The following is a 57200-nucleotide window of genomic DNA, read 5'->3' on the forward strand; positions in this document are numbered from 1 at the left end:
AGTAGGAGAAGCCGTTGGCCTGGCTGCCGTCGCTGCCGGTGCTGGCGCGCATGATGGCGCCGCTTGCCAGGTCCTTGACGAAAATGTCAGCGGCGGAGTTGCTGTCGCCTGCGACAAGATTGTAGGCGTAGCCCTGGAAAGCGAGCTTGGCGCCATCCCCCGACAGCGACGGAACATAGCAGTCGGCGTTGGCTTGCGTCCCATCAGCGGCCGTGCTGGCGCGGACGATTTTCGGTTCAAAAAAGGTCATGGCCTCCCATCCTCGCCACGTCGCTGGCCACTGTTCTTAAGATCAGCCTTCACTCCCGTCCGCAGAGGATCTGGACGCGGTCGAGATAGATGCCGGCGCCGACCTTGAGTGCGGTTGCAGGCAGGTTGTTGGGGCAGGCGTGTGGACCGAAGGGATCGCCACCGGTGCCACCGACCGACTCCAGATCCTGCCATTGCCCGCGGACGGCCTTGGCCGACACCAGAGGCCGGCATCTGGAGATGAGTTGGTTCACCACAGTGCTCGATCGGCCGGAGATGCCGGCGATGGCCTGCCCGCGCGGGCACTGTCGCGTCAACGCGACACCGCCGGCACCGCCGGCATGATCGGTGGAGTGCGGCTCGCCGATCCAATTGCCGTCGTCTGACACGCGCACGCACAGTGCTGCGATGGCATCGAGCCAGTTGCCATTGCGGGTCATGGTGCCGACCAGCACTTCATCGGGGCCACAGGCAAGCTTGATGTCGTTGCCCTGCTTGCCGCCGGCCGCCGGTGATACCCAGACAGACGCAGTCGCGCCCGTTGGCTTAGCGACAGCACAGTCGGGTTCCAGTTCGTCCACGAAGCTGCCGGCGCGGCCCTTCATCCCCACCGCCACCTGCCCGGCCGGGCAGCGCAACGGGCCAAAGGGCTGCCCGCCCTGTCCGCCGACACGGGCGGTGGAGGTCGGGTCGCCGGCCGGCTGACCGTTGCGCATCGCCCGGCACTCGAGCGACAGGGAGTCGATATAGGTGCCGCGCGTGCCGACGATGCCTGTGGCAGCCGACCCGGCGCTGCAGCGGATCTCGAACTCTGTACCGCCACCGCCACCGCGCGCGCCCGTCTCGCCGGCCGGGTCGGTCCGACCTGCGCATAAACCGCGCACCTGGTCGATGAACTCGCCGGCCTTTCCGCGAATCCCGACAAGCATCTGCCCAAAGTCGCACTGCAGTGAGAACCGGCCATCCGCACCGGTCGCCGCCGGCTGGAGCGGTTGCGCCGCTGCCGGCGACAGGCTCGTCAGCAGCAGGCTGAACGCCAGGATGCGGCAGGACAGCCGGCCAGGGTGCGGCTGGTCTTTCGACCGGGTGACGCGCCTTGCCTTCTCCTCTGGACCCATCGATGAAACTCTCATGTCTATGGCTGTTCATCCTTGTGCCGGGGACAGCGCTGTCAGGCGGGCGCGCGCCGGCCGATGCGCTGGCGCCGTGTCGCCTTCTCTGCGGCACGGTTGAACACCGCCGGCCCGAGTTCGGCGCCGTAGAGCATGAGCTGCGATGCCGCCAGCGCCGCATCCTCCTGCTTTGTCCAATTGCGCCGGGTGACCAGGATCGTCCGCTCGGCAAGCCCGCCCAGCAGAAGCGGTTCCGACCATTGCAGGGCAGCTCCGGAATCGAGAATGATCTGGTCGTACTGCTTGCTCAGAGCGGCAAGGATCTGCCGCATCCGTTCGGAGTTCAGCATGTCCAGACTGCCGTTGCGCATGGTGCCGTTCGGCAGCACCGAGAGGATCGGTGACAAGGGCACCACCACGTCCTCCAGTGCAGCAAGTCCCGCCAGCAGTTCGTTCAAGCCCACATCGTTGCGGATGTTGGCGACCCGGTGGATGCGCGGCTGACGGAAATCGCAGTCGATCAGAAGCGTGCGCTGGCCGGAGGAGACGCTGGCGATCGTCATGCAGACCGCCACCGTCGTTTTCCCCTCGCCTGCCGCGGCGGAGGTGACCAGGATCACCTGCGGCATGCGCCGCCCATTGTCGAGCGCCATGATGGCCCGCAGCCGCTGGAAAGCACTGCCAGCCTCGGACAGCGGCGGCACCTCCATCTCCTCCACCTGCACCGCCAGGCTCATCATGCGGCGCAGCCGCGGAACCTCCGGCACCGCCAAGACCGTCGTGCCGAGATGCCGCTCGGCATCCTCCCGGTTGCTGAGCCGGCAGCGGAAGCGCTCGGCCATGAAGACCAGGAACAGGCCAAAACCGACCGACCCGATGGAAGCCAGAGCCAGCGTCCGCGCCTCCTTTGGGAAGGACGGCGACAGCGGGACTTGGGCATCGGAAATGACGCGGGCATCCGGCTGCTGATTGTCGCGCAAGGCCACCGTTTCGGTGTAGCGCTTCAGCAGCGTCTCATAAAGGCTGCGGTTGGCCTGGAGTTGCGTGCTGAGCTGGCTGATGGCGAGGTTTGCGGTGTTGAGGCGGGCCATGGCGTTTGCCGCGTCGCCCAACTGCGCCTTCACCGCCGTCTCCTGCTCCAGCAGCCGGCCCAGATCGTTGCCGATCCCATTGAGGACAAGGCGCACCTCTTGAGACAGGTTGCGCCGCGTTTCGGAGATTTCCGAACGCAGAGCAACGATTTTGCGATGCCCGTCGCCGAATTGGGTGGAGATGTCGGACAGGCGAGCTTCCAACGCCGCCAACTTGCTGCGCTCCGCCTGGACGGCGGGCGAGGCGATCACTTCCGGCAACGAGACAGTGTCCGCACCGCTGTCGAGAAGCTGCCGGACCCGACGGTAGCGCGCCTCGGTCGCCACGCGCTGCGTCTCGATCCGCACCACTTCGGCATTGAGCTGGTTCAAGCGCAGCGTCGCGACGTCGTTGCCGCCATCCTGCAGCAGGCCGACCTCGGCACGCTGTTCCAGCACCTTGGTCTCAAGCTGCCGGACGGTCTCGCCGAGTTCGGCCAGACGGGTCTCCAGCCAGTTGGCGGCGAGGCGCACACCCTCCGTCTTGGCCGCGAGCTGGCTCTGGATATAGGCATCCAGCAGTTCGTTGACGATCTTCGCCGCCTTCACCGGATCGCCAGATTCAAAGCTGATGGTGATGAGGCGAGACTGGCCCTCGGCGTTGGCGACCAGCCGGTTCAGGAAGTTGTTGATGACCATTGACCTCTTGCGCCGGTCGGTCTCGGTGGTGCTGCCGGTGGAGGCGCCGGCTGAATGTTCGGCGGAGAGCGCCGGGTCCTCCGGCGTGGGAACGGTCTTCGCAGAGTCCAGACGGCTGACCAGCTTTTCCAGCTTGTCCGTCACCCGTTGGGGCAAGGGCTTTGCCTCGTTGGTGTCGCCGGCAGCGAATTCCACGTCGTCCTGCAGCCCGAGCTTATCGATCACCTTGGCTGCCAGACTGCGCGACTTCAGCACCGCGATTTGGGTGTTCACCGCGGCCAGCTCCGTCGCCAATTCGCGCCGGCCCTCATCCACCACGACGATGCTGGACGGCCTGCTCTCGATCATGATGACCGCATCGGCGGTGTATCGGCGGGTGGCCGTGTTGATCCACCACAAACATGAGGCGATGCCCAGCGCCACCGTGGTGAGGAACAGCAGCTTGTGCCGGAAAATCGCACGCAGGAAGCTGCGCACGTCGATGTCGCCGGGGTCGGCGGGGCTGCCCCTGCGGGTCTGCCCCATCCTCGGCTGGGCGGGAACGGCGTCGTCGCGCAGGATCAGGTTAGACCGCATCGTCACGCACCGCCGTTTCAAGTTCGGCCTCCCGGTCGGTGACGACCAGGACCGGACAGTCCAGACCCAGGGCCGACAGGCGGACGGCGATCTCCTGGTGATATTCCGGGTTCACGATCACGATGTGATCGGGTTTCAGCGCGTGCAAATCCTCCGGCGCAACGATGGGCTGAGCGGTGCCGGGGACAAAGGCGCCGGCTTTGCGTGGGTTGATGTCGACCACCCAGTCCACCCCTTCACCGGCATGCAGTCCGAGCAGGTTGAGGAATGTGACCCCCTTGGAACCGCCCCCCCACAAAGCCAGCCGGTCGCCGGCCGCCACCAGCGCACCAATGGTGGATCGCCACTGCTCGAGCGTGGCGGCGAAGCGGCGCGGGAAGCCGTCGAAGCAGCGGCTGTCGTCCGCAGCGCTGGCGGGGACCGGCGCCGCATCGGTGGGGATCGCCTCCACCCACAAGAACTGGCCGCCGAAGGCATGGTCCATGTGGTGGACGGTGAGGCCGGCGGTGGTCATGGCCACCGCGAGGGATGTGGGCGTGAAGTAGGAGACATGCTCGTAGATCAGATCCCAAATCCCCCCCTGGTCGAGGGTATAGAGACCGTTCGGCACCTCGATGAAGACCACGCCGCCGGCCATCGCGCTCGCCTGCCGGGCCAGCGCCAGAAGCTCCGTCGGCTCGGACAGATGTTCCAGCACATGCCGGGAAACCACCAAGTCGGCAGGCTGCAGGTCAGCGGACGTGAACGGGCGCGAGACAAAGACCGGACCGCCGTGCTCCGGGTCGGCCAGCAGCGGCACATGGCTGGGATCGAAACCGAAGCCCCGGTTGTCGCCACGCCTGCACAACAGCCGCAAGAAGTCGCCGCGCCCGCTGCCGATCTCCAAAACCGTCCGGTCCCGAAGGCCGTATCGGCTGATCAGACGGTCGGCCGTTTCTTCGGCATAGCGCTGGTAGCGCCCGGAGAAATGCAGTGAATTCTCGTAAGCGCCGCCATAGCGCAGCAAGCCGGCATCGAAAGCCCGGTTGAAGACATGGCTGCAGCCATGGCAGCCGACCAGATCGATCGAGCCACGCGGCGTGGACGTCGCCTCTTCAGCCGTCCGGACCAACATATGGCAGAACAGCGGGACGTCGGGCAGATGCACGAGCGCCTGCAGGCTGGTTCCGCCGCAGACCGGACAGCGAGCAACGGTCATGCCCAAACCTTCCAGGGCGCCTTGCCGGCGTCCCACAAGGATTGAAGCATGTCGCGGTCGCGCACCGTGTCCATGCATTGCCAGAAGGAGTCGTGCTGATACGCCATCACCTGCCCCTCGGCGGCCAGGCGGCGCATCGGCTCCTGCTCCCACATGATGTGGTCACCGTCGATGTAGTCGAAGATGCCGGGCTCCAGGACGAAGAAGGCGCCGTTGATCCAATTTTCGCCCTCAGCCGGCTTTTCCGTGAAGTCCGTCACGCTTTGTCCGTCGATCTGCAGCCTGCCGAACCGTGACGGTGGCCGCACGGCGGTGACGGTCGCCAGCTTGCCGTGGGAGCGGTGGAAGGCGATCAGCTTGTCGAGATCAATGTCGGCGACACCGTCGCACCAGGTCAGAAGGAAGGTCTCGTTGCCGATATAGGGCGCAAGCCGCTTGATCCGCCCACCGGTCATCGTCTCGTCCCCGGTGTCGATCAAATGGACCAGCCAGTCCAGCAGCTCGCCGCCATGGGCCGAGATGGTGCCGGTGGAAAGATCGACCGACAGGTTCCGGCTGGCCATGTGGTAATCGGCAAAATAGCGGGCGATCATCTCCTTCTTGTAGCCCGTGGCGATCAGGAACTCCGTGAACCCGTGATGGCCGAACAGGCTCATGACATGCCACAGGATCGGCCGGCCGCCGACCTCCACCAGCGGCTTCGGGCGGTACAGCGTTTCCTCGGAAAGCCGGGTGCCTTTCCCTCCGGCCAGAATAGCGACCTTCATCCGATTGCCTTTCTTGTCGGGTGTTGGGGTTCGGTTACGTCTCGTGGGGACGCTGATCCCTCACGGCCTTGCCTAATAGGCGCCCTGCCTGAGCACCGTGATCAAGGTGCGGATCAGAATTCGGATGTCGAACCAGATCGACCAATTCTCGATGTAATAGAGATCGAACTCCACACGTCGGTTGGCCTTCTCGATGGAGTCGATCTCGCCCCTCAACCCGTTCACCTGGGCCCAACCGGTGAGCCCCGGCCGCACCCGGTGGCGGGCGGCATATTCGGCCACCGCCTCATGATAGAGCTGGTCGCCAGCCTTCATGGCGATCGGGTGGGCGCGCGGACCAATCACCGACATCTCGCCACGCAGCACATTGATGAGCTGCGGCACCTCGTCGAGGCTGGAGGCGCGCAGGAAATGCCCGACACGCGTCACCCGCGGATCCTGCCGCACCGTGCGCGCCGCCCCGGAGGCATCGCAGCGATCGTGATACATGGTGCGGAACTTCAGGGCTTCGATGACGCTGTTGTTGAAGCCGAACCGCTTCTGCCGGAAAATCACCGGGCCAGGGCTGTCCAGCTTGATCGCCACGACCACCAACGCCATCAGCGGCGCCAAAACAAGCAGCGCCGTCCCGGCGATTGCGATGTCCATACAGCGCTTGGCAAACCCGTCCCAGTCCCGCAGCGGTCGGCGTGCGACCTCCAGCACGGTCACCGTGCCGAAGCGGGTCGCCGTCAGCTTTGGTTTGCAAAAGACCAGCGCATCCGACACCAGCCTGACATCGACGGGCAACATCCGCAGCTGCGAGATCAACGCGTTGATTCGCGCGCCGTCGCTCCATGGCAGGGCGACAAACACATCGTCCACCCGAGTTTCGCGCAGGAAGTCGGTCACACCATCCACGGTGCCGATGACAGAGTAGCCGAGCCCCGGCAGAGCTTGGCCGCTGGTGGCACCGGTCTCAGGCTCCGTCGAGAACAGGCCGAGGATGTGGAAGTCCTGTCCGTCGCGCGGGCGCAAATAGTCGAGCAGCCGCCGCATCTCTTGGGGATCGCCGACGATCACGGCGCGGCGCGCCAGAAGACCCGCCGCGATCCAGTGCCGGACGAGTTGACACACCGCGGCGCGCGTGGCGACCAGACCGGCGAAGCTGCCGAAGACCCAGATCAGCGCCCACAGCCGTGAATACTGGTCGAGAACCTGCAACAGGAATCCGAAGAACAGCACCGTCAGCACCGATGCCGCCCACGCCGCCATCAGCCGGGGCAATTGCCGGTAGACGTCGACGACCCAGTCGATCTTGTAAAGCCCGAGATTCAGCAGGATCACGATCATGAGCCCGGCGCCCATGACACTTGGCGGCAAATAGATCGTCGAGCGATCCTGGCCAAGCTGTCCGCCGACATTGAGCACCACCGGAACCAGCCCCACCAACAACAGCACCGCGGCATCGCAGATGGCAACGAACCCCGAGGCCAGCTCCGGCGAAAGACTCTGCGGCGAAAGGCTCCGCGCCGACCCGCGTTTGGCGAAATTCCGCACATAAAGCTTGATGGTCGAGTTCATGCCCGCACTCCCCAAAGTTCGGTTCTGAGCCAGGCTCATGCCGCACCTGCGGAAGACGTGATCTGCCGTTTCCCAGAATTAAAGTTATCGCCTCTGTAATGATTCAAAGACAGAAGAGCGTCTCCCTATGAGTCCGAAGAAAACATTAGGCTGATTTTGCAAATCCGGCCTTTGAACTCATTATTGGGTGAAGAAGTGTGCGCTTCATGCTCAAGAACGGATATTAGCCATTTTGAGAGGAAATCACGTCCGCAGACATCTGATTCGACCCATCAGGGTGCGCTTTGCCAAAAGCCCCACCACGATTTCGAGTGGGAGCTGGTGCAGATACCTCACAAAAGTGCCAATTCTCTCATACACAAGACTGGTCCAGAGAATAACTCGGCCATCGAAAGCAGCATGACGCTTTCACCCATAGAATAGACTCACTAATGTTTTGATTCTAAACATTCTGGGAATATCCTTCTTGTAAGCTTCTGGTATGCATGGGTTTTTCCTCTGACTTTCTGACCAAGATGGGTTTGTTTGCATACGAACTTCATTCATAAGCATGGTTATTCTTTTGAAAACTTTAACGATCCTGGTTGCCCGACGAACATTACCCGAAATCGAACGACACCGAGAGGGAACGTCCATTGGCGTGCTGATCGGTAATATTTCACCGGCCTTGTGGTCCTCATCTTGATCATGGCTCAAAGACTTGTCTTCGCGCGGGTCCGTCCGGCTGGTCGGACCCGCGGGGGAGTGGGGCTGTGCGACCGATCAAAAAGCGGCCATTCGGGCAACTCGGCATGGGACATGGAGTGGAGGGGCAGGCACATGCGCGTATTCGTCTCTGGTCACCATGGCTATATCGGTGCCGCTCTTGTCCGCCTGCTGCGCCGGGCAGGGCACGAGGTCGCCGGCGCCGACATGTACCTTTATGATGATTGTACCTACGGCGTTCCCGACGCGCCGCTCGCGACCGGCCTTCGCAAGGACATCCGCGAATTGGCGGTCGCCGATCTCGAAGGCTTTGATGCCGTGATGCATCTGGCCGGCTTGTGCAACGATCCACTCGGCGACTTGATGCCGGAGGTCACTCTGGAGATCAACCATGAGGCGACCATCGGCCTGGCTCGGCTGGCGCGCCAGGCCGGCGTCGGCCGCTTCATCTTTTCCTCCACCTGCAGCGTCTATGGTGCGGCGGGCGAGGACTGGGTGAACGAGGGATCGCAGCCCTGCCCGGTGACGCCATATGCCGTGTCGAAACTCCGGGCGGAGGAGGACCTGCGGCGTCTCGCCACCGCCGATTTCTCCCCGGTGTTCCTGCGCTCGGCCACGGCCTACGGGATGTCTCCGCGCATCCGCTTCGATCTGGTGGTCAACAATCTGACGGCCTATGCCGTGGCCAAGGGACAGGTGTTCTTGAAGAGTAACGGCTTGGCATGGCGCCCGCTGGTCCATATCGAGGACATCAGCCGGGCCTTCATCGCCGCGCTGGAGGCACCCCGGGACATCGTGCATTGCGAAGTCTTCAATGTCGGCATCACCACCGAAAATTACCTGGTCCGCGAGATCGCGGAGCTGGTGGAGGAAACGGTTCCCGGCGCCCGGATCACCTATGCGGACAAATCGGATGCCGACCGCCGCAGCTATCGCGTCGACTGCTCCAAGATCGCCTCGACGCTGCCGCGCTTCCGTCCGCAATGGAGTGTTCCCCGCGGCATCCAGGAACTTTACGAGAGCTTCTCCAACGTCGGACTGACCGTGGAGGATTTCGAGGGACCGCGGTTTCAGCGCCTTGCCCATTTGAAGGGCCTGATATCCGAAGGGCTGGTGGACAACCGGCTGCGCTGGACCCCGGCGGCCCCCGTGGCCCATGGCGCCTCCGCAGCGCCTCCGACCCTTCCGCTCGTCTGACGGAGGCGATGCCGATGAAGATCGACCAGTGCCGATCCTGCTCCGCCTCCGACCTGCATCCCGTGCTGAATTTGGGATTGATGCCCGTCGCCGACCGGCTGGTCGGCGAGGCCGAGTTCGGCTCGCCCGAGCAGACCTTTCCCTTGAACGTGGTCTTCTGCCCGCAGTGCGGCCTGATGCAGATCGACTACACTGTCCCCCCAGACGAGCTGTTCTGCCGAGACTATCCGTATTTTTCCTCCTTCTCGCCGGAGCTTCTGCGTCACTCGCGCGAGAATGCGCTGGAGCTGATCGACCGCCGCGGGCTCGGGGCCCACAGCTTTGTGGTCGAACTGGCAAGCAACGACGGCTATCTGCTGGGGAATTTCGTCGACGCCGGCATTCCGGTGCTGGGCATCGACCCGGCGGCGGGGCCGGCGGCGGCGGCGCGCGACCGCGGCGTGCCGACCGAGCTCGCCTTCTTCGACAGCGCCCTCGCCCGCCGCATCCGCGACGACCGCGGCCGGGCCGACATCATCATCGCCAACAATGTGCTGGCCCATGTCGCCGGCCTGAACGACTTCGTCGAGGGGATCGCGCTTCTGCTCGCTGAAGACGGCGTGGCCTCCATTGAGATGCCTTATGTCCGCGACTTGGTCGACCAGTGCGAGTTCGACACCATCTACCACCAGCATCTCTGCTATTTCTCATTGACGGCCTTGACGGCGCTGATGGCGCGGCACGGCTTGTCGGTCAATGATGTGCGGCGGCTGCCGATCCATGGCGGATCACTGCGCATTTATGTCGGCCACCATCAAGCCCCGAGTGAAGCGGTCACCGCCATGCTGGCGCAAGAGCGGGCGATGGGGATCGACCGCATCGGCTATTACACCGACTTCGCCGAGCGGGTGGAACGTCTGCGCGCAACCTTGCTGGACACCATGACCGCCTTGCGAAAGCAAGGAATGCGGATGGTCGCCTATGGAGCGGCAGCGAAAGGCGCCACCCTCCTCAATTATGTCGGGATCGGCCACGACCTCATCAGCTACGTGGTCGACCGCAACCACCACAAGCACGGCAAATACATGACCGGCCAGCGGCTGCCGATCTATCCGGTGGACATGCTGCTGGCCGACCAGCCGGACTGCGTGCTCCTGCTCTCCTGGAACTTCGCGGATGAGATTTTGGCCCAGCAGCAGGCTTACCGCGAGGCCGGCGGTCGCTTCCTTATTCCCATTCCCGACGTGAGGATCGTGTGATGACGCTGAGCCTCGAGGATCGGGCGGCGGCGGACAGCGGCACCGGTCGGCTGTGTCCAAGCTGCGGGGCAGCCAAGCTGGAGCCCTTCTACAGCGTGACCGGCGTCCCGGTGAACAGCTGTCTGCTGATCAAAAGCCGGGAGGAGGCGCTCGCTTTTCCAACCGGAGAGGTGGAGCTGTGCCTGTGCGGCGACTGCGGCTTCATCGTCAACGCCCGCTGGCAGGATGGGCGGACCATCTACGCCGCCGGCTATGAGGAGACCCAGGCCTTCTCCCCCACCTTCAACGCCTTCCACAAGACCCTGGCGCAGGAGGTTATGGCACGCTTCGCCCTACAAGGTGCTCGCGTGCTGGAGATCGGCTGCGGCAAGGGCGAGTTTCTCGCCCTGCTGATCGAGCAGGGCGCTGCCGAAGGCATCGGCTACGATCCCGGATTCGAACCCGGCCGCTTCGGTGGGCTGGCCGCGGAAAGGCTGCAGGTGGTGCCGGAATATTTCGACGAAAGGACTGTGGTCGATCCAGGCGCACTGATCTGCTGCAAGATGACACTGGAACATATCCACGACGTCAACCGCTTCTTGCGCCATGTCCGCAGCGTCATCGGCGCGCGCGACAGCGCGGTCTTCTTCATGATTCCGGACGCCGGCCGCATCTTGGACGAGGTCGCCTTCTGGGACGTCTATTACGAGCACGTCTCCTATTTCACAGCCGACGCAGTGACCGGTCTGTTCCTGCGCACCGGGTTCGAGCCGGAGGCGGTGTGGACCGGCTATGGCGGGCAATATCTGATGATTGCCGCGCGCCCGGCCGCCGCCCCCCGACCTCAGCCTCTCATCGACGGCGCAAGGTTGCGCGATCGCGTCCGGCGTTTCGCCGACGAGGCCGCCGCGCTGCGCGCTGGGTGGAAGACGCGGCTGACGGCGCTGCACCAGGCCGGAAAGACCGTGGCGCTGTGGGGGTCGGGATCGAAGGCGGTCGCGTTCCTGACCACGCTCGGCCTGCGTGATGAGGTGGCGATGGTCACCGACATCAACCCGAACCGGCACGGCCATTGGCTGCCGACCTCCGGCCATCCCATCGTTTCGCCAGCCGACCTGGCGCTTGCATCCCCTGACGTGGTTGTTGTGGTCAATCCGCAGTACCGCGAGGAGGTCGCCCGCGATCTCGCCGCGCGCAACTGCCATCCGCAGCTTCTCAGCTTGTGATGGGCATGCCTGCGCAGGGAGCCGTCCTTGCCGGGGCCGTCCCGCTCGGCGGCCAGGCGCCGCGTCCGGAGCGACGCCCCCGGCTGAAGGTGCTGCTCGTCGGCCACGCCTGCTGTCCGGAGGTCGGCTCCGAGCCAGGCCTGACCTGGAATTGGGCGCGGTCGCTTGCCGAGCATCACGACGTCTGGCTGGTGGCCCACCCCGCGCACCGCGACCAGGTGGAGGCCGCCCTTGCCGACCGGCCACAGCCGGGCCTTTCGGTCCATTGGGTGGAGGTGGAGGCGGCGTGGGACCCGTGGATCCCCGGGCGGGGGGAACGGGGCATCCATCTTCATTACCTGCTGTGGCAGCGCGCCGCCTTCCACACATGCGCCCAGCTGCACGAGCGGATGCGCTTTGATCTCACCCATCACGTCAGCTGGGGCACGATCAACGCACCGCCTGGTCTGTGGCGGCTCGGCGCCCCCTTTGTCTGGGGGCCGATCGGCGGCGGGCAATCCGCACCGTTGCGCTTCCACAGCTATCTCGGCTCCGGCGTGATGACGGAGGCGGTCCGTGCGGCCCGCCTCGCGCTGTTGCCGATGCAGCCGTCGCTGCGCGCCGCGGCCCGCCGCAGTGCCGCCGTGCTGGCGACCAACCGCGAGACCGCCCGCCTGCTCGAGCGGGCCGGCTGCCCGTTCGTCCGTCTCTTCCTCGACAACGGGGTGATGCCCGCGTCGCTGCGCACCGGCTGGACGCCGCCCGCGGGCCGGCTGGAGCTGCTGTGGGCTGGACGGATCGAGAGCCGCAAGGCGCTGGCCCTGGCGCTCCATGCCATGGCCCGGGTGCGGGACCTGCCGGCGCGCCTGACCGTGGCCGGCGACGGGGCGGAGCGGGCACGGTGCGAGGCTCTGGCGGTATCGCTCGGTTTGCAGGAGCGGGTGCGCTTCCTGGGGATGGTGCCGCGCCAGCAGATGGACAGGCTGTTCGCCGGGTCCAGCGCGCTTCTCTTCACCAGCCTCCAAGACGCCTTCGGCTCGGTGGTGCTGGAGGCGATGGCCGCCGGCCTCCCCATCCTGGGCCTCGATCACCAGGGGGTCGGGGCCATGATCCCGGAGGCGGCTGCCCTCAAGGCCCCCGTCCACTCTCCCGACGCCGCCCTTGCCGGGCTCGCGCAGGGCATGCGCCGGCTTCTCGATGACCCGGACCTGCTGCACCGCATGGGAGCAGCCGCACGTGCCCATGCGGCAACCGAACTCTGGCCTGAGCGTGCAAGGCGCATGACCGACATCTATCATCAGTGTGTGGAGCAGCATCATGGCCATCCCACCATTCCTGAAGACGATTGCCCAGGCGCCCTACTACCGCAAGAACTGGCACGACGCCGTGCGTGAAGTGCCGGCGGCGGTCCAGTTCAAGCGGCACCGCATCCAGGATCCGGCCACCTTCCTCAAGGAACTCGACATCGACCCCGCCGTCGCCTTCGCCGGCTTCGAGAGCTGGCACCTGGTGCTGGAGAATGCGATCCGCCGGGTGGCGGCGGCAGAGGGCCATCAGGGCGCCTGCAGCATGGAGGACGGCATGATCCTCTATGGTCTGTGCCGCGCTTTGAAGCCGCAGGTGGTGATCGAGACCGGCGTCGCCGCCGGCATCTCCACCTCCTTCATCGGGGCGGCGATGGCGGAGAACGGGGCTGGCATGCATTACTCCATTGAATTGCCGCCGTCCGACGTCAATCCCAACCGCAAGCGCCATGAGGACGGCGGAGAGTTCGCCTGGCCAAAGGGCGGCGTCGGCTGGGCCATACCGGATCAGGTCAGAGCCAGCCTCGCCGAGCGCCACCGGTTGATTTTGGAGGATGTGCGCATCGCCTTGCCGCGGTTGCTCGACCGGGTGGGGCCGGTCGACCTCTTCTTTCATGACGATTTGCACACCCCGGCCCAGATGCGCTGGCAGTTCCGCCTGGTGTGGCCCCGCATCGCGCCAGGCGGGGTGCTGGCCGCTGACGACGCCAACATCGGCTGGATCGATTTTTGCCGGGAATTCGGCCTGTCGCGGCGGATGTTCAGCAACGTCCAGCGCTTGACCGCCGTCCGCAAGCCGCCGGCGACCACCGCTGTGGTGCAGTAACCAAGCCACTGCCGGAGCAGGCTGATGCGCATTCTCCAGGTCCACAACTTCTATCAGCAGGCGGGCGGCGAGGATCAATGCTTCGCCAGCAACCGCGCCATGCTGACGGGGCGTGGGCATCAGGTGATGTCGTTTGCCTTGCACAACGACGCCGTGGCCCGGATCGGCGCACTGGCGACGGCGGCGAGATCCTTTTGGAACGCCGAGGTCTATCGCGACCTGCGCTGGCTCATCCGCCAGGCGCGGCCGGATGTCGTGCATTTTGAAAATGTCTTCCCGCTGGTCTCTCCCGCCGCTTATTACGCCGCCCATGCGGAACGGGTTCCGGTGGTGCAGACGCTGCACAACTTCCGCATCACCTGCCCGTCGGCCATCCTTTATCGGGACGGCGCGGTGTGCGAGGAGTGCCTTGGCCGGCGGTTTGCCCTGCCCGGGGTGCGGCGGGGCTGCTATCGCGGCAGCCGAGCCGGCAGCGCCGTCGTCGCCGCGGTCATGGCAGCCCATCGGCTGATCGGGACCTGGAGCCGGGCCGTTGACGCCTACATCGTGCTGAACCGCTTTGCGCTGGAGAAGTTTGTCGCGGCCGGGCTGCCGGCGGACCGGCTGCATGTCAGTCCGAACTTCCTGCCGGCGAAGCTGGAGCCCGGACCAGGGGACGGCGGCTTTGCTCTGTTCGCCGGACGGTTGACGCCGGAAAAGGGCGTGACGACCCTCCTGGAGGCCTGGAAGGGGGTGAGCGCCAACCTGCGACTGAAGATCCTGGGCGAAGGACCGGAGAGCGAGCGCGTGCGCGCCGCGGCGGCGGCCGACCCGCGCATCGACTGGCTGGGATGGCGGCCGCAATCCGAAGTCGTTGACCTGATGGGCCGGGCAACCTGCCTGGTGCTGCCGTCGCTCTGGTACGAGGGCTTCAACCGCACCATCGTCGAAGCCTTTGCCCGCGCAACGCCGGTGGTGGCTTCGGATCTCGGCAGCATGCGCGCGATCGTCGAGCATGGGCGCACCGGGCTGCGCTTCCGCCCCGGCGATCCGGGTGCCCTCGCCGCCACGCTGGACGCGCTGGCGATCAACCCGGGGCACCGCGCCGCGATGGCGGCGGCGGCGCGGCGGGAGTTCGAGACGCATTACACCGAAGATGCCAACCACGACCGGCTCCTGGCCATCTATCGAAGTGCGGGGAGCCGCCTGCAAGGATGGGCCGCGGCATGATCGACCGGATCAGCACACACAAAACCGCCATCCCCCGGGTGAACATCCTGGGGGTCGGCGTCAGTGCCATCGACATGGACATGGCGCTCAACACCATCGAAGGCTGGATCGCCGACCGCTGCCCGCACTATGTCTGCGTCACCGGCGTGCATGGGGTGATGGAAAGTCAGCGTGATTCCGGCCTGAAGGACATCCACAACCGCGCAGGGTTGGTCACACCCGACGGCATGCCGCTGGTCTGGCTGTCACGGCTGGCTGGCTTTGGCCATGTGTCCCGCGTTTACGGGCCTGATCTCTTCTTGGAGGTGGCGGCGCGGTCGCTGGCGACCGGCTACCGCCATTTCTATTACGGTGGGGGACCGGAGGTTGCGGCCCTGCTGAAGTCGCGGATGATCCGGCGCTTTCCAGGGCTTCAGGTGGTCGGCACCTACACGCCGCCCTTTCGCCCCCTCACCACGCAAGAGGAGGAGGAGCTTGTCCGCCGCATCGACGCCAGCGGCGCCGACATCGTCTGGGTCGGGCTCAGCACCCCCAAGCAAGAGCGTTGGATGGCGCGCTTCGTCGGGAAGGTGCAGGCGCCAGTCCTGATCGGTGTCGGAGCGGCCTTCGATTTCCATGCCGGGCTGAAGAAGCAGGCACCGCTGTGGATGCAACGCAACGGGCTCGAGTGGGCTTTCCGCATGGCCACCGAGCCACGGCGCCTGGCCGGCCGCTATCTGACCAACAACCCACGCTTCATTGTGCGAGTGATTGGCCAGCGGATCGGCTGGCGACGCTATCCGGGGGACTGGTGAGATGCCGGGCATGCAAGGTGCGGGACCCGGCGGGTCAGTTTCTGCCGACCCCGGCACCGATGCCGAAATAATTGTTGGGACCGGGCACCAGGAGCCGCTTCAGCTTCTCCGGTTTGACAGCGTGCCGGGCAACGCAGCCGGCGCAGGCGAGTTTCTGCGACAGCGACAGGTCCGGCCGCAGGCTCGCCCGAAGCAGGTTCCAGGCCATCCACCCCTGATCGAAGCTGCGGGTTTGCTTCCCCCGAATCCAGGCCGCCTGCTGCTGGGGGGACAGATAGCTCGACTGCTCCGGTTGGCAACCGCGCAGGAACAGCGGCTCCGGCACCTTATGGAAACGGCCGATGGTGGCGAGTTCGGCCAGCAGGATTTTGTCCGAGCCATAATAGGCGCCAATCAGCGAGGTCCGGCGCAGCGCCTCCGTTCGGATCAGCCCAAACACCTCCAGGCACCAGCTGTCGCGCAGCACCAAGCTGGCGAAGCGGCGGACCGGGTCAGCGGAACTGGTTCCGGTCTCCGGTTCCGGCGCCCAGTGCCAGAACTTGCCGTAGCGGTCGATGAAAGCCCTGCGCTCCGCATCATAGCTCAAGGCAGAGCCGTCGTCGTTGATCAGTCCGGCCTCGGTGCTGCTGAGCACCGCGTCGGACTTGGTCGTCAGCGCCTCGACACACGCCGTCAGATAGCCCGGCGCCAGCACATCGTCATGCGCCGCCCACTTGAAAAAACGGCCGCGCGCTTGCTGGAAGACGAAGTTGAAGTTGGCGGCCGCTCCAAGGTTGCGCGGCTGCCGGTGGTAGCGGATGCGCGGGTCACGCGCCGCATAGGTCCGGCAGATCTGCTCTGTCCCATCCGTGGACGCGTTGTCGGAGATGATGATCTCCATCTCAGAAAACTGCTGGCCGCAGAGGGAGTCAAGGGCCCGCGCCAGGAGACGATCACCGTTGTAGACGGGAACGCCGATCGAAACGACGGGTGCCGCAGCGTCAGCTTTCGTCATCGCCTTACTCCCTGCCGACAAATACCTTTAAATCATAACGCAGACTACCAAGGAAAATTTTGCATTGTAACGGGCAAATTGAGAGATTTACCCCCTCAAACAGCGTCAACACATTTACAAAATACCACTTTATAAAGAAAAACTGTTCCGTGAATGCAGAAATTAGAATTACTTTGCCGCGCCTTGGGAGATTACATCTTGCATGCTTTACTTAACATTGCGTTGCTGTAGCATGAATGGAAAGGCAAGTCGTCGAATATATAACTTTTGCTTTAGGCATCAAGACAAAATCGAGACAATCTCGAAAAGGAGAGAACGATGCGTCGTGCATTGATCACTGGAGCCGGCGGATTCATTGGCCATCATCTGGCGTCCTTCTTGAAAGAGAAGGGGTTCTGGGTCCGGGGTGTGGATGTCAAGGAGCCGGAGTTTGCACCGACGCAAGCGCATGAGTTCCTCACGCTTGATCTGCGCCGGTTCGACAACTGCCTGATCGCCGCATCGGGCATCGACGAGGTGTATCATCTTGCCGCCGATATGGGCGGCATCGGCTACATCACTGCCCAGCATGCGCAGATCGCCCGCAACGACACGATGATCAACATCCATATGCTGGAAGCCGCGAGGCTCCAGGGCTGTGACCGTTTCCTCTTCTCCTCGTCGGCCTGCGTGTATCCGCAGCACCTGCAAACCAATGCCGAGGTGACGCCGCTGAAGGAAGCCGACGCCTGGCCGGCAGACCCGGAGGAGGGGTATGGGCTTGAGAAGCTTTATATGGAGAAGCTTTCAGCCTACTACCGAGAGGATTGGGGTTTCGAAACCCGGGTCGTGCGCTTCCACAATGTCTATGGCCCTCTCGGCACCTATGAGGGCGGGAAGGAGAAGGCGCCGGCGGCAATCTCCAGAAAAGTGGCGCTCTGCCCCGACGGCGGCACCCTGGATGTCTGGGGCGACGGTCAGCAAACCCGTTCCTTCATGTATATCGACGATTGTGTGGAGGGCATCTTCCGTCTGATGCGCTCGGACTTCCACGACCCGCTGAACCTCGGCACCGACGTCATGGTGACCATCGATGAGCTGGTCGGCATCATCTCCACCATTGCTGGAAAGCGGGTCGAATTGCGTCACGACCTGACCAAGCCGCAGGGCGTGCGCGGCCGAAACAGCGACAACACGCTGCTGCGCCAGGTCCTGCACTGGGAACCCTCGGTCAGCCTGGAACAGGGCCTGGCCCCGACCTACGCGTGGATATGGCGCCAGCTCGCCGCCGCCGGGCGGGAGGTTTACGGCCCAGCTCCGGACATGCCGGCCGCCCCCCTGACCGGCAGAACGCCGGCCTGTCCTGGTGTTGCTGCGTGATAGCGAACACAGCCGTTCCGGAATGGACGATGGGAGACGGCAATGACCATCGTGGATTCGATCATTGCGCCGGGCGCTCCGGCGCACTTGATCTTCGATGTCCGTGTGAAGGACATCATCCGCCTCTACCGCCGGAAGTCGATCGATGTCACGGAGGAGTTCCAAGGACTTGAGCGGATCGGACTCTACCGGTGCAGCAAGAGCGGTGTGAAGTTCTTTCATCCAGTCATCGTGGGGAGCCAAAGCTTCTACGAGGCAATCCGCCTGCATGAACGATATTATGACCTTGACAAATACGAGTTCCGCTACGCCTCTGCATTGATCGGCCCGGGAGAGCGGGTTCTCGACGTCGGGTGCGGGGTCGGCAACTTTGCCGAGGCTGTGCCCGGCGCCACCTATACCGGGCTGGAATTGTCACAAAGTGCGGTTGCGGAAGCCCGACGCCGCCGGTTGACGGTTTATGACGAGACCGTCGAAGCGCATTCCCGACGCCTGTCCGGCCAGTATGACGTGGTGGTCAGTTTCCAGGTGCTGGAGCACACGCCCCAGCCCTCCGCCTTCCTTGCCGGCTGTCGGCAGGCTCTGCGGGATGGCGGCCTGCTGGTCGTCAGCGTGCCCAACGATGACGGCTTTGAAGGCGTGTGCGTCAACGACGTGCTGAACATGCCGCCGCATCACCTCTCCCGCTGGTCGGAGAAAGCGCTGGTCGGACTGCTGGCGGAGGCCGGATTTGTCAACGCCACCGTCCATTATGAACCTCTGCAGCCCTATCACCGGCTGTGGTTCTCGCGGCAGTTTTTCCTGCGTGCCCTCTACCGCCGGCTCCTGGGCCGGGCGCCGCGGCCGGTGGAGCGGGGGCCTTTGTTCACCCTGCTTTACGCGCTTTCGCAGGTCCTTGCCTTACTGTTCGCCCCGGCGTTGGAGACGGACCGCAAGATCGCCTTCGGCCACACCATCATTGTCAGCGCCAAGGCCGGGGTTGTGCGGGCGCGATCCGGCAGGCAAGCCGACGACGGGCAGCCGATGCGCCGGACGGCCCACAAATCGGCCGACGGGGCCGCTGGCACCCCGGTCGGCACAACCACAGACACTTCGGTCGGTACGGCCGATGCGGGGTGGCCATGACTTACAAGAGCGAAAGCGCCATCGGTGGCGCGGCGACTGGATCGCATCACGCCCGGCTGAAAAAGGTCGACAGCACGACCGGCGGCCGGCCGGCCATTGCCGTTTTCGACCACCATGTCGTCGCGACCAACCCGGTCGGCAGCCGCACCTTGGCCATGCTGTCAGCGCTGGCTGACGTGTGCGACTTCACCGTCTTCGCCATCTCGTTCGACAACCCGCGGCCCGACCGCATCCGCCATGTGCCCGTGCGGACACCGCGGCGCCCTCTGGTGCTCCAATATGGCGCCTTCCACGCCGCTGCAACGCTGCGTTATGTCGCCGAGCGGCTGCGGCGCCGGCGGCCGTTCGACTTTGTTTTGAGTGCAGATACCGTCGTCCTGTTCGCCGACCTCTACTACATCCATTTCTGCAATCGCGCGTTCCTCGGCATGGCCCCTTGCCCCATACGGCGCGACAGCCTGATGGGGTGTCTCCACTGGGCCAACCATGCGGTGCAGGCGAGGGTGGAGCCCTTGGTGTTCCGTCGCGCCCGTTCGGTGATCGCCGTCTCACAAGGGCTGGCGAGGGAACTGAACGCCGTGTTCCCCGACACCTCCGGCAAGACCACAGTGATCCACAACCGCATCGACGTGCGCCATCTCCACCGGCCGGATCGCTTCGACCGCTCGGCATTCCGCGCCGATCTGGGGCTGAGCGATCGGGACACCGTGCTGCTGTTCGTTGCCCACGGTCACTTCGACCGCAAAGGACTGCCCATTCTTCTGGAGGCGCACCGACATCTCGCCGATCCACGGGTTGTGGTTCTCGTGGTCGGTGGGACCGAACAGGGACTGCGGCCCTACCGCCTGTTGGCGTCCGACCCCACGATGGGACGCGTCCTGTTCATGGGCAGTTGCAGCGATGTCCGCCCCTATTTCTGGGCGTCGGATGCCTTCGTTTTCCCGTCCTACTACGAATCCTTCTCCCTGGTCAGCCTGGAGGCAGCGGCCGCCGGTTTGCCGGTGATCGCCCCTCTGCTGCATGGCATCGAGGAGTATCTGGCGGACGGAGTCGATGGTTTTGTCGTGGAGCAGAGCCTGGCCAGTGTCGCGGCCGGCATCCGCAGATTCATGGCGTTGACACCGGAGGAGCGGCGATCGATGTCGCGCGCGGCGCAGAGGATCGCCGCAACGTTCGACCTCGCCGACATCGACCTGCTGTGGTACGGCGCCTTGCAGGAATGGATGCACACGCGCCCGGCAGTGTCCTAACCATGCTCGGCCAGGGAGGCTGCTGGGACGTCGTCCGCAACCCAGCACGCTCTGCGCTATTCGGCGCTCAGCGTCCCTTCGTTCTTGGCGGAGGGACTGCCAAGCAGCTCAGCATAAAGTGCCAGCATTTTCTCCACGGTCGCGTCGAGACTGAAGGCCTGCGCGAGCCGGCGCCCCTCCGCCCCCATGGCGGCGGCGCGGTCGTGGTCCGCCGCAATGCAATCAACCGCCCGGGCGAGCGCGCAAGGATCGGGGCGGTGGACGATCAGGCCTGAGCGTCCGTCGGCCATAAACTCCAACAGCGCCGGCGTAAACAGCGCCACCACCGGCAGGCCCGCCGCCATCGCCTCCAGCACCGCCAGACCGAATCCTTCATAATGGGACGCGCTGATGAAGATGTCGCTGGCAGCCAGCAGCATCGGCACGTCGAAGCGCTGTCCCAGCAGCTGCACATGGCGCTCCAGCCGCGCCTGCGTGATCATGCGCTCGAGCAGTGGGCGATCCTCTCCTTCGCCAGCCACAAGCAGACAGGCTTGCGGCCAGCGCCGCGTCAGCGTCTCCATCATCGGAATCAGCAACCGCTGGCCCTTGCCTTCCACCAGACGGCCGACATTCACAATCACCGGGTAACGCCCGGCGATGCCAAGGCCGGCGCGGACCTCGTTGCGGTGGGCATCCATTGGGTCGCCAAGCGGCAGCCCGTTGTGGATGACGCGGATGCGGTCGGCAGGCAGCGAGAGCCACGCCGACTGGCTGGCCCGCACCGCCTCCGAGACCGCCACCAGCCGGGCAAGGTTGAGGTTGAGCAGAGCCCGGTTGCCAAGCCTCGTCATGCGCTGGCGCACGATGCGCGCCAGCGCATGTGGACGGTCGGGAAAGGGCAGGGGGCTCGGCGCAAGTGCGTGGAAGCTGTTCACCACAGGGATATGGCGGATCAGCCCAGCGAACTGTCCGGGAATCCGGTCACGCATCGTGTTGTTGGTGTGGATCAGATGCACCCGTTCGGCCCGCGCAAGGCTCGCCAGCCGATGCACGACGGCCGGCAAGCCGGCCCAGCTGTCGAACGGCAGCACGAAGACCGGCAGGCCGGCCGCGCGATAGTCTGCCTCCATGGCTCCGCCGCCCAGCGCTGCCACCACATGGCGGAAAGGCCCGTTGCGCATTCGTGCGAGGTTGCGCAGCAACAGCGCCTGTCCGCCGCCCAGCGCCAAGTCCGGCAGCATATGGAGGATCGTCGGCCGCCCGTCTGCCGGCGCCGCAGACGGGTGCTCCACCGCCGTCACGTGCGTCAGGTCCATGTGGCAGCCCCCGATGCAAAGAAGATTTCGTGCTCCTGCAGGAACTGCGTGAGAAAGTGGGGATCGAGCACGGGCCAGTCGGCCTCGCCGGTCAGATTGGTCGTCTGGCTGCGATAGGCGCAAATCGCCATCTTCTTGCGGTCCAGAAACGGGCTGGTCTCGACCAGCAAAGGGGTCAGTCGCCGCAGCGACAACACCGGCCGCTGCAGCATCTGCCACAACTTCATCGCGGCCGATGCCTCCAGGTCGATCCAGGAGCGGGCATCCCAAAACCACACCGGATATTCGAAGATCTCCAGCGGCTGCCCGGTCGCGGCGGCCGCTGTGGCTGCGGCACGGTGTGCCGCCCGGTTCAGTGCCCGGTGATCGGGGTGCCCATCAATGGCCGAAGGAACCAGAAGCTCCTGCGGGGCCACAGCGGTGATCAGGCGGCACAGCTCCTCATCCAACTGCCTGCCGGCTTCGGCAAGGCAACCGTCGCGATAGCCAAGAAAGCTGACCGCTCTTGCCGGCACCCCGAGGAGGCGGGTGGCCTCCAGCGCCTCCTTACGGCGCAGCGCGATCAGATCGTCGCGGCCGAGCACGGCCGAGCGGTGGGACGCACCGCCGTCGGTGAGGACCGCCACATGGACCGGCGTGCCCACAGCCCGCTTGCGCAAGATCGTCGCCCCGCAGCCCAGCGTCTCGTCGTCGGGATGGGGAGCCAGCACCAAGGTGGACCTGCGCTCGAAACGCGCCGTGTCGTCCAGCCCGCGCGCCAGCAACAGCCGGCGGTACAGCGAAATGCCGGCGGCGTGGCCGGTTTTGAAAATGGCCGAGCGATAGAGCCTGCGCGCCACAGTCCTGGACGAGAGTGCTCCGCTCATTCCGGCACCTGCGGCGCGCATTGGAAGGTCGCTGCGCCCAGCCCGAGCGCAGCCTCGCGGATCGCCCCGTTCGGCGAGAAGCCCCAGTCGTGGTAGAGCATCCAGGCGAGAATGACGGCACAAGCCGGCCCCAAGACCAGGGCAATGCGCCAAAAATCGATGGTGAATGGGGGGGAGCGGCGGAGATGGTGTCGGAAGACCAGCAGGGCTCCCGCACCGATGGCCAACCCGACCAGCACCTCTGCTTGCGAATGAACACCAATCAACAAGCGCGTCACGCAGATGCTGACAATGACGAGGGCCGCCACCGTCACGGCCAGTCCGGTCCAGCCGGGCTTTTGCCGGGCGACCAGCATCGCGATCGCTCCATAGACGGCGGTGCCGAAGGCGGCATGGCCACTGGGTGTCACCAGACGCAGCCGATCAAGTGAGTCACAGGTCTGCAGCGCGAATTTCAAAATCGCGATCGGCACCACCGCCGCCAGCATGGCCACTGCCCAGGCCCCCGCCGCCTGCCGGGAGCAAAAGGCCAGCAGCCACAAGAAGACGCCGACGGAGAGCGGCAGCAGGATGGCCAAATCCCCTAGATTGGTGACCCCATCCACGGCTTTGGCAAGAAGTGGGTCCATTGCTTTCAGGCTCCTCCCCGGATGTCGGCAGGGCGGGGGGAGACCATACTGTGGCGCCACCAGCCGGTCAGGCACAGGCCGAGGACCAGCACCGGGGCAGCCCGGGTGACGAGGATGCCGAACATCGTCCCGTCAAGGCCGAACCAGTGCGGCAGCACCCAGGCGCTGACGATGCCGAAGGCCGCCTCGCACAGGATGCTGAGGAAGAAGGGACGGGTCAGCTCGATGGCCGACAGCGCCGCGCTCAGCGGGAATTGCAAGAAGCCGGCGGCATAGATGGCGACCCACCAGTAGACGAGATGGGCGTATTGCTCATAGCCGGGACCATAGAGCAGCAGCAGGATATGCGCGGGAAAGCCAGTCCCCACCGCCAGGATGGCGAGGCAGACCGCTCCAGACAGCGCGGTGACCCGGGTCAGGTAGCGGACCAGTGGCCGCTCGCCGCCCTCGGCCAGCAACGCCGCGGCCCGCACAGGCACGACGTTGTTCAACGCCTGGATCAACACCTGCACCGGGGCGAAGATGTTGGTGGTCGCCCGGATGGCGCCGACCGCTGCCGTGCCCAAGACACCGCCGGCCACCATCACGATCAGATGCCCGGACCCCCATTCCAACAGGGCCGCGCCGACCGTCCAGCGGGCAAAGCGCCACTGCCGCGGCAGGAACTCCCGCATGGCGGCGGCGGTGAGGCGCAGGCCGGCAAGGCCGTAGAGCGTCACTCCCATCCCCGGCAGGGCGGAGAGGAAGACGAACCACAGCGCCAGTTCTGTGCCGCCGCCGAACAGAAGCAACAGCAGGGTGCGGCTGCCGTAGGTCGTCACGTCCACCAGGACGGCAAGGCGTGGGCGATCCTGCGAGAAAAACAGGCGGCGGGCAAATTCCTGCAACTGGTCGCCGGCACAAGCGGCGGCGAGCGGCACCGCGATCTGCGTCGGGATCGCGCCCGGCGCCATCAGCGCGATCACCCAGGCGCCGCAGAGAATGAAGGCGCTGCCTCCCACCACCAGCACCAGTTGGCAGGCCAGCACCACCCCGTAATACGCATCGCGGCGCTGCGGCTCCTGCTTCGGGCCGATGCTCATCATCGGGGCGATGATCAGGCCGCCTTGCAGGCTTCGGAAGAACAACAGCACCAGCCAGGCCAGCATAAAGAGTCCAAAGCCTTCCACACCCAGCTGACGGGCGAGGATCACAATGGTCAGGAAATTCGCGCCGCTGGCGACGGCCTGGTCGACAAGCGCCCAACTCAACGGATGGCGCGAGACGGAGCGCGCGCGAACGATCAATCGCATGGAACCCGCTCTGCGTGCTGGGAAAGCGCTTGAGGCGCGGCCAGGATAGACGCGGAAACCGCCAAGATTCTTATGGGCAATCGCATAAGCCTGCCTATTCCTTCGTGTTGGCGGCCTTCACGAAAGGGAAAGTCAGAGATCAGGTGGCCAAGACCACTCTTTGCTGGATGACAGCAGGGTACAACCAATCGATAATTGATTCCTGCTTGGTCAAAGCAACGGCATTCAAGGGCAATGACATGGCGATTGCTAAGAAGATAGCGCGCTTTGTTATCAAAGCAGCCAATCGTGGCGGTGTGTCCATTACTGTTCAGGTCCGCTCTGGCGTTGGGCAGGGGCTGCGGATTCAGCTGTTGAATGCAACACGCGACCATCTGAACGGCACCTGCGAACCCCCGGTGCAGCAGTGTCTTGCCGACTGTCTCAAATCAGGCGACGTGTTTCTCGACATCGGCGCCAACATCGGATTCTTCTCGATCATCGCCGCCCGGCTGGTGGGGATCCGTGGCCGGGTTGTGGCCGTGGAGCCGGTTTTGGCAAATGTCTCCTGCATCCAGGAGAATGCGCGGGTCAACGGGCTGGGCAATGTCACCGTGCTGCCGGTGGCGGCCGGCGCCTGCAACGGCACCGGAACGCTCCACCTGACCGCCCATTCCGGCGGCGCCACCTTGTCGTCCGACGACCTGCCGCCCGACGTGACCGACAAGACGGAGGTGCCGGTTCTGTCCATCGACGGGCTGATCGACAGCGGCCGCATCGCGGTGCCGGCCATGGTCAAGATCGATGTGGAAGGAACGGAACTGGCCGTGCTCGACGGCATGCGCCGGACCCTCGACAGCCACCACCCGATGATCGTCTTCGAGGTCGACGACGAACGGCCGGCAGCGGCAGAGGCAAAATATGCAGCACTGGCCGCAAGGCTGGCGCAGCATGGCTATCGGGTGGAGCGGCTGGAGCGCTCCTATCAGGGCATTGCCTGGTCGGTGATCCACGGCTTCGCCCAGTGGGACGGGGCGGCTTGCCCCCCTTTGCCCTGACACTCTCCCCGCGTGCACGGAAAACCGCAGCCAAGGAACCGACGGTGATCCCCGCAATGCCCCCCCATCGGATGCCGGTTTTGCTGCTGGCGCTTGTGTTGCTGAGCATGCCGGCACTGTGTCAGTCGACAGCCGCGGCATCCGCAACCCATGTCGTGGCGCCGGATGGCAACGACCGCAACCGCGGCAGCGCCGCCGCCCCCTTGCGCAGCCTTGGAGAGGCCGCCCGCCGGGCCCGGGCCGGGGACCGGGTGCTGATCCGGCCGGGCATCTACACTGAATCGGTGGAAATCGTGCATGACGGACGGCCGGACGCCCCGATCCTGTTTGAGGCCGAACAGCCAGGGACCGTCGTCATCAGCGGCGCGGACAGCGGATTCCAGCCACAGCAGTGGGCCGGCGACCATGACCCGGACACGCGCAGCGGCAACAGCTGGGTCACGCTGAAAGGCCTTGTATTCCGGGAAATCGGTGAACGGCCGGCGGTGCGGGCATCCAACGGCTGGCACATCGACTCCTGCCTGTTCGATCGGGTGGGGTTCGGCGTCAACATCCGCGGCAACGACGTGACGGTCCGTGCCAGTCTGTTCCAAGACATCGACTCGCCGACGGCCCACGCCATCGTCGCGGCAGGGGGACGCAATCTGCGGGTCACGGACGTCACCATCCGGCGGATCAACCGGAAGCGCCTGATCGCGTCGGCCGCCAATTCCGCAGTGACGAAATTCCTCGGCACCGATGGGCTGGTGGTGGAGCGGCTGGTCAGCGAGGACAACATCGGTCCCGGGCTGTGGCTCGACACCGCCAACCGCAACTTCGTCATCCGCAACAGCCTGATCCGGCGCAATGCCGGCAATGCTGAGGGGTGGGAGGGGCCCGGCATCTGGATCGAGTACAATCAAGATGCTCATGGCCAGGTCAAGGACAACATCGTGATGGCCAACAGCAGCGCCGGGATCGAGGTGCTGGAGAGCAGTGGCGTCCTGATCGAGGGCAATGTCCTGCTCGGCAACCCCGCCTGTATCGCCTTCCGCAACCTGCCGCGCGGGGAGCCCCCGGCGCCCCTGCTGGGCGACCTGCAGGTCCGCGGCAATCTGTGCGGTGGCTGGACGACGGCGGCGGTCGCCACAGGCCCCGGCCTTTGGGATGGGTTTGACCCGACGCAGCACGGCATTGTCATCAATCGCAACCGCTACCTCGTTCCGCAGGCGGAGCAGCAGGCCGGCCCCCTCGTCTCATGGAATGGCAAGACGGCCGGCACGCTCGCGGACGTCGTCAAAACATTCGGCTTCGAATCGCAAGGCCTGGCGCAGTAAGCCGCGGTCGCAACGCCATGCGGACCCTGCGCCCAGTTTGGGGGAGCTCACAATGAAAAGGCCGTTCAAGGTGATGATGTTGCTGCTGCCGGTGCTGGGCGCCTGCGCGATCAACCCCGGCAGTTCGCTGCCGGACCTTCAAGAAAGCCAAGTGCACCCTTACCAGCTGGACACCGGTGACGAGCTTCGGGTGATCGTGTTGGACGATCCGCAGCTTTCCGGCCAGTTCAAGGTGGACGGCACCGGCTCCATCTCCATTCCCACCGTGCCCCGCCTGGAGGCCCGTGGCAAAAGCACGGCGCAGCTTGAACAGGACCTGCGCACGGCGCTCAAGCAGGGGCAGTTCCGCTCGCCCGAGGTGTCGGTCGAGGTCGTCACCGCCCGCCCCTTCTTCATCCTGGGCGAGGTCACCCGCCCTGGGGCCTACCCCTATGTTCCCGACATGTCGGTCCTGACCGCCGTCGCAATCGCCGGAGGTTTCACCTACCGGGCCCAGGGCGACTATGTCTCTGTCACCCGAAAGCTCGACAATGAGAAGGTCGAGCGACGGGCCGGTCGAAGCGCCAGAATCGAACCGGGGGACGTCATCTATGTGTTCGAGCGCATCATCTGATCGCCCTGCGTCCCGCCGCCTTCTCCCCTTGCGCCTTGCCCTGTTGAGCATCGGCCTCGTCCTGGCCGTCGCGTCCCCCGGCCATGCGCAAAGCGTCGGGCGGACCGCTGGCGTGATGGATCGGCAACGCCCCGATTATGACCCCACCGGCGTGCCACTCGGCGGGTTGCGTCTGTATCCCAGCCTGACGCTGAGCCAATCCTACACCGACAATGTCTTTGCGACCGAAACGGACACGCGCAGCGATTTCGTCACGGTGCTCCTGCCGCAAGTTCGCCTGTCGAGCAATTGGTCGCGGCACAGTCTCAGCACCGAACTCTACGGCCGGTTTACCCGATATTGGGAGAATGACGTCGCCGACACCGATGAGTATGGCGGCTCGCTCACCGGCAGCCTGGATCTCGCATCTCTGGGAACGGCCAGTGGTTTTGCCTCCTATGGCCGGGGAGCGCAGGCCCGCACCGACCCGGAAGCACCGGACAACTCGCGCCCGTCGCTGTTCGACCGACAGTTTCTTCAGCTCACCTACAACAAAGCCTTCAACCGCCTGCTGACGCGGACGGAGATCGAGTACGAGCGCTATGACTTCCAGAATGAGGCCGATCGCCTGCTCGATCGGACGGAACTGTCGGCAGCGGCCCAGATCGGCTATCAGCTATCGCCGCGCATCGCCCTGTTTGTGCGGCCGGTCTACCGCGACCGCCACTACGCGGAGGCGGGCGCCAACGGCGTCAGCCGCGACAACAAGGAATACAACCTGCTGGTCGGGGTCGATTTCGAGGTCGCGTCGCTGCTCATCATCAATTTTTCGATCGGCGCCCTTTATGCCACCTTTGACGACCCAGCTTATTCTGCCCTGACCGGCGTGGCGGTCAACGGCACCGCCCAGTGGTTCCCGACGGAAAGGCTGACGGTGACAGCCTCGGCTCGCCGGTCGACCCAAGCGACGCAGCAAACCCTCGCCTCCACCCGCCTGAACACCACCGTACAGATGGCCGCCGACTACGAGCTGTACCGCAACGTCCTGGTCGGGGCCCGGCTCTCCTACCGGGAGGATGAGTTCGCCGGCACACCGCGCACCGACAAGACCTGGGGGGCCGGGGTGGGGGTGCGGTATCTCATCAACAGGACCATGGCGGCCTATTCGGAAATCGGAACGCTGCACCGGACCTCCACAGCCGCCAGAGCCGGGTTCGACCAGACGACGGTGACGGTCGGGCTCCGCTTGCAACTCTGACCGGCTTTTCCCCGACCACGCCGCCCATGATCCGCTCCACACGGGGGAGGTATATATGGGTCTTCCTTCGGGGCAGCCGCCCTGCCTCCTGTACGCACGGAAGAGCGGTTGCGGCGGGCCGGGTGCAATGTCTTCTTCTGAAGACAACAGCAGCAGAACGCCACGAACAAAAATCCGGGCAAAAAATCCGACACCCATCGTCCAACAGCGGATCGGCGGAATGGAAGAGAATTTCACCCGTTGGAAGCCGATTTACGACATGTCCCGCGGTTTGGCCGCGCGCATGCCTTTGCTGCGAAAGGCGGCAGAACAGGTCGGGCTTGGACGGTTCGGCACCTATCTTGCGGAAAAGGCGGTTCCCGCCCAGCCCGACCGCATTTATCTTGAGACGGAAATTCTTCCGGTGCTTGCGGCCACACGGCCGCAGCGCGTCCTGTTCGTCGGCTGCCGCCGCTACACCAGCCATTACGGGGCATGGTTCACGGCCGCCGGAAGCGAATACCACACCACCGACATCGACCCGGCGGCCCGCTGCTGGGGAGCGCGTGGTCGCCACGTCACCGCCGATGTCCGCAACATTCATCGTCACCATCCTGCCGGTCATTTCGACCTTGTCCTGTTGAACGGGGTCTTTGGTTTCGGCCTCAACGAGACCGAGCCGATGAATGGGGCGCTGGAGTCTCTGCACCGTGTGATGCGACCGGGCGGCATTTTGCTGGTCGGCTGGAACCGCGGCCTGATCGCCGATCCTCGGGAATTGTCGCGCATGCAGGCCCTGTTCCGTCACCAGGAGGTGCCGCCTTTGCCGGCGCGCAAGGGCTTCACCGACCATATCCGGCATGTCTACGACCTGTTTCAGGCGGTCTGAGAGCGCCGGCTGCTTCGCCCTGTTTCTCGCACGTGGGAGGCATCGTGCCCGACCAGTTCACCCATCCGGAGGACTGCACCGATCACACGACAGGTTCTGAGAAGCCCGTGGTGCTCCAGGACGATTTCGTCCATGACCTGGGCCCTGGAGCGGTCATCGGCTCGCTCACTCCGGACGGTCATCGGCGCCGGGGCGCCGACCCCGAAGGCGTTCTGTCGGTGCACAACGGCGTGCTGCGCATCAGGCCGCTGGCGGAGCCCGGATGGGGGCGGGCGTCCCTCGCCTATGGACCGTTCCAGCGCCGGGCAGGCTTGGCGATGGCGGCTTATGTCCTCAATGCCGACAACGGCGCCGCCCCCTACAAATTGGGCAGTTTCTACCGTCGCGTCGGCCGATGGCTGCTCGGCAGCGGGGAAACGCCGCTGCTCAAGCGCCTCACGCTGCTGCCGCGGCGCTGGCGCTGCGAGCCCTTGCCGCGCCGGCTGCTGCGCTGGCATCGCGCGCTGAAGACGAGGGTCACGGCCGAGCAGCTTGGCGGCAATCTAGCCGTTGGCTGGTTCGGGGCCGATATCCCCAGCAATCCGGTGGAGGAGGGCGAAGCCTGGGTGGTGCGGGGGGCCGGTCCCGACAATGCCCATCTGCTTTGCCACAGCGGCAGTCGGTTGATGCCGGTCGACACCCGCTTTCCCAACATGCCGATGCACTATATTGTCCTGCTGCGGACGCAGGGTGCCGCCTATTACCTCCCCTCCACTCAGACGGTTGCCGGGGAGCTCTCCTTCCCGACGATGCGGCCGGTCGCCATCGACCCGACCGGACAGACCCAGGAGCTGTGGGCCGGAGTGCACCAGAGCGCGGTGGGTGAAATCGGCTTCAGCGGCGACACGCAGGTCCACGGCCTGCGGGTGGCTGATCTGCCGGACCTCGCTCTTTGGTACGGCACCGCCCAGGCTGCCGACCTCCTGACAGGACAGGGCGATCTCGCCGGATCCTTGGCAGAAAAAGGCGGACTGTGGACCGGCAGCTCCGGAGCCTTCCGCCGCACCCCACAAGGCTGTGTCCCGTCCGGCGCCGGCCTGGTCTTGCTGGCCCCCTTCGTTGCCTCGGGCCTGATCCACGCGGTGATCGAAGCGGCTGACCAGCCGGGCGCCGTGACCCTCGTCTGGCGGGCGGTCGACGCTGATCATTGCTGGCAGCTTCGTCTGGAAGAGGGCCACTGCACAGTGGAGGAGCGGCGTGCCGGCACGGTCCGGCTGCTGCACCCGGTCCAAGACCGTGGGCTGAGGCCAGGATGCGTATCCCATCTTCAGGTGACGGATGAGGGCACGCGCATCCAGATCATGCTGGACGGTGAGGAGCTGTGCACCTTTTCCAGTGAAGACAGGCTTGAGAGCGCTTGGCCGATTGACGGCCGCCGCGTCGGGCTGGCGGCGGACGGACCCGGCCAGTCGCTGATTCGCCAGTTTGAAGCCCACCCCCGTGCCGTGCCCATCCCGCCCGTGCTGTGCATGGCCGCTCCTTGGGTCGAGGACGGCACCTGCACGCTGGTGGAGGAGGATTTCTCAGGCCCACCGCACAACGACCTGGACGGCTACATCTCCCGCGGGTTGGGCGGCCGCACCGCCGGAAAACTGGTCTGGCGCAAGCTGATGGGCGTGGACCGCATGGCACTCGACGGGCACGGCGTTCAAGTCATCGCCAGCCCGGCCAAGCCGGTGCGCCGGCGTCTGGCCTACGGCATCGACTGGGCCTCTCCGGAATTCGCTGACCTGAGCGCCATTCTGCTGCCGCCGCCGGCGGTCAGGGAGGAGGATTGCCGGGGCCGTGCCGGGCTGATCTTCTGGCAGGATCCTGACAATTATCTGATGGTCAACAGCTGGATCGACAACAGCCACAGCGGCGGCTTCAAGCATTGTGGGGCGGTGTCGTCCTTCTTCCATCTCAATGGCTTTGAAGACATCTACGACGCCGCTTGGACCAATGTCGGCGACAGCATCCAACCGGGGATTCCCGTCACTCTGCGGGTGGTCAGCGATGGCGACCGCTACCGTGTCCACGTCGATGGCCGGGCCGTGCTGTATCGCAGGCTGTCGGACATCTATCCGGGCTTTCCCGGCCTGACCATCCGCCGCGTCGGCATCCTCGCCAACTGGGAGTGGGGGCATGATACCGGCAGCCGTTTCCTCTCCTTCACGGCGTCGGCCCGCGACATGCCTGGTTCCGGGTGGACGTAGGCGATGTGGGGGCGCTTCGTTGCTTTCCTGACCGTCGGCTATTTCTGTCTGGGGCGAACCTTTGCCTATTTCGGAATCCCGCAGGCAAAGCTGTTCATCGGAGAACTGGCGCTGGGTGCCTTCATCCTCGCCAAGCCACAAGCGGCGATCGGGCTGTGGGTCACCTCGCTCCTGCGGCCTTCACCGTTAAGCATCCTGGCGACGGCACAGTACCTGTTCTTGCTGTGCGGCATTCTGCAAGCTGTGCGCGGTATATTCGCCGGTTCCGGCTTCGACATCATCAAGTACTTTGTCTTCAACTACTACAGCTTCTATCTCTATTTTGGCCTGTGGGCCGGACGTGACGACCCGTCCTTGCTGTCACGCACCCTGCGCGCCATTGCATGGTTCAACGGCGTGTATGGGTTGCTCTACCTGGTGGCGCTGAAGGACATCGAGCTCTTCCTGCCGGGAACGGAGAATGTTCGTGTTTTCAGTCAGGCCAATGCCTCGGCCGCCGCGGTGCTGGGCCTGATCTGTTTTGAAAAGAGGCTTGGGCAGGTCTGGCATCTGCTGCTGCTCAACATTGTCGTCCTGCTCGGCAACTCCGTCAGAGCGGAGTGGCTGGGGTTGGGGCTGGCGATCCTGCTTTGGGCGCTGCTGACCGGCCGCATCGGCCGCATCATCGCGCTGGCTGCGGCGGGGCTGGCGCTGCTCGGCCTCGTCGAACTGTCGGAAATTCAGATCGCTGGGCGCGGCGAGGTCTCCTTTTCCAGCATTGTCAGCCGCGCCGTCGCTCCCTTCGATGAAAAATTGGCCGCCGAGTTCAGCCCCTACGCGGCCGACGATGGCGGAACATTGAAATGGCGCCAAGCCTGGTGGGAAACCATCTGGGCTTCCGCCAACTCAAGCCCGGAGTTGGAGTTGTTCGGCCACGGATATGGGTTCGACCTGTTCAGCCTCGCCCCACCCAGTGTGCGTGCCGGCCAGGAACATGAAAATGTCCGAACCCCTCACAACGTTTTCTATTATGCTCTGGGCTACACCGGCTGGATCGGCGTCGTGATCTTCGCTCTGTTCCAGCTATCCATTCTATACCTGCAATGGGTATCCTACAGATGTTCGGATCAACCTTTCGGAATGCTGTACTGGTTGGCCGGCATATCCATCTCATTCTTCAGCAACTACTTTGAAACGCCCTTCCAATCGATTCCCTTTTACCTGGTGATGGGAATGGGAATGGCACCGGTGCTGGGAGAGCATTCAAGCCCAATAACCCCGGCAGCCCGTCAAGTCGGCTCCCACATCGTGCGTGCGGGCGATTGATGATCAGGCTGTACATCGCGGCAGCGCGCTGCCCGCCGCGGTCCGAGCCGCAGAACAACCAGGCACGTCTGCCCAAGGCCATCGCCCGTCCATTGTGCCCATGCCGGGCAGGATGTTGACGTCCATTACCGCTGGCATCCGCTGCATGGCCATCGCGTTCGGGTGATGTGGAGCGAGACGCCATCGGCCATCTCGTTTTCGTCGGGTGGCGCTTGGCATCATCACCGTGTTGCCGGAATGGATGTTGGACCCTGTCATTTGCGCCGACATGGAACTCGGTACGCCGCGGGTCGCGGTGGAAGCCTCCCTTCGGATCGAAGCGCCGCAGCGGACAAGCGCGCTCTATGACCTGCAGCCGATTGCCCGGCGGACGGCGGCGTCTATAGTCACGCTTATGCAGTGTCGAAACCATCCATGCTTCCGGACGGCGAACGCCACATTGGCCGTCACTTGGCCCATCACGGGGGGAAGCGGATCGACATGGCGACGGCAGCGCGAACAGGGTCGGGAACAGGGTTCGAGATGGATGCGGGCGCGGCGGTGAGGGCGGATCGGAAACGGGCGGCATGCTGCGGCTTCTGAGAACCAACCGTCCGCTCCAGCGCATCGGGGCGCTCGGCGTCGCCGTGCTGGCGGTGCTGTGCGGCGGCACCGCGATCGTTCTGAACCGGCTGCATGACGAGACGCTGGCCGAAGCCACGCTGGGCCTGCGCACGCTCAACGCCTCGCTGGCCGAGCAGACCGCCCGCGCCATCGAAGGGATCGACCTGACCGTCGGCGGAATCGCCGAGCAGATTCCCCTTGAGAACCGGCGCAGCCTCGAGGCCTTCAAGCGGCTGCGCTTCGAGCGGCAGGTTCATGAGATCCTGAAGGCCAAGGCGTCCAGCCTGCCGCAGATGGAGGCCCTGAGCCTGGTCGCCGCCGACGGCAATCTGGTGAATTTCACCCGCCAGTTCCCGGCTCCGACACTCGACCTGTCCCAGCGCGACTATGTCCTGGCGCTCAAGGATGCCGATCCCGGACAGGCCTATGTCAGCCGCCCGACGAAGAGCATCGTCACCGGGGAGTGGACGCTCTACATCGCGCGGCGCGTGAACACCCCCGACGGCGGGCTGGCCGGTCTGGTGGTCGGGGCCATCCGCCTGTCCTATTTCGAGGAGTTCTACCGCAGCCTGCATGTCGAACCGGGCAGCGGCTTCAGCCTGTGGTGGCGCGACGGCATGCTGCTGGCACGTTTCCCGCCGGTGCCCGAAAAAGTCGGAACCATCGCCACCAGCCCCGGCGTCGCCGAACAGATCGCCCGTTTCGACACCGGCACCTACGCAACGCCGCGCTCGATCGACGGCAAGGACCGCATCCTGTCCTTCCAGGTCCTGCGCAACTACCCGCTGGTCGTCGGGGTCAGCCGGACGCGGACGGAGATCCTGGCCCGCTGGAAGAGTCAGGCGGTCGTCATTGCCGGCGCCGGGCTGGTCAGCGCGGTGGCGCTCGCCCTGATGCTGTGGGCGATGGCGCGCCAGTTCCTGGCCTACGAGACCGCCAACCGCGCGCTCAGCGAGCGCCGGCAGGCGGTCGAGGCCCGCGACGAGGCGGAGGAGCATGTCCGCCAGCTGCAGAAGATGGAAGCGCTGGGCCAGCTGACCGGCGGCGTCGCCCACGACTTCAACAACCTGCTGCAGGCGGTGCGCTCCAGCCTGCACATGCTGGAGGCCGGCGGCGAGCTGCGCGGGGCGGAGAGCCGCCGGGCGGTGGAGGTGGCAAGCCAGGCGGTCGACCGCGGCGCCACCCTGACCCAGCACCTGCTGGCCTTCGCCCGCCGCCAGCGGCTGGCCCCGGCGCCGGTCGACCTCGGCGCCCAGGTGGCGGGGATGGCGACGCTGCTGGAACGCACGCTGGGCGGCGCCATCCGCATCCGCATCGACCGCGACGCCGGCGTGCCGCCGGCGCTGGTCGATCCCCACCAGTTCGACATCGCTCTGCTGAACCTCGCCATCAACGCCCGCGACGCCATGCCGGACGGCGGCACCCTGACCATCGCCGTGACCAGCCTGTCGGTGGGGGTGGGTAAGAACGCGGAGACGGGGACGGGCGACGGGCTCTCTCCCGCCGTGGCACCCTCTCTGGCGCCAGGCGGCTATGTCGCCGTGACCGTGCGCGACAGCGGCACCGGCATGCCGCCGGACGTGCTGGCGCGGGCCTGCGACCCCTTCTTCACCACCAAGCCGGTCGGGCAGGGCAGCGGTCTGGGGCTGAGCATGGTGCATGGACTGACCGCGCAGTCCGGCGGCGGCATGCGCCTGGAAAGCCATCCCGGCCTCGGCACCGCGGTGACGCTGTACCTGCCCCACGCCCCGGTTCCGGCGGACGGCGGGTCGGACGCGCCCGACGGGGCCGCCGCCGGAAACCGGCCGTCGCCCGTGCCGTCCGCCGCCCTGTCCGACGCCGTGCGCGTGCTGCTGGTCGAGGACGACGCCCTGGTCCGCATGGCGAACGCCGCGGTGCTGGACGAGGCCGGCATCCTGGTGTCGGAGGCCTCCAGCGGCGAGGAGGCTTTGGCGCTGCTGGAGGCGGACGAGGGGATCGGCGTCCTGGTCACCGACTTCGCCATGCCCGGCATGACCGGCGCCGACCTGACCCGCCTCGTCCGCCGCCACCGCCCCGGCCTGCCGGTCCTGATCGTCACCGGCTATGCCGAGAAGGCGGTGCTGCAGGATCTGGGGCGCGAGCCCGGCATCCGCATCCTGTCCAAGCCGATCCCGCCGGCGGCCCTGATCGGGCACATCATGGAGGCGCTTTAGAAAGCCCGCGTTACTGGCCCTGCAGCGGGAAGCAGCCGCGTCCGGCCGTCTTCAGGGCGCTGCAGGCCGCGTCGGCGGTGGCGGCGGGGAATCCGGTCAGGCGGGCCTTGTAGAGACCGCCGGAGCGGACGATCGCGGGACTGGCGCCGGCCGCGAGGGGGCCCAAGCGCTTGGCCGTGTCGCGGGCGCTGCGCACCGCCGCGGCATGGCTGGCGAAGGCGCCGACCTGAATGGACCAGGAGCCGCCGTCGGGCTTCGCTACGGACTTTGTGGTGGCGGACTTTGTGGTGGCCGGCTTCATCGAAGGGACGGCAACGCTCACCGCCGTGCTGCGTTCGGCGGTCGAGGCGCTGTTTTTGGTAATCACCAGATCCGGCTGCACGGGCGCCGGCCTGGACGGGCTGGTCGGGCGCTTGAAGCCGGCGTCCAGCAGGTCGGCGACTTGGGTGTCGCGGGCGGCGGCGCTGTGCCCGCCCATCACCACGGCGATCAGGCGGCGGCCGTCCCGCACCGCCGAGGCGGCAAGGTTGAAGCCGGACGCGGCGATGTAGCCGGTCTTGATGCCGTCCATGCCGGGATAGCGCGCCATCAGGCGGTTGTGGCCATAGACCGTATCGCCCTGCCAGTCGAAGCTGCGGCGCTTGAAATAGGCGTAATGTTTGGCATGGCGGCGGATCAGCGCCCGGGACAAGGTCGCCATGTCGCGCGCCGTCGTCCGCTGCAGCCGGTCGGGCAGACCCGACGCGTTGCGGAACACCGTGTGGCGCATGCCGAGCCGGCGGGCACGCGCCGTCATCTTTTTGGCGAAGGCCGGCTCGTTGCCGCCCAGCGCCTCGCCCAGCACCACCGCGACGTCGTTGGCCGAGCGGGTGACCAGCGCCAGGATCGCCTGCTCCACCGTGATGGTGCTGCCCGGCGCCAGCCACAACCGCGACGGCGGCATCGACGCGGCATGCCGCGACACCACAAGGCTCTGGTTCAGCCGCAGCGTGCCGCGGTCCAGCGCCTCGAAGGTCAGCATCAGCGTCATCATCTTGGTCAGCGAGGCCGGGTAGGTCAGCCGGTCGGCATTGCGCGCCCGCAGGACCTTGCCGCTGTCCGCATCCATCAGGATCTCCGCGGCGACCGGGGTCCAACCCTTTTTGGCCGAGGCCGGCAGGGGCGCCAGCAGGACCGCGAGAGCGGTCAGGGAGAGCAGCAGCGTCGAAGCGCGGGCGAGCAGGGGCATCGTCTCAGGTCCGGCGGTTGGTGCAGCCCCGTTGCGGCGCGGGCGCTGTCGGCGTTGCGGGTTCCCCCTTTGAAAGCGGGACGGGCGAAAACGGGACGGGGCGGGACAGCCGCCGGGCGGCCGGCATCATCCGTCGGACAGCATCGAACGGACCATGGCGCGGAAGGCATCGACCGCCACCGGCTTGGCCAGCATGCGCATGTTGCGGCCAAGCCCATCCTCGCCATCGCCGGGCCTGTCGTCCAGGGCTTGGAAGGCATAGCCGGTCAGGAACAGCACCTTCAGATCGGGATAATGCGCCTGCGCCGCCTCCGCCAGCTGGCGGCCGTTCAGGCCGGGCAGCCCGACATCGGTCACCAGCAGGTCGACCGGCGGTAGCAGGTCGACCGGCGGTCTGGTGCCTTCCCGCCCGGCCGCGGCCTCGCTCAGCCGGGCAAGCGCCGTGGTGCCGTCGGCGGCCTCCAGCACGGTGTAGCCGTCGCCCTCCAGCACCTCCACCAGCAGCATGCGGACCAACCCCTCATCCTCCACCACCAGCACCGTGCCCCGTCCGGCGCGGCCGGTGGGCGGGGTGGGGACGGCGGCGGGGGCAGGGGCGGGGTCTGCCTGCTCGGCGGCGGCGGCATGGTCGCGCGGCAGGTGGAGATGCACCGCGGTGCCGCGGCCGAGCGCGCTGTCGATGCGGACGAAGCCGCCGGACTGGCGGGCGAAGCCGTAGAGCTGGCTCAGCCCCAGCCCGGTGCCCTGGCCGATCGGCTTGGTGGTGAAGAAGGGCTCGAAGACGCGGGCCAGCACGTCCGGCGGCATGCCGGTGCCGCTGTCGCGCACGGTCAGCACGGCATAGTCGCCGGGCTCCACCCCCGGTTCGTTGGCGAGATCGGCCGGCCGCAGGCTGGCGTTGGCGGTCTCCACCGTCACCGATCCGCCGTCGGGCATGGCGTCACGGGCGTTGATGACCAGATTCAGCAGGGCGCTTTCGATCTGGTTCACATCGGCATGGACCGGCCACAGCGGCTCCGCCAGCCGGCGCTCCAGCCGGATCTCCTCGCCCACCGAGCGGCCCAGCAGGTCCCACAGCCCGACCACCAGCAGGTTGAGGTCGGCGCGCTCCGGCTTCAGCGGCTGGCGCCGGGCGAAGGCCAGCAGGCGCCGGGTCAGGGTGGCGGCCCGGTCCACGGCGGCGCGGGCGGTGGCGGCGAAGGGGGCGACGTCGGTGCGGCCGTCCGACAGCCGCTGCTCGATCAGCTCCAGGCTGCTGCTGATGGCCTGCAGCAGGTTGTTGAAGTCGTGGGCGACGCCGCCGGTCAGCTGGCCGACCGCCTCCATCTTCTGCGCCTGGGCCAGGGCCTCGCGCGCTTCGTCCAGCGCCTGCTGGGCCTTGCGGCGTTCGGTGATGTCGCGGGTGACCTTGGCGAAGCCGCGCAGAGCCCCGGTCTCGTCACGGATGGGGTCGATGACGACGCTGGCCCAGAAGCGGGTGCCGTCCTTGCGCAGGCGCCAGCCCTCCGCCTCGAACTTTCCCTCCGACAGGGCGGTGGCGAGCGCGCGCTGCGGCATGCCGGCAGCGCGGTCCTCTGGCGTGTAGAAGCTGGAGAAGTGCCGGCCGATGATCTCGTCGGCGGCATAGCCCTTCATCCGCGCCGCCCCCGCATTCCAGCTGCGGATGACGCCGGTGGGGTCGAGCATGAAGATGGCGTAGTCGACCACGCTCTGGACCAGCAGGCGGAACTGCCGTTCGCCGGAGATGGGTTCCCAGGCGGGCGCGACACGTTCGTCCTTCATAACAACGACTTTCCGGAACAAAGGAGGAAGCAAACTTCCCAATGATCCGCGCTCGATACCGACAGGGTCAATAACCCAATACGACTATCCAGGTATCATTCCGCCGCATTACGCGGAATTTGCCGGGAGTTGTCCGGCGCAATTTGGGGCGGGATTTGCAGTCATCAGGGGAAAGGGGCGGGGCGGCGCACCGCCCCGCGGGTTCCCTTTTGGCCAGGGCTCAGCGCGGAGCCAGCACCATGACCATCATACGACCTTCGACCCGGGGCATCTGCTCGACCTTGGCGATGTCCTGGAGCTGGTCGCGCACACGGACGAGCACGTTCAGACCGAGATCCTGGTGCGCCATCTCGCGACCGCGGAAGCGCATGGTCATCTTGACCTTGTCGCCTTCCTCGATGAAGCGGATGGCGGAGCGCATCTTCACGTCATAGTCGTGATCGTCGATGTTCGGCCGAAGCTTGATTTCCTTCAGCTCGATAATCTTCTGCTTCTTCCGCGCCTCGTTGGCCTTCTTCTGCTCCTCGAAACGGAACTTGCCGTAATCGAGGATCTTGCAGACAGGCGGATCCGCCTGGGGCGCCACTTCGACGAGGTCGAGGTCGGCATCCGCAGCGGCTTCCAGCGCTTGGCGGAGCGGCACCACGCCGACCATCTCGCCGTCGGCGCCGACGAGGCGGACCATACGGGCGGTGATTTCACGGTTGAGGCGCGGGCCTTCGCGGACGGGGTCCGCGTCGTAGAGCTTGGCTATGGTGATCTCCTGTGGTCGTGGAGGGGTAGAAAGGGGCTAAGCCCGGGTCGAGAGGCTCAGCCCAGGATGTCGAGCACAATCTGCCGCACTTCGCTCCGGGTCAAGCCGGACGGCTCCGGAGCGGAGCGGAAATCGGCCTTTTTGCCCTCAACTGCGGCGAATTGGCCAGCAGAGAGGCGGTTCGAGGCCAGCTGGGCCGGCATAAGCGCGGGCTGGGCGGTGAAATGGCCGGTGGAATGCGAAAGGGCGGAAAGGATCGGGGTCGTCATGAAAATCCTCCAGGCCGGATGGGCGGACCGATGGATTCGGTGCCGGCCGGCTCTTGCTTGTGTGTGGCGTCGTGAAACGGGAACCAAAGCGGCGCACCGCCGCGAGAGGCTCCGATAAAACGAAACAGGCCCGGATGCGGGCATGTTCCAAAAGTCCGGCGTCCCCGGAAAAGGCTCCCTCCCGTCGGACCGGAGAAGGCGGGGAGCAAAGGCAGGGGAACGCACCGCGCAAGCGGTTTTCGACCTTTCCCCAGATGGGGGCCGGGTCCTGGCTTTTCAAGCGTTCCGCTCCGCTTCTCCATCCGGCCGCCGAACCCGAATGGAACGCGGGAAGCTCTCCCGTGGTTTCGTCTCCACCGGCACAGCGGGCCTGATGATCGGAACGGACGGGTGAAGGAGGGTGGCGATGCGGTGGCAGGGCGGACGGGAAAGCGAGAATGTCGAGGACCGCCGCGGGCAAGGGGGTGCCGGTGGCGGCCTCGGTGGCGGCTTCGGTGGGGGCGGCTTCGGCGGCAGGGGTGGCGGCATCCGCATCGGCAAGGGCGGGCTGGGCATCGGCGGAGCCATCGTTCTGCTGGTGGTGTCGATGGTGCTGGGGGTCGACCCGACGGTGCTGCTGGGCGGCGGCGATCCGGCGGACCAGGGCACGGCCGGGCGGACGCAGATCGGCGATGCCGCCCCACGCAGCCAGGCCGACGACGAGCTGAAGCGCTTCGTCTCCGTCGTGCTGGCCGACACCGAAGACACCTGGCAGGGCCTGTTCCAGCAGATGGGGCGCCAGTACCAGGACCCGACGCTGGTCCTGTTCACCGGCACAGTGTCGTCGGGCTGCGGCCGGGCGCAGGCGGCGATGGGCCCCTTTTACTGCCCGATGGACCGCAAGCTCTACATCGACCTCGGCTTCTACCGCGAGCTGCGCGACCGCTTCCAGGCGCCCGGCGACTTCGCCCAGGCCTATGTCATCGCCCATGAGGTCGGCCACCATGTGCAGAACCTGCTGGGCATCTCCGACAAGGTGCAGGCGGCCCAGCAGCGGGCGCGCGGTGAGGCCGAGGCCAATGCCCTGTCGGTGCGGCTGGAGCTGCAGGCCGACTGCTTCGCCGGCATCTGGGGCAACCACGCCAACCGCGACCGCCGGATGCTGGAGCCCGGCGACGTCGAGGAGGCGCTGACCGCCGCCAGTGCCATCGGCGACGACCGCCTGCAGCGTCAGGCGCGCGGCACCGTCAGCCCCGACAGCTTCACCCACGGCAGCTCCGCCCAGCGCGCCCGCTGGTTCCGCACCGGCCTGGAAAGCGGCCGGCTGGAAGCCTGCGACACCTTCGGGGCGGACCGGCTGTGAGGGGGGGCAGGCTTGACCGTTACCCGTTACATAACGCATAATATTCCGCGAGAGGACGCGGATGCCGATAAGAACATGTGCGGATAAACGGACTGCCGATTCCCTGGCCGGCAAGCGGGTAAAGGAGTTCCAGTCATTCGAACGCCAAGCCGCCAAGGCATTGACCAAGCTCCAGGCGGCCACCCGGCTGATGGATCTCCGGCACCCTCCATCCAACCGCTTCGAAGCGTTGGGCGGAGAGAGGAAAGGCCAATACAGCATCCGCATCAACGACCAGTGGCGCATCTGTTTCCGCTGGGCCGTGGTTGGCGACGCTCAGGCTGATGCCGATCTCCTGACTGTCCCGGGGGAGCCCTACGACGTCGCAATCGCCGATTACCACTGAGGTTGCCATGAGCCATTCCGCCACCGACAATCTGCCGCCCATTCATCCCGGCGAGTTCCTGCGCGACGAGTTGGAGGCGCTGGGCCTGAGCGCCCGGCGCTTTGCCGAGCATATCGGCGTGCCGCCCAACGCGGTGACGGAGATCATGAACGGCGAGCGCCGGATCACCGCCCCGATGGCGCTGAGGCTGGGCAAGGCCTTCGGAACCGACGCCCGCTATTGGACCAACCTGCAAAGCATCTTCGAGACCAAGGTCGCGCGGGCGGAGATCGGCGACGCGCTCGACGCCATCCAGCCGCTGCCGCATCTGGGCAAGGCAGCCTAATTCCCCGCCCCGCGCATGAGGCGCAGATAGTCGAGCACGCGGGCGGTGCGCCAGTCGGGGTCGGCCCAGCAGCCGGCTTCCCGGGCGCGGCGGCAGGCGGCGACCGCCTCCAGCCGGGGCTGGCCGGTCAGCGGGCGCAGGTCGGCGGGGATGGTGGCAAGGCAGGCGGCGGCGAGATCCACCGGCGGGGCGGGGCCGGACTCCAGCCAGCGTTCGGCATCCCGGAAGCGGTCGCGGCACATCAGCGCGATCATGTAGTCGCAGGCCGATTGCAGGCCGGGCGCCAGCCGGCCGGGGCTGACCGACAGGACCGGCAGCAGCGGCGCCAGCGTCGGCGCCAGATGGTTGGCGTAGAGCGTCGCCCCCCAATAGCGCTCCGCCGTCCGGCGGAAATGGTCGAGGTCGCGCACCGGCACCAGTCCGGACTCCCCGATGGGCAGGATTTCCACCTTCGGCTTGGTGACCACCACCGTGTCGTTCGAGACGTCGACATAGAGCGCGCCGACCTGCAGCGCGTTCTGGAAATACTGGTCGCGCAGCACGCCCCAGACGCTTTGCAGCACGCCGCCTTCCCCAACGAAGGCGTGCAGCGCGCGTTCCACTGGGCCGGCCGGCTGGGCCAGACGCTGCGACAGTCGGGCGAAGAGGTCACGGGTGATCTCCTCGCAGCGGCCATAGGGATAGGGCTTGCCGCCGGCCGGCGGCAGGCCGGCGAGCGCCCGGTCGCTTTCCCCGCGCAAGGCCAGGAAATAGCCGTACAGAGCCTCGGGGTCACCGCCCAGATGGCGGGCGGTCAGTGCCGACTGACGGTCGTCCACCGGGGCGATCTGCTGGGGCAGGAGGGACGGGAAGTGCGGCGTCATGGCGGGCGGGGTCCGTCGTTTTCAGGGAAGTTGGCACCCTTGGCCGTCCCAGCGCCAGAATTTCCGATCCCCGGCACCCATGCGGGACCCGGGGGTTGCGCAAAGCTGCGCCGGCCGTCACACATTTGGCTGCCGCAGGCGGAACAGCCGTCCGGGCGGTCCAGTCCTTAGAAGCGTCTATACGGAACGGCATGATGAGCACAGCGGACACCTCGCCCGATCTCCAGGCGCCCGACATCCAGTCTCTGGAAAGCGCCTATCGCGGCCGTAGCGCGCGGGTGGCGGTGGTCGGGCTCGGCTATGTCGGGCTGCCGCTGGCCCTGGCGCTGACCGGGGCCGGCTTCGCGGTCACCGGCTTCGACATCGACCCGGCCAAGGCGGCGGCGCTGAACGGCGGACGCTCCTACATTCGGCAGATCGCCGACGGCCGCGTCGCCGAAGCGGTGGCGACCGGGCGGTTCCGGGCGACGATCGACGCCGACGAGTTCGCCGCCTGCGACGCCGTGATCGTCTGCGTCCCCACCCCGCTGTCGCCGCAGCGCGAGCCCGATCTGAGCTTCGTCGAGGCCTCCACCCGGCTGATCCGCGACCGGCTGCGCCGGGGCCAGCTGGTGGTTCTGGAATCGACCACCTGGCCCGGCACCACCGACGAGGTGATGCGGCCGATCCTGGAGGAGACCGGGCTGGTCAGCGGGCGCGACTTCTTTCTGGCCTATTCGCCCGAGCGCGAGGATCCCGGCAACATCAGCTTCACCACCAGCACCATCCCCAAGGTGGTCGGCGGCGACGACGAGGGCGCGCGGCGGCTGGCGGTGGCGCTCTACGAGCAGGTGGTGCCGCAGGTGGTGCCGGTGTCCGGCACGCGGGCGGCGGAGGCGACCAAGTTGACCGAGAACATCTTCCGCTCCGTCAACATCGCCTTGGTGAACGAGCTGAAGATCGTCTTCGAGCCGATGGGCATCGACATCTGGGAGGTGATCGAGGCGGCGAAGACCAAGCCCTTCGGCTTCATGCCCTTCTATCCCGGTCCCGGGCTGGGCGGCCACTGCATCCCCATCGACCCCTTCTATCTGACCTGGAAGGCGCGCGAGTACCAGATCTCCACCCGCTTCATCGAACTGGCGGGAGAGGTCAACACGATGATGCCGCGCCATGTGGTGGACCGGCTCGCCCTGGCGCTCGACCGCCGCGCCGGCATCGGGTTGAGCCGGGCGCGCATCCTGTTGGTCGGCATGGCCTACAAGAAGAACGTCGACGACAGCCGGGAATCGCCAGGGCTGCGGCTGATGGAGATGCTGCTGGAGCGCGGGGCGGCGGTCGAATACCACGACCCCTTCATCCCGGTGCTGCCGGTCACCCGCGAGCATGCGGCGCTTGCCGGCCGGACCTCCATCACCTGGACGGCGGAGCGGCTTGCCGGCTTCGACGCTGCGGTGATCGTCACCGACCATGACGGCATCGACTATCACAGCCTCGCCGCCCACTGCCCGTTGGTGGTCGACACCCGCAACGCCATGCGCGCCGTCGAGGGCTTCGCCGGCCGCATCGTGAAGGCTTGAGGGAAAGACCCACGGGAGGAGGGCGGGCCGCCTCCTTCCCGCGGGCCGGCTCCGGTGATCAGAGTTCTTCCTCGCCCCCGAAATCGCTGCCGAAATCGCCCCAGCCGCTGTCCTCGACCGCCTGTTCGGCATGGTCGGTGGCGGCGGTCGCCGCGTCGGTGGCCGCACCGGCGGCCTCGGCAGCCACGGCTTCGCCGCCGGAGAGCATGCCGGACAGCGCGCTGCCGATCAGCATGCCGCCGGCCACGCCGGCCGCCGTCTGCATGGCCCCGGCCATGAAGCCGCCGCCGGCCCGCGGCTGCTGGGCATAGCCGGCGACGCGCGGGTCGCCATAGGCAGGGGCGCCGGCAGCGGCAGCCGGACGGCTCCAGGGCGAACCCGGCGGCATGGCGGCCTGGGCGGCGGCGGGATGCTGGTACTGGGGCTGGGATTGGGGCTGGGATTGAGGCTGGGCGGCCGGCCGGCCGCCGCCGAACAGGCTGCCGAACAGGCCGCCACCGCCGGACTGGGCCGGAGCGGCGGGGCGCTCGCGCAGCTGGCGCTCCAGCTCCTCGTTGCGGCCTTGCGAGGCGGCAAGCGCCTGTTCCATCATCACGATGGCCTGGGCCATCAGATAGGGGGCGGCCGGCTGGCGGGCGATGCGCTCGCGGATCAGCGCCTCGGCCTCGGGATCGCGCGGGCCGGATTGCGCCTCGGCCTGATGCAGCTTGGCGAACAGGTCGTCGATGATCTGGCGTTCGGTCTGGTCCATGGCGATGATCATTCTCATGAAATGGTTGCGGGAAAGGTCCCACTGTCGGCGACGACGCCCCAAAGGGGCGCAAGCCTGTCACCCCGGAGAGGCGCAAGCCGAAGAGGCATGAGGCTGCGGCCGCGCGCCGGAGGAGCGGCGTGCGTCGGGCAGGCGTCGGAAGCGGGAAGGGCCGGGATCGGGGGCTGGTGTTCCGAAGGGGTCGGGGAAAAGGACATCGCTCCCTCCAAGTGCGGTCACGCCCGTCGGCGCAAAAGCAGGTGAAGAGATCCGACATCGCGACCACGTCTAAGTCGCCAGAGGGGCCCGGATCCAAGTGATGAGCACGTGGCCCCGTCCCGCTTTCCTGTCAAGACGGCGCCCGAACAATTTCCCCCCGAAAGGAGCCGGCGACGGGCCGACCTTGTCGTGACGATTCCTCCCCTCCTATAAGGAGGATGGCAACATTGCAGGAAGCCCTGGTCGCGGCGCTGGATCATCAGGAGGCCGAGCGCTTCGCCAAGGCCGACCTCCTGTATCGCCGCATCCTCGCGGCCTCGCCCGGCCATCCCTATGCGCTTCACCTGTGGGGCATCCTAGCGGCGCTGACCGGGCAGCCGGACGAGGCGATGGACCGGATCCGCCGCGCCATCGCCGCCGCGCCCGACATCGCCGATTTCCACGTCAATCTGGCACGGATCGAGGCCGCGCTGAACCGACCGGACCGCGCCGCCCGCCTCTACGCCAACGCCGTCGCCCTGCAGCCGGAGGCGGTTGAGACGCGCTTCCAGCTGGCCGGGCTTCTGCAGGATCTGGGACGGCCGGCCGAGGCAAAGGAGCAATATGGCGCCCTGCTGACGGTGGCGCCGCTCCACGCCAGCATCCACCTGAACCGCGCGCTGCTGCGCGAGGCGCAGGGGCGGTTCGCCGGGGCGCGGGACGGCTTCTGCGCGGCGCTGGTGCTGGAGCCGGCGCATGCCAAGGCGCTGCTGCGGCTCGCCGCCATGGAGCGGGAACTGGGGCGGGGCGGGGCCGCCCTGGCCGTCCAGCGCCAGGCGATGGCCGTCTCGGATGATCCGGCGGATGCCGGGCTGTTCTCGACCCTCGCCAGCCTGTTGGCGGGGGAGGGGCTGCCGGAACAGGCCGCGGAGGCCGCGCGCATCGCCGTGGCGCTCGCCCCCAGCGATCCGGCCTTGTGGAACGAGCTTGCCAACCGGCTGAAGGGGCTGGGGCGGATTGCGGATTCGGTGGCCGGCTATGGCCGCGGGCTGGGCCTGCTGCCGGGGGGCCCCGGCAGCCTGCCGCGCCCGATGCGCCGCCGGATCGAGGATTTCGCCGGCCGCCAGCCCGCCTTCCTGAAGGCCGATCCGGATTGGGTGGCCGAGCTGCGGCGGCGTCTTGAGGATGGCCGGGGAGACGGGCGCCGGCTGGTCGGGCTTTCCTGGAGCAGCAAGAATGCCGCCGTCGGGCATCTGCGCTCCATTCCGCTCGGCCGGCTGGCGAAAGCGCTGGAGCGGCCGGACGTGAGGCTGGTCAGCCTGCAATATGGCGACGTCGCCGCGGAGGTCGCCGCCGCCGACGTCGCCGATCCGGGACTGGACGCCTGGAGCGACATCGACGGGCTGGCGGCGCTGATCGCCGCCATGGACCTGGTGGTGTCGGTCGACAACTCGACCGTCCATCTGGCTGGCGGGCTGGGGCGTCCGGCCTGGGCGCTGCTTCCCCATGCCGCCGATTGGCGCTGGATGCAGGGGCGCCATGACACGGTATGGTATCCGTCGGTCCGGCTGTTCCGGCAGGACAGGGCGGGCGAGTGGGACGGCGTGCTGCGCGATCTGCGCGAGGCGCTTGATCCGGCTTAAGCGGCAAGGATACGCATAGGAAAAGCCCCGACCACTCGCTTGAGCGATCAGGGCCTCCTGTCCAACCCAACGCTGCCTAGGCCGAAAAACGTCGCTATCAGACGGCGAACAGGCTGCTCAACCCTACGTCATGAACACCAGCCAGGGTCACCGACCAGGAGCTTCCTGCCAGCTTGATGGTGGTGTCGACAATTCCATCACCGGTGACGTCGGCCTCAATCATGCTGAAGGCCGTGTTGAACTCAGCCGAAGACAGGCTGTCCAACCCGGTAAAGGCCAACGTGTCGGAGCCGGGCTGAAAGTTGTTGATGACAAAGGCAGTGTTGTCCGTTGCCGCCACGTCCAGCGTGCTCGATGCAGAGATGGAGGAGGTCGCCGTCAGATCCGACACATAATAGCGGGTCTTGGCACCATTTCCGGTCCCAACCGTATAGGCTGTCGACGAGAAGGTCAGGTCACTTCCCTCCACCGTGATCGTGTTCGTTTGGGAGTTCTGGTGCCATGCTGTGCTGACAGCTCCATCACCGTTGAGATCCTGGCCGAGGCTGGCGAGTGAACGCACCCAGTCACCGTACTGCTGGGAGAACGCATTCTGGTCGGTGGGCGGTGCACCGCTGTAGGTCAGCGTCGTGGTGCTGGAAATGGTGGAGGTGGAACGGGTTACCGTAAAGCCAAAGGCATACTCGTCCTTGACCGCGTCCAGATCAAAGCCCTGCAAGGCATCAACAGTCACCGCTCCATCGGTGACGCCATAGCTGAGCGAGACGGCGCCGTTGTAATTGGCGTCCGGGTTGAAGGTCCAGGTGCCGTTGCCGTTGTCGGTCACCGTACCGTGCGACGCGGTGAGGTTGGTCACGCTCAGCACATCACCGTCAACGTCGCTGTAGCCTTGGAGCAGGTCGGCGGCGCTGAAGGTGTAGGCGGCATCCTCGGTGCCGGCAGCCAAAGCGGCCGGAGCGCCGCTGAGCACCGGAGCGTCGTTCTTGCCCTGGATGACAACCGTGGCCTTGGCCGTGCTCAGCGCACCATTGGCCATTCGTACGGTGTAGGTGAAGCTATCCTCGAATGTATCACCGTCGTCCAGCGCATCGAGGTTCGTGGCCGTGATGCCACTTGCGTCGTACTTGATGGTACCGTCGGCGTTGATGCTGATCGTCGCACCACTCGTCAAAGTGACGGTGTTGGCACCGGAGGCCAAGTTCAGCGTCGTCTGCTCCTGATACAGCGACCAGATGCGGGCGGACCCCGGGTCGTTGGCCAGCACGTTCAGGCTTGCGATACGGGAATCTTCGGTGACCTGACCCTGGCTGAACGCATCGTCCTTCGCCGCACCCGTCTGAACCGCCACTTTCACCGAAGTCTGAGCCGCCATCGCCCTATTCCTTTTTGGTTGAGTCCCGAGTCGACGCCCGTCTTCGCCATCGCGCCGATTGGAAATATTAGAAATTTTTTTATATAAAATTAAAGACAAATTTGATTTCTATTCTGCAACAAGCCCTTCCTTCTTGGTTAAGAACGAGCAACAAGATACAATGCTTCGTTTTTCTTTGGCGATTGATTCGTTTTTTCGAATACTCTGTAACATTGCTTTTCTGCCTGGAAACTTTATTTCGCGCGCCCTTGGCCGATTTGAAAACCCGCTCTCCGTTCCGTTGAGGGCGGCAGGCCGCTTGCCTTTTCCCACATTAAGAACATATTGCGAACATCTTCAAGGGAGAGGGAAGCCTCCACGGTGGATGACGCGCTGCTCGACAAGCTCGAAATTCTCGCCGACGCGGCGAAGTACGACGCCTCCTGCGCGTCGTCGGGGGCGAAGCGGCGGACGGGCGGGCCGGACGGCATCGGCTCGACCACCGGGGCCGGCATCTGCCACGCCTATACGCCGGACGGGCGCTGCGTCTCGCTGCTCAAGATCCTGCTGACCAACTACTGCCTGTTCGACTGCGCCTACTGCATCAATCGCCGCTCATCCAACGTGCGCCGCGCGCGGTTCAGCGTCGACGAGGTGGTTCAGCTGACGCTGGGCTTTTACAAGCGCAACTGCATCGAGGGGCTGTTCCTGTCCTCCGGCATCATCCGCTCGCCCGATTACACGATGGAGCAGCTGATGCTGGTGGCGCGCACGCTGCGGCGCGATCATGGCTTCGCCGGCTACATCCACCTGAAGACGATACCGGAGGCCAGCCCCTGGCTGATCGAGCAGGCCGGGCTGTGGGCCGACCGGCTGTCGATCAATCTGGAACTCGCCTCCGACCGCAGCCTGAAGGAGTTCGCGCCGGAGAAAGACGGCACCGCGATCAAGGCGGTGATGGGACAGGTCGGCGAACGCATCCTGGAGGCCAAGGAGGAGAAGCGGCGTTTCTCCCCCGCCGGGCAGAGCACCCAGATGATCGTCGGCGCCGACGCCTCCACCGACCTGTCGGTGCTGGAGACCAGCGACACACTCTATCGCCGCTATGGGCTGCGGCGGGTCTATTATTCCGCCTTCAGCCCGATCCCGGAGGCGAGTTCCGCCCTGCCGGCCAAGCCGCCGCCACTGCAGCGCGAGAACCGGCTGTACCAGGCCGACTGGCTGCTGCGCTATTACGGCTTCACGGTGGAGGAGATCGCCGCCGGGGGCGAGGGCGGGATGCTGGATCTGGGCATCGACCCCAAGCTGGCCTGGGCGCTGAAGAACCGCGAGCGTTTCCCGGTCGACGTCAACAGCGCCGACCGCGAGATGCTGCTGCGCGTGCCGGGGCTGGGGGCGCGGGCGGTCGACAAGATCGTCGAGGCGCGGCGCCACACCAATTTGCGGCTGGAGGATGTGGCGCGGCTGTCGTCGGGTCTGAAGCGGGCACGCGCCTTCCTGATCGCCGCCGACCACCATCCGGGCGGGCTGACCGACCGCGCCGACCTGCGGCAACGGCTGGTGGCGCCGCCCAAGCAGCTCAGCCTGTTCTGAGGGGCCGGGTCATGCATCGTGTGGATCTAAAGGACGGCGCCGACCTGGACGGCTTCCGCCGCGCGCTGCGCGGGCTGGTCGCGTTGGGCGCCGATCCGGACGACGTGGTGTGGAGCGTCGGGGCGGCACCGTCGCTGTTCGGGGATATGGCTCCGCTGCCGGCGGACGCGCCGCCGGTGTCGCTGCCGCGGCCGGTGGGGGCGCTGATCGAAAGCGTGGTCTGCCACCGCGATCCGGAACGCTACGCCCTGCTGCACCGGCTGGTCTGGCGGGTGCTGCGGGGGGAGCGCGACATGCTCGACCACCATGCCGATCCGCTGGTGCACCGGCTGGCGCTGCTCGACAAGGCGGTGCGGCGCGACCTGCACAAGATGCACGCCTTCCTGCGCTTCCGCGAGGTGAGGGATCCGGATGGGGCTGAGCGTTACGTCGCGTGGTTCGAGCCGGACCATTTCATCGTCGAGGCCACCGCCCCCTTCTTCATCGAGCGCTTCGAAAGTCTGGTCTGGACCATCCTGACGCCGGTGGGCTCGCTGCAGTGGGACCGGCGCTCGCTGACCGTCGGGCCGGCGGCTTTGAGGCCGGAGGGGCTCGACCGCGACGACCGCTTCGCCGAGGGTTGGCAGCGCTATTACGAGAGCACCTTCAACCCGGCACGGGTGAACCCCACGGCGATGCGGGCGGAGATGCCGCGGAAATACTGGGCCAATTTGCCGGAAGCGGCGGCGATCCCAGCCATGATCCGTTCCGCGCCTGCGCGGGTGCAGGCGATGATCGAGGCGGAAGCCGCCGCCCCCCGCCGCCGCAACCCCGACAAGGCCGTCGCCGCCATGGCCCGGCAGGAGCCGGCGACGCTGGCCGAGCTGAACCGCATCATCCTGGCGGCGGATCCGCTGGTGCCGGGGGCGACGCAGGCCGTGCTGGGCGAGGGGCCGGAAGGGGCCGCCATCGCCATCGTCGGCGAGCAGCCCGGCGACCAGGAGGACATGGAGGGCCGCCCCTTCGTCGGTCCCGCCGGCCAACTGCTGAGCCGCGCGCTGGAGGAGGCCGGGATTGAGCGCGGCGCCGCCTACCTGACCAACGCGGTCAAGCATTTCAAGTTCGTCGCCCGCGGCAAGCGCCGCCTGCACCAGTCGCCGACCGCCGGCGAGGTGAAGCATTACCGCTGGTGGCTGATGAAGGAGCTGTCCTTCGTCCGCCCGCGTCTGGTGGTGACACTGGGCGCCACCGCCGCCCTGGCGCTCACCGGGCGCAGCGTGTCGGTCCTGCGGGAGCGCGGGCCGATGGGGTTCGGCGACTGGAACGGCTTCGTCACCGTCCACCCGTCCTACCTGCTGCGCCTGCCGGCCGGGGAGGCGACGGAAAAGGCCTATCAGGACTTCGTCGCCGACCTGCGACGGGCGCGGGAGATGGTGGAAAGGGCCGGTTGACGGCCTCTTCTGGTATGATCGAGTATTCCATGAGGAGCAGTCATGACCGAGGTCGAACGTCTGATCATCACCTTGCTGGCCGCCCTGCAGCGCCAGGAATTCGCGTCGCTGAAGGCGGACATCGACCGGGGTATGACCGATCTGGCCGACAGACGCCTGACGGACTTCGATGCTGACCGGATCGTCGAACGAGGGAAAGCATTATCCGTCCGCTCCCGCTCCACCTGACCGAGGCGGCCGTCAGTGAAAAACAACGCCCTCAGCCCCGCTCCGGAAACAGCCCGAGCAGCCCGTCGCGCGTGGCGGGGCAGACGCCGCGTTCGGTGATCAGGCCGGTCACCAGCCGCGCCGGGGTGACGTCGAAGGCGTAATTGGCGACCGGGCTGCCGTCGGGGGTGACGCGCACCGTCTCGATCCGGCCGTCGGCGGTGCGGCCGGTCAGCTCGCTCACCTCGCGGCCGTCGCGCTCCTCGATGGGGATCTCCCGCACGCCGTCGGCGATGGTCCAGTCGATGGTCGGCGAGGGCAGTCCGACATAGAAGGGCACACCGTTGTCGTGCGCGGCCAACGCCTTCAGATAGGTGCCGATCTTGTTGCAGACGTCGCCGGTCGCGGTGGTGCGGTCGGTGCCGACGATGCACAGGTCGACCTTGCCATGCTGCATCAGATGGCCGCCGACATTGTCGGCGATGACGGTGTGGGGGACGCCGTGGTGCTTCAGCTCCCAAGCGGTCAGGCTGGCGCCCTGGTTGCGCGGCCGCGTCTCGTCCACCCAGACATGCAGAGGGATGCCCTGCTCGAAGGCGGCATAGACGGGGGCGAGCGCCGTGCCCCAATCGACGGTGGCGAGCCAGCCGGCGTTGCAGTGGGTCAGCACGTTCACCGGCTCGCCCGGCTTTTTGCACGCCGCCGCGGCGCGGATCAAGGCCGCGCCATGCAAGCCGATGGAGCGGTTGATCCCCACATCCTCGTCGGCGATGCAGGCTGCCTCCGCCTCGGCGGCCTCGACGCGCCGGGCCTCCGGCAGCGGGGCCAGCAGGCCGCGCATGCGCTCCAGCGCCCAGCGCAGGTTGACCGCGGTCGGACGGGTCGCCAGCAGGGTGGCGCAGGCCCGCTCCAGCCCGCGGTCGCTGGCGTCGGCGCGCAGGGCGAGCGCCACGCCATAGGCCGCCGCCGCGCCGATCAGCGGGGCGCCGCGCACCAGCATGGCGCGGATGGCGTGGGCCGCCTCCTCCAGGCTGGTCAGGCGGACGACGGCGAAGTCGTGCGGCAGCCGGGTCTGGTCGATGATGGCGACGGCACCCTCGCCGTCCGGCCAGATGGTGCGGTAGGCCGTCCCGTCGATCCGCATGACATGACACTCCGTCCAAAGCCTGGGCAGCGAGATTAGGTGGTGGATGGCCCGGCATCAATGCACTTGTGACGGGAGGCCGCAGCCCCACAGTCGCTGGATGCGGCACCATGCAGGTCATGGGAGACGTCTTCGGGAATGCCCGCATGTCGTGCAATATCCGATGAATTTTCCACCTGCCGCCCGAGGTCCGCTGTTGCATTCTCCCGGTGTGCCCGAAATAGTCCCTCAGCTTCAGCGGAGAGAGCGGGACATGAGCAACGGTGCAGTTGGCGAAACGGTTCTGGGCGTGATCGGCGGCAGCGGCCTGTACGACATCGACGGGCTGGAGAACACCCGCTGGGTCAAAGTGACGACCCCCTTCGGCGACCCGTCAGACGAGCTGCTGACCGGCGAGCTGGCGGGGCAGAAGCTGGTCTTCCTGCCGCGCCACGGCCGCGGCCACCGCATCCCGCCGTCGGAGCTGAATTTCCGCGCCAACATCCACGCCCTGAAGCAGTTGGGCGTGACCGAGATCCTGTCGGTGTCGGCGGTCGGCTCGCTGAAGGAGCATCTGCCGCCGGGCAGCTTCGTGGTGATCGACCAGTTCATCGACCGCACCTTCGCCCGCGACAAGACCTTCTTCGGCAGCGGGCTGGTCGCCCATGTGGCGCTGGGCCATCCGGTCTGCGGCCGGCTGGGCGACCTGATCGAAGAGGCGCTGGTCGAGCTGGACATCCCGCACCAGCGGCGCGGCACCTACATGGTGATGGAGGGGCCGCAATTCTCCACCGTCGCCGAATCGAACCTCTACCGCAGCTGGGGCTGCGACGTCATCGGCATGACCAACATGCCGGAGGCCAAGCTCGCCCGCGAGGCGGAGATGTGCTACGCGACCGTCGCCATGGTCACCGATTACGACTGCTGGCACGAGGGGCACGACCATGTGTCGGTCGATGCGGTGATCAAGGTGGTGGTCGCCAATGCCGGCAGGGCCCGCTCGCTGGTCTCGGCCCTGGCGCCGAAGGTGGCGGGGCGCGAGGGTGCGTGCACCCAGGGCTGCCACACCGCCCTCGACAACGCCATCATGACCGCCCCCTCCCACCGCGACCCGGCGATGCTGGAAAAGCTGTCGCTGATCGTGAAGCGCACGCTCGGCTGATCCGCCGCGGGAGAGGGGCCAGGGGAGAAGGAACGGAGCGGGCCTATCAGGACTTCGTCGCCGACCTGCGGCGGGCGCGGGCGAAGTTTGGAGATGTGTGCATCCCGTAGCCGCCCTGACCATCTGGGCGGCCTGCTCGCCGGCTTCGTGTCGGCATCCTTCAGGGTCAGGCGGCGCGGATGCCGCTCAGGAAGGTTTCCACCTCCTGCCGCAGCAGTTCGGACTGGCGCGCCAGTTCGCCCGAGGCGCCCAGCACCTGGCTGGCCGCAGCGCCGGTCTGGGCCGCCGCCTCGCTGACGCCGCCGATGTTGGCGCTGACCGACGCGGTGCCGCTGGAGGCCTCCTGAACGTTGCGGGCGATTTCGGCCGTCGCCGCGCCCTGTTCCTCGATGGCGGAGGCGATGGAGGTGGCAACCTCGCTGATCGTCGCGATGGTCCGGCTGATGCCGCCGATCGCCTGGGCCGCGCCGTTGGTGGCGCCCTGCATCGAGGCGATCTGGGTGCCGATGTCCTCGGTCGCCTTGGCCGTCTGGTTGGCGAGGCTCTTCACCTCCGACGCCACGACGGCGAAGCCCTTGCCGGCCTCCCCGGCGCGCGCCGCCTCGATGGTGGCGTTCAGCGCCAGCAGGTTGGTCTGGGTGGCGATGTTGTTGATCATCTGGACGATCTCGCCGATGCGCTGCGCCTGCTCGACCAGCCCCTGGACCTGGGCGTTGGTCTGCTGCGCCTCGCCAACCGCCTGGTCGGCGATGGCGGTGGAGCGCGACACCTGCCCGCTGATCTCGGTGATGGAGGCGGTCAGCTCCTCCGTCGCCGCCGCGACGGCCTGGACGTTGGACGAGGCATCGACCGCCGTTCCGGCCGCGGCGGACGCGCGGGCATTGGTCTGTTCGGCGATGCCCGACATGCTGTGCGCCGTCTGGCTCAGCTCGGTTGCGGCGGAGGACAGGGTGCGCAGGATGCCGCCCACGGTCGCTTCGAAGCGGCGGACCAGCCGGTCGACCTCCGCCGCGCGGCGTTCCTTGGCGGCACGCTCGGCCGCCTGCTCCGCCTCCAGCCGGTCGGCGGTCTGCAGAGCGTCGCGGAAGGTGACGACCGCGGTGGCCATGGCGCCGACCTCGTCGCCGCGCGCCGCGTCCGACAGGTCGACGCCGTAGTCCTTGCGGGCAAGGCGTCCCATGCTCGCCGTCAGGCGGGCCAGCGGCTCCACGACGCTGCGGCGGGCGATCACCAGGGAGAGCAGGGCGCCGACGAGGATGCCGATCAGCCCGACCGCCGCCACGGTGACCTTCACGAAGCTCTCGGTCTCCTCCACCGCGTCGGTGAGTTGGGCGATCCGCTCCGTCCCCGTCTCGATGATCGGATCGGTCAGGTCCGAGGCCGCGCGCTCGCTGCTGCGCACATCGCTGCGGAACAGGGCGGCGGCGGCCTCGCGCTGCCCCGCCAGGGCGAGGTCGCGCGTCTTGGCCAGCGCGTCCATGACCTTGGCCTGCAGCGGGCCGATCCGGCCGGCGGCGGGATTGCCCGACGCGGCGAGAAGCCGGTCGAGCCGGCGGTTCTTCTCCGCCATTTCGTCGATGCGTGCGCCGAACCGCTCGCCGATGGCCGCCTGGGTCGCGGCATCTTCGGAAATGAGGTTCAGGGCGTCGCGCTGCAGGGAACGGCTGATCGACCGCAGTTCCGACGCGGTCAGGACCATCCGGTCCATCTGGATGAGAGCCTGGTTGGCGGAGGCGATGCGGTTCAGCCCCCACACGGAGGTGGCGCCGATGGCGGCCGAGACAGTGGACAGGACCAGAACCGGCAGCAGGATCTTGCTGGAAAGTTTCATCACACTCTCGTGGGGGCGGAACGGGCGGCCGGGAGGTCACTCCACCGGCGCAAAAGAAATGAATTGCCATGGTAGCGTTAACAAAACGCCATACGGGGATATGCAAAATATAGGGGAAATCACTGACCGCCCGACAAATCACGGATATAAATTGTAAATTTTTTTCCTTCGCTGCCGTTCGCTTTCCGGTTCCCGTTCAATCCTGATCCTGTGCGGCACGGCGAAGAGTCCGGCCGGGAAAAGAAAAAGGGCGGCTTGGAGCCGCCCTTGGAGGTGCCATGGAGGATAAGGATCAGATCACTCCGCGCCGCCGCAGGTCCTCGATCACCTGGGCGACCATCTCGTCGGTGCCGTGTTCGCCGCCCTTCAGGGTGATCTCCGGGGCTTCCGGCGGCTCATAGGCGCTGTCGATGCCGGTGAAGTGGGGGAGCTGGCCGGATCGTGCCTTCTTGTAGAGCCCCTTGGGGTCACGGGCCTCGCAGACCTCCAGCGGCGTGTCCATGAAGATCTCCAGGAACTCGCCGTCCTCCACCAGGGTGCGCGCCATCCGGCGTTCCTCGCGGAAGGGGGAGATGAAGCTGACCAGCACGATCAGCCCAGCCTCCACCATCAGCTTCGACACCTCGGCGACGCGGCGGATGTTCTCCACCCGGTCCTCGTTGGTGAAGCCCAGATCCCGGTTCAGGCCGTGGCGGACATTGTCGCCGTCCAGGATCATGGTGCGGCGGCCGAGACGGTGCAGCTCCTGCTCCAGCCGGTCGGCGACGCTGGACTTGCCGGAGCCGGACAGGCCGGTGAACCACAGCACGCAGGGCTTCTGCAGGCCGCCCGCCCGCGCCGCCTTGTCCACCTTCGTGGCGTGGCGGTGGATGTTCGACGCCCGGCGCAGGGGGAAGCGGATCATGCCGCAGCCGGCTGTGGCGTTGGTCAGCCGGTCGATCAGGATGAAGCTGCCGGTCTCGCGGCTGTCGGCATAGGCGTCGAACGGGATCGGCCGGTCGAGCGCCAGATTGCAGAAGCCGACGTCGTTCAGGTCCAGGCTCTTGGCGGCAGCATGCTCCTGGGTGTTGACGTTGATGGCGTGCTTCAACTCCGTCACCTGGGCGCCGACCGTCGCCGTGCCGGCGCGCAGCAGATAGGAGCGGCCGGGCAAGAGCGGCTGCTCGTCCATCCACACCACGTGGGCGGCGAACTGGTCGGCCACCTCCGGCCGGCCGGCGGCGGCGACGATCATGTCGCCGCGGCTGGCGTCGACCTCGTCGGCCAACACCAGGGTGATCGCCTGCCCGGGCTCCGCCGTCTCAAGGTCGCCGTCCATGGTGACGAGGCGGGCCACCCGGCTGGTCCGGCCGCCGGGCAGGATGGCGACGTCGTCGCCGACGCGCACCGGGCCGCCGACCACCGTGCCGCTGAAGCCGCGGAAGTCCTGGTTCGGCCGGTTCACCCACTGCACCGCCATGCGGAAGGAGCCGAGCTTCCGCTCCGCCGCGGC

At 66.6% G+C, this 57200-nt stretch carries 48 protein-coding genes (1 of these 48 running past the window's edge); 27 read left to right on the forward strand and 21 right to left on the reverse strand.

Annotated elements, in window-relative coordinates:
* The 6 genes from TSH20_RS21425 to TSH20_RS21450 all read right to left on the reverse strand — a co-directional run.
* Window positions 1-250, reverse strand: a 250-nt coding sequence (locus TSH20_RS21425; protein ID WP_199232440.1) for a hypothetical protein, incomplete at its 3' end; no start/stop codon positions are given.
* Between the two features lie 49 nt (window positions 251-299).
* Entirely contained in the window at window positions 300-1382 is a 1083-nt protein-coding gene (locus tag TSH20_RS21430) for a hypothetical protein (RefSeq protein WP_158282036.1), read from the reverse strand.
* A 38-nt stretch (window positions 1383-1420) separates the two neighbouring features.
* Window positions 1421-3706, reverse strand: coding sequence for a polysaccharide biosynthesis tyrosine autokinase (locus tag TSH20_RS21435; protein ID WP_109156073.1), 2286 nt, complete (start codon window positions 3704-3706; stop codon window positions 1421-1423).
* Entirely contained in the window at window positions 3696-4904 is a 1209-nt protein-coding gene (locus TSH20_RS21440; protein ID WP_158282037.1) for a class I SAM-dependent methyltransferase, read from the reverse strand. The genes TSH20_RS21435 and TSH20_RS21440 overlap by 11 nt, the downstream gene beginning before the upstream one ends.
* The gene (gene rfbF / locus TSH20_RS21445) at window positions 4901-5671 is read right to left on the reverse strand and encodes a glucose-1-phosphate cytidylyltransferase (RefSeq protein ID WP_109156071.1); all 771 of its coding nucleotides are present in this window, start codon (window positions 5669-5671) and stop codon (window positions 4901-4903) included. The genes TSH20_RS21440 and rfbF overlap by 4 nt, the downstream gene beginning before the upstream one ends.
* A 72-nt stretch (window positions 5672-5743) precedes the next feature.
* Window positions 5744-7234 (reverse strand): undecaprenyl-phosphate glucose phosphotransferase, encoded by a 1491-nt coding sequence (locus TSH20_RS21450; RefSeq protein ID WP_158282038.1) that lies wholly within the window; start codon window positions 7232-7234, stop codon window positions 5744-5746.
* An 819-nt stretch (window positions 7235-8053) separates the two neighbouring features.
* Here TSH20_RS21450 and TSH20_RS21455 point away from each other — a divergent pair.
* Genes TSH20_RS21455 through TSH20_RS21485 form a run of 7 tightly spaced genes read left to right on the forward strand, consistent with a single transcriptional unit; the run spans window position 8054 to window position 15691 of the window.
* Entirely contained in the window at window positions 8054-9136 is a 1083-nt protein-coding gene (locus TSH20_RS21455; protein WP_109156069.1) for an SDR family oxidoreductase, read from the forward strand.
* 14 nt (window positions 9137-9150) lie between these two features.
* On the forward strand, window positions 9151-10374 hold the full coding sequence (locus TSH20_RS21460; RefSeq protein ID WP_199231926.1) for a class I SAM-dependent methyltransferase: 1224 nt from the start codon (window positions 9151-9153) through the stop codon (window positions 10372-10374).
* Window positions 10374-11579, forward strand: a complete 1206-nt coding sequence (locus tag TSH20_RS21465) for a class I SAM-dependent methyltransferase (RefSeq protein ID WP_109156067.1) — start codon at window positions 10374-10376, stop codon at window positions 11577-11579. The genes TSH20_RS21460 and TSH20_RS21465 overlap by 1 nt, the downstream gene beginning before the upstream one ends.
* Window positions 11580-11584: 5 nt before the next feature.
* Window positions 11585-12952, forward strand: coding sequence for a glycosyltransferase (locus TSH20_RS21470; RefSeq protein WP_158282039.1), 1368 nt, complete (start codon window positions 11585-11587; stop codon window positions 12950-12952).
* Window positions 12876-13688, forward strand: coding sequence for a class I SAM-dependent methyltransferase (locus tag TSH20_RS21475; RefSeq protein WP_109156065.1), 813 nt, complete (start codon window positions 12876-12878; stop codon window positions 13686-13688). Before TSH20_RS21470 ends, TSH20_RS21475 begins: the two co-directional genes overlap by 77 nt.
* A gap of 24 nt (window positions 13689-13712) precedes the next feature.
* Complete coding sequence (locus TSH20_RS21480; RefSeq protein WP_109156064.1) at window positions 13713-14897, forward strand: glycosyltransferase; 1185 nt, start codon at window positions 13713-13715, stop codon at window positions 14895-14897.
* Window positions 14894-15691 carry a WecB/TagA/CpsF family glycosyltransferase gene (locus TSH20_RS21485; protein WP_109156075.1) on the forward strand — a complete coding sequence of 266 codons (798 nt, stop codon included), beginning with the start codon at window positions 14894-14896 and terminating at the stop codon, window positions 15689-15691. The genes TSH20_RS21480 and TSH20_RS21485 overlap by 4 nt, the downstream gene beginning before the upstream one ends.
* A 34-nt stretch (window positions 15692-15725) precedes the next feature.
* On the opposite strand, the gene TSH20_RS21490 is transcribed toward TSH20_RS21485, so the two are convergent.
* A complete protein-coding gene (locus tag TSH20_RS21490) occupies window positions 15726-16685 on the reverse strand; it encodes a glycosyltransferase family A protein (RefSeq protein WP_109156063.1) in 960 nt (319 codons plus the stop codon).
* A gap of 318 nt (window positions 16686-17003) precedes the next feature.
* Between TSH20_RS21490 and TSH20_RS21495 the strand changes: the two genes are divergently transcribed.
* The 3 genes from TSH20_RS21495 to TSH20_RS21505 are packed head-to-tail and all read left to right on the forward strand — an operon-like array spanning window position 17004 to window position 20419.
* Window positions 17004-18044: an NAD-dependent epimerase/dehydratase family protein gene (locus TSH20_RS21495; protein ID WP_109156062.1), complete on the forward strand. Its 1041-nt coding sequence runs from the start codon at window positions 17004-17006 to the stop codon at window positions 18042-18044.
* Window positions 18045-18086: 42 nt separating this feature from the next.
* Window positions 18087-19169, forward strand: a complete 1083-nt coding sequence (locus TSH20_RS21500; protein WP_109156061.1) for a methyltransferase domain-containing protein — start codon at window positions 18087-18089, stop codon at window positions 19167-19169.
* Window positions 19166-20419: a glycosyltransferase family 4 protein gene (locus TSH20_RS21505; protein ID WP_109156060.1), complete on the forward strand. Its 1254-nt coding sequence runs from the start codon at window positions 19166-19168 to the stop codon at window positions 20417-20419. Before TSH20_RS21500 ends, TSH20_RS21505 begins: the two co-directional genes overlap by 4 nt.
* A 56-nt stretch (window positions 20420-20475) precedes the next feature.
* Here TSH20_RS21505 and TSH20_RS21510 read toward each other — a convergent pair whose 3' ends face one another.
* The 4 genes from TSH20_RS21510 to TSH20_RS21525 are packed head-to-tail and all read right to left on the reverse strand — an operon-like array spanning window position 20476 to window position 24504.
* Window positions 20476-21717, reverse strand: a complete 1242-nt coding sequence (locus tag TSH20_RS21510) for a glycosyltransferase (protein WP_109156059.1) — start codon at window positions 21715-21717, stop codon at window positions 20476-20478.
* Entirely contained in the window at window positions 21708-22583 is an 876-nt protein-coding gene (locus tag TSH20_RS21515) for a PIG-L family deacetylase (protein ID WP_158282040.1), read from the reverse strand. Before TSH20_RS21515 ends, TSH20_RS21510 begins: the two co-directional genes overlap by 10 nt.
* The gene (locus TSH20_RS21520) at window positions 22580-23212 is read right to left on the reverse strand and encodes a phosphatase PAP2 family protein (RefSeq protein ID WP_109156057.1); all 633 of its coding nucleotides are present in this window, start codon (window positions 23210-23212) and stop codon (window positions 22580-22582) included. Before TSH20_RS21520 ends, TSH20_RS21515 begins: the two co-directional genes overlap by 4 nt.
* A gap of 5 nt (window positions 23213-23217) precedes the next feature.
* Entirely contained in the window at window positions 23218-24504 is a 1287-nt protein-coding gene (locus TSH20_RS21525; protein WP_109156056.1) for a lipopolysaccharide biosynthesis protein, read from the reverse strand.
* Window positions 24505-24647: 143 nt separating this feature from the next.
* On the opposite strand from TSH20_RS21525, the gene TSH20_RS21530 reads away from it, so the two are divergent.
* The 8 genes from TSH20_RS21530 to TSH20_RS21565 all read left to right on the forward strand — a co-directional run bounded on the left by TSH20_RS21530 (window position 24648) and on the right by TSH20_RS21565 (window position 35912).
* Window positions 24648-25541: an FkbM family methyltransferase gene (locus TSH20_RS21530; protein ID WP_109156055.1), complete on the forward strand. Its 894-nt coding sequence runs from the start codon at window positions 24648-24650 to the stop codon at window positions 25539-25541.
* Window positions 25542-25621: 80 nt separating this feature from the next.
* Window positions 25622-26857, forward strand: a complete 1236-nt coding sequence (locus tag TSH20_RS21535; RefSeq protein WP_158282041.1) for a right-handed parallel beta-helix repeat-containing protein — start codon at window positions 25622-25624, stop codon at window positions 26855-26857.
* A gap of 52 nt (window positions 26858-26909) precedes the next feature.
* The gene (locus TSH20_RS35040; RefSeq protein ID WP_158282042.1) at window positions 26910-27470 is read left to right on the forward strand and encodes a polysaccharide biosynthesis/export family protein; all 561 of its coding nucleotides are present in this window, start codon (window positions 26910-26912) and stop codon (window positions 27468-27470) included.
* Between the two features lie 43 nt (window positions 27471-27513).
* Window positions 27514-28707 (forward strand): outer membrane beta-barrel protein, encoded by a 1194-nt coding sequence (locus TSH20_RS21545; RefSeq protein WP_158282043.1) that lies wholly within the window; start codon window positions 27514-27516, stop codon window positions 28705-28707.
* Window positions 28708-28762: 55 nt separating this feature from the next.
* Window positions 28763-29575, forward strand: a complete 813-nt coding sequence (locus TSH20_RS21550) for a class I SAM-dependent methyltransferase (protein WP_109156051.1) — start codon at window positions 28763-28765, stop codon at window positions 29573-29575.
* Window positions 29576-29619: 44 nt separating this feature from the next.
* The gene (locus tag TSH20_RS21555) at window positions 29620-31809 is read left to right on the forward strand and encodes a hypothetical protein (protein WP_109156050.1); all 2190 of its coding nucleotides are present in this window, start codon (window positions 29620-29622) and stop codon (window positions 31807-31809) included.
* A 3-nt stretch (window positions 31810-31812) separates the two neighbouring features.
* Window positions 31813-33114: an O-antigen ligase family protein gene (locus tag TSH20_RS21560; protein WP_109156049.1), complete on the forward strand. Its 1302-nt coding sequence runs from the start codon at window positions 31813-31815 to the stop codon at window positions 33112-33114.
* Window positions 33115-33680: 566 nt separating this feature from the next.
* Window positions 33681-35912, forward strand: a complete 2232-nt coding sequence (locus TSH20_RS21565) for a hybrid sensor histidine kinase/response regulator (RefSeq protein WP_109156048.1) — start codon at window positions 33681-33683, stop codon at window positions 35910-35912.
* Window positions 35913-35922: 10 nt separating this feature from the next.
* Here TSH20_RS21565 and TSH20_RS21570 read toward each other — a convergent pair whose 3' ends face one another.
* The 4 genes from TSH20_RS21570 to TSH20_RS21585 form a co-directional block, all read right to left on the reverse strand.
* Window positions 35923-37140: a D-alanyl-D-alanine carboxypeptidase family protein gene (locus TSH20_RS21570; protein WP_109156047.1), complete on the reverse strand. Its 1218-nt coding sequence runs from the start codon at window positions 37138-37140 to the stop codon at window positions 35923-35925.
* A gap of 126 nt (window positions 37141-37266) precedes the next feature.
* Window positions 37267-38922: a PAS domain-containing sensor histidine kinase gene (locus TSH20_RS36170; protein ID WP_109492979.1), complete on the reverse strand. Its 1656-nt coding sequence runs from the start codon at window positions 38920-38922 to the stop codon at window positions 37267-37269.
* Between the two features lie 220 nt (window positions 38923-39142).
* Window positions 39143-39676 (reverse strand): translation initiation factor IF-3, encoded by a 534-nt coding sequence (gene infC, locus TSH20_RS21580; RefSeq protein ID WP_081506050.1) that lies wholly within the window; start codon window positions 39674-39676, stop codon window positions 39143-39145.
* A 56-nt stretch (window positions 39677-39732) separates the two neighbouring features.
* Window positions 39733-39945, reverse strand: coding sequence for a hypothetical protein (locus tag TSH20_RS21585; RefSeq protein ID WP_109156556.1), 213 nt, complete (start codon window positions 39943-39945; stop codon window positions 39733-39735).
* 406 nt (window positions 39946-40351) lie between these two features.
* Between TSH20_RS21585 and TSH20_RS21590 the strand changes: the two genes are divergently transcribed.
* The 3 genes from TSH20_RS21590 (at window position 40352) to TSH20_RS21600 (ending at window position 41997) form a co-directional block, all read left to right on the forward strand.
* Entirely contained in the window at window positions 40352-41287 is a 936-nt protein-coding gene (locus TSH20_RS21590; RefSeq protein ID WP_109156555.1) for a neutral zinc metallopeptidase, read from the forward strand.
* A gap of 61 nt (window positions 41288-41348) precedes the next feature.
* Window positions 41349-41672, forward strand: coding sequence for a type II toxin-antitoxin system RelE/ParE family toxin (locus TSH20_RS21595; protein ID WP_109156554.1), 324 nt, complete (start codon window positions 41349-41351; stop codon window positions 41670-41672).
* A 7-nt stretch (window positions 41673-41679) separates the two neighbouring features.
* Entirely contained in the window at window positions 41680-41997 is a 318-nt protein-coding gene (locus TSH20_RS21600; protein ID WP_109156553.1) for a HigA family addiction module antitoxin, read from the forward strand.
* On the opposite strand, the gene TSH20_RS21605 is transcribed toward TSH20_RS21600, so the two are convergent.
* A complete protein-coding gene (locus TSH20_RS21605) occupies window positions 41994-42860 on the reverse strand; it encodes a hypothetical protein (protein ID WP_109156552.1) in 867 nt (288 codons plus the stop codon). The genes TSH20_RS21600 and TSH20_RS21605 overlap by 4 nt on opposite strands.
* A gap of 191 nt (window positions 42861-43051) precedes the next feature.
* Here TSH20_RS21605 and TSH20_RS21610 point away from each other — a divergent pair, with 191 nt between their 5' ends.
* Entirely contained in the window at window positions 43052-44419 is a 1368-nt protein-coding gene (locus tag TSH20_RS21610) for a nucleotide sugar dehydrogenase (protein ID WP_282183580.1), read from the forward strand.
* A gap of 58 nt (window positions 44420-44477) precedes the next feature.
* On the opposite strand, the gene TSH20_RS21615 is transcribed toward TSH20_RS21610, so the two are convergent.
* Window positions 44478-45188 (reverse strand): DUF2076 domain-containing protein, encoded by a 711-nt coding sequence (locus TSH20_RS21615; protein ID WP_247874504.1) that lies wholly within the window; start codon window positions 45186-45188, stop codon window positions 44478-44480.
* Window positions 45189-45607: 419 nt separating this feature from the next.
* On the opposite strand from TSH20_RS21615, the gene TSH20_RS21620 reads away from it, so the two are divergent.
* Complete coding sequence (locus tag TSH20_RS21620; RefSeq protein WP_109156550.1) at window positions 45608-47011, forward strand: tetratricopeptide repeat protein; 1404 nt, start codon at window positions 45608-45610, stop codon at window positions 47009-47011.
* 97 nt (window positions 47012-47108) lie between these two features.
* Here the strand turns inward: TSH20_RS21620 and TSH20_RS21625 are convergent, their stop codons facing one another.
* The gene (locus TSH20_RS21625) at window positions 47109-48383 is read right to left on the reverse strand and encodes a cadherin-like domain-containing protein (RefSeq protein WP_109156549.1); all 1275 of its coding nucleotides are present in this window, start codon (window positions 48381-48383) and stop codon (window positions 47109-47111) included.
* A gap of 360 nt (window positions 48384-48743) precedes the next feature.
* Between TSH20_RS21625 and TSH20_RS21630 the strand changes: the two genes are divergently transcribed.
* Genes TSH20_RS21630 through TSH20_RS21640 form a run of 3 tightly spaced genes read left to right on the forward strand, consistent with a single transcriptional unit; the run spans window position 48744 to window position 51613 of the window.
* Window positions 48744-49955 (forward strand): putative DNA modification/repair radical SAM protein, encoded by a 1212-nt coding sequence (locus TSH20_RS21630; protein ID WP_109156548.1) that lies wholly within the window; start codon window positions 48744-48746, stop codon window positions 49953-49955.
* A gap of 11 nt (window positions 49956-49966) precedes the next feature.
* Entirely contained in the window at window positions 49967-51385 is a 1419-nt protein-coding gene (locus TSH20_RS21635) for a UdgX family uracil-DNA binding protein (protein WP_109156547.1), read from the forward strand.
* A gap of 42 nt (window positions 51386-51427) precedes the next feature.
* Window positions 51428-51613, forward strand: coding sequence for a hypothetical protein (locus TSH20_RS21640; protein WP_109156546.1), 186 nt, complete (start codon window positions 51428-51430; stop codon window positions 51611-51613).
* 31 nt (window positions 51614-51644) lie between these two features.
* Here TSH20_RS21640 and mtnA read toward each other — a convergent pair whose 3' ends face one another.
* Window positions 51645-52736 carry an S-methyl-5-thioribose-1-phosphate isomerase gene (gene mtnA / locus TSH20_RS21645; protein WP_109156545.1) on the reverse strand — a complete coding sequence of 364 codons (1092 nt, stop codon included), beginning with the start codon at window positions 52734-52736 and terminating at the stop codon, window positions 51645-51647.
* Window positions 52737-52989: 253 nt separating this feature from the next.
* Here mtnA and TSH20_RS21650 point away from each other — a divergent pair, with 253 nt between their 5' ends.
* Complete coding sequence (locus tag TSH20_RS21650) at window positions 52990-53877, forward strand: S-methyl-5'-thioadenosine phosphorylase (RefSeq protein ID WP_109156544.1); 888 nt, start codon at window positions 52990-52992, stop codon at window positions 53875-53877.
* Between the two features lie 166 nt (window positions 53878-54043).
* On the opposite strand, the gene TSH20_RS21655 is transcribed toward TSH20_RS21650, so the two are convergent.
* Window positions 54044-55708: a methyl-accepting chemotaxis protein gene (locus tag TSH20_RS21655; RefSeq protein ID WP_109156543.1), complete on the reverse strand. Its 1665-nt coding sequence runs from the start codon at window positions 55706-55708 to the stop codon at window positions 54044-54046.
* Between the two features lie 292 nt (window positions 55709-56000).
* On the reverse strand, window positions 56001-57200 hold the 3' portion of the coding sequence (gene cysN / locus TSH20_RS21660) for a sulfate adenylyltransferase subunit CysN (protein ID WP_109156542.1). Its footprint extends 750 nt past the window's final position; only the last 1200 of its 1950 coding nucleotides appear in the window; its start codon lies beyond the right edge, outside the window; the stop codon is at window positions 56001-56003.

The sequence above is a fragment of the Azospirillum sp. TSH20 genome, from assembly GCF_003115935.1.
In the GTDB taxonomy this organism is placed as follows: domain Bacteria; phylum Pseudomonadota; class Alphaproteobacteria; order Azospirillales; family Azospirillaceae; genus Azospirillum.

Excerpts from the sequence above, each read along its gene's own strand:
- TSH20_RS21430 (WP_158282036.1), bottom strand. The coding sequence starts at position 1,382 with ATGAGAGTTTCATCGATGGGTCCAGAGGAGAAGGCAAGGCGCGTCACC.
- TSH20_RS21435 (WP_109156073.1), bottom strand. The coding sequence starts at position 3,706 with ATGCGGTCTAACCTGATCCTGCGCGACGACGCCGTTCCCGCCCAGCCG.
- TSH20_RS21440 (WP_158282037.1), bottom strand. The coding sequence starts at position 4,904 with ATGACCGTTGCTCGCTGTCCGGTCTGCGGCGGAACCAGCCTGCAGGCG.
- rfbF (WP_109156071.1), bottom strand. The coding sequence starts at position 5,671 with ATGAAGGTCGCTATTCTGGCCGGAGGGAAAGGCACCCGGCTTTCCGAG.
- TSH20_RS21450 (WP_158282038.1), bottom strand. The coding sequence starts at position 7,234 with ATGAACTCGACCATCAAGCTTTATGTGCGGAATTTCGCCAAACGCGGG.
- TSH20_RS21455 (WP_109156069.1), top strand. The coding sequence starts at position 8,054 with ATGCGCGTATTCGTCTCTGGTCACCATGGCTATATCGGTGCCGCTCTT.
- TSH20_RS21460 (WP_199231926.1), top strand. The coding sequence starts at position 9,151 with ATGAAGATCGACCAGTGCCGATCCTGCTCCGCCTCCGACCTGCATCCC.
- TSH20_RS21465 (WP_109156067.1), top strand. The coding sequence starts at position 10,374 with ATGACGCTGAGCCTCGAGGATCGGGCGGCGGCGGACAGCGGCACCGGT.
- TSH20_RS21470 (WP_158282039.1), top strand. The coding sequence starts at position 11,585 with ATGCCTGCGCAGGGAGCCGTCCTTGCCGGGGCCGTCCCGCTCGGCGGC.
- TSH20_RS21475 (WP_109156065.1), top strand. The coding sequence starts at position 12,876 with ATGGCCATCCCACCATTCCTGAAGACGATTGCCCAGGCGCCCTACTAC.
- TSH20_RS21480 (WP_109156064.1), top strand. The coding sequence starts at position 13,713 with ATGCGCATTCTCCAGGTCCACAACTTCTATCAGCAGGCGGGCGGCGAG.
- TSH20_RS21485 (WP_109156075.1), top strand. The coding sequence starts at position 14,894 with ATGATCGACCGGATCAGCACACACAAAACCGCCATCCCCCGGGTGAAC.
- TSH20_RS21490 (WP_109156063.1), bottom strand. The coding sequence starts at position 16,685 with ATGACGAAAGCTGACGCTGCGGCACCCGTCGTTTCGATCGGCGTTCCC.
- TSH20_RS21495 (WP_109156062.1), top strand. The coding sequence starts at position 17,004 with ATGCGTCGTGCATTGATCACTGGAGCCGGCGGATTCATTGGCCATCAT.
- TSH20_RS21500 (WP_109156061.1), top strand. The coding sequence starts at position 18,087 with ATGACCATCGTGGATTCGATCATTGCGCCGGGCGCTCCGGCGCACTTG.
- TSH20_RS21505 (WP_109156060.1), top strand. The coding sequence starts at position 19,166 with ATGACTTACAAGAGCGAAAGCGCCATCGGTGGCGCGGCGACTGGATCG.
- TSH20_RS21510 (WP_109156059.1), bottom strand. The coding sequence starts at position 21,717 with ATGGACCTGACGCACGTGACGGCGGTGGAGCACCCGTCTGCGGCGCCG.
- TSH20_RS21515 (WP_158282040.1), bottom strand. The coding sequence starts at position 22,583 with ATGAGCGGAGCACTCTCGTCCAGGACTGTGGCGCGCAGGCTCTATCGC.
- TSH20_RS21520 (WP_109156057.1), bottom strand. The coding sequence starts at position 23,212 with ATGGACCCACTTCTTGCCAAAGCCGTGGATGGGGTCACCAATCTAGGG.
- TSH20_RS21525 (WP_109156056.1), bottom strand. The coding sequence starts at position 24,504 with ATGCGATTGATCGTTCGCGCGCGCTCCGTCTCGCGCCATCCGTTGAGT.
- TSH20_RS35040 (WP_158282042.1), top strand. The coding sequence starts at position 26,910 with ATGAAAAGGCCGTTCAAGGTGATGATGTTGCTGCTGCCGGTGCTGGGC.
- TSH20_RS21550 (WP_109156051.1), top strand. The coding sequence starts at position 28,763 with ATGGGTCTTCCTTCGGGGCAGCCGCCCTGCCTCCTGTACGCACGGAAG.
- TSH20_RS21560 (WP_109156049.1), top strand. The coding sequence starts at position 31,813 with ATGTGGGGGCGCTTCGTTGCTTTCCTGACCGTCGGCTATTTCTGTCTG.
- TSH20_RS21565 (WP_109156048.1), top strand. The coding sequence starts at position 33,681 with ATGCTGCGGCTTCTGAGAACCAACCGTCCGCTCCAGCGCATCGGGGCG.
- TSH20_RS21570 (WP_109156047.1), bottom strand. The coding sequence starts at position 37,140 with ATGCCCCTGCTCGCCCGCGCTTCGACGCTGCTGCTCTCCCTGACCGCT.
- TSH20_RS36170 (WP_109492979.1), bottom strand. The coding sequence starts at position 38,922 with ATGAAGGACGAACGTGTCGCGCCCGCCTGGGAACCCATCTCCGGCGAA.
- TSH20_RS21585 (WP_109156556.1), bottom strand. The coding sequence starts at position 39,945 with ATGACGACCCCGATCCTTTCCGCCCTTTCGCATTCCACCGGCCATTTC.
- TSH20_RS21590 (WP_109156555.1), top strand. The coding sequence starts at position 40,352 with ATGCGGTGGCAGGGCGGACGGGAAAGCGAGAATGTCGAGGACCGCCGC.
- TSH20_RS21595 (WP_109156554.1), top strand. The coding sequence starts at position 41,349 with ATGCCGATAAGAACATGTGCGGATAAACGGACTGCCGATTCCCTGGCC.
- TSH20_RS21600 (WP_109156553.1), top strand. The coding sequence starts at position 41,680 with ATGAGCCATTCCGCCACCGACAATCTGCCGCCCATTCATCCCGGCGAG.
- TSH20_RS21605 (WP_109156552.1), bottom strand. The coding sequence starts at position 42,860 with ATGACGCCGCACTTCCCGTCCCTCCTGCCCCAGCAGATCGCCCCGGTG.
- TSH20_RS21610 (WP_282183580.1), top strand. The coding sequence starts at position 43,052 with ATGATGAGCACAGCGGACACCTCGCCCGATCTCCAGGCGCCCGACATC.
- TSH20_RS21615 (WP_247874504.1), bottom strand. The coding sequence starts at position 45,188 with ATGAGAATGATCATCGCCATGGACCAGACCGAACGCCAGATCATCGAC.
- TSH20_RS21620 (WP_109156550.1), top strand. The coding sequence starts at position 45,608 with ATGGCAACATTGCAGGAAGCCCTGGTCGCGGCGCTGGATCATCAGGAG.
- TSH20_RS21625 (WP_109156549.1), bottom strand. The coding sequence starts at position 48,383 with ATGGCGGCTCAGACTTCGGTGAAAGTGGCGGTTCAGACGGGTGCGGCG.
- TSH20_RS21635 (WP_109156547.1), top strand. The coding sequence starts at position 49,967 with ATGCATCGTGTGGATCTAAAGGACGGCGCCGACCTGGACGGCTTCCGC.
- TSH20_RS21640 (WP_109156546.1), top strand. The coding sequence starts at position 51,428 with ATGACCGAGGTCGAACGTCTGATCATCACCTTGCTGGCCGCCCTGCAG.
- mtnA (WP_109156545.1), bottom strand. The coding sequence starts at position 52,736 with ATGCGGATCGACGGGACGGCCTACCGCACCATCTGGCCGGACGGCGAG.
- TSH20_RS21650 (WP_109156544.1), top strand. The coding sequence starts at position 52,990 with ATGAGCAACGGTGCAGTTGGCGAAACGGTTCTGGGCGTGATCGGCGGC.
- TSH20_RS21655 (WP_109156543.1), bottom strand. The coding sequence starts at position 55,708 with ATGAAACTTTCCAGCAAGATCCTGCTGCCGGTTCTGGTCCTGTCCACT.